Genomic DNA, 57671 nt, shown 5'->3' with positions numbered 1-57671 from the left:
GGTGGCAGGGTATGTAGTCCGGGAACCCAGCCCCAACGTCAGTAACTGGCGGGCCCGGGGCAGTCTCCATGACCAGCTGGTCAATCAGGGCATCGTCGGTATCAGTCACATAGACACCCGCCGGCTCGTGCGACACTTGCGTTCTGCAGGTGTCATGCGGGCCGGTATTTTTTCAGGTCCGGACCCAATGCTCAACGACGGCGGCAGGCCCAGGACCATGCAGGAACTCCTTGACCAGGTCCGTTCGGCCCCCAAGATGAGCGGGTCCCATCTAACCGGCGAGGTCAGCACGCACAGGTCCTATATCGTCGAACCAGTCGGAGGCCGTCAGGCGAAAGAGCCTGTCTGCACGGTGGCGGCAGTGGATTTGGGAATCAAGTCCATGACCCCTCACAGGCTGGCTGAGCGCGGGTGCAGGGTCCACGTACTTCCCGTCGACACCACCATCGAGCAGATAAAGGCCCTGCGGCCTGACGGGGTTTTCTTCTCCAACGGTCCAGGCGACCCATCGACCGCAGACGAGGAGGTGTCGCTCCTCAGACAGGTTTTGGATGCCGGACTGCCATTCTTCGGCATCTGCCTGGGCAACCAGCTTCTGGGCCGTGCCCTGGGCTTCGAGACCTACAAGCTGAAATTCGGTCATCGCGGCATCAATCAGCCGGTAATGGATCTCAGCACTGGCAAGGTTGAGATCACAGCCCATAATCATGGATTCGCAGTCAAGGCACCCAAGGGGGACCCAGTGCCCTCACCCTATGGTGAAGGCCGATATGGCCGTGTCCGGGTGTCTCATGTCGATCTCAACGACGGCGTGGTCGAGGGTCTGGAGTGTCTGGACATTCCGGCCTTCTCCGTTCAGTACCATCCGGAGGCGGCGGCTGGTCCGCACGATGCCTCCTATCTGTTTGACAGGTTCGTCACTTTGATGCAGGACGCCAGGGAAGGGAAGGCACATGCCTAAGCGGCAGGACATCCATTCAGTCATGGTTATCGGCTCGGGGCCCATCGTCATCGGGCAAGCGGCCGAGTTCGACTATTCGGGGACCCAGGCCTGCCGGGTGCTGCGCGAAGAGGGGATTCGTGTCATCCTGGTCAATTCCAATCCCGCCACCATCATGACGGACCCCGAGATGGCCGATGCCACCTACATCGAGCCCATCGCCCTGCCCTTCCTGGAGCGGATCATCGCCAAGGAGCGGCCTGATGCGCTGCTGCCCACCCTGGGCGGCCAGACCGCTCTGAACGCTGCCGTGGAGCTGGGTAAGGCCGGCGTGCTGGAGCGCTACGGGGTTGAGCTGATCGGCGCTTCGCTGGAGGCCATCGACAGGGGAGAGGACCGCGAGCTCTTCAAGCAGGTGGTGGACCAGGCTGGCGCCGAGTCGGCCAAGTCCCGTATTGCCCACAGCCTGGATGAGGCCGAGGCAGTAGCCGCCGAACTGGGTTACCCCCTCGTGGTTCGTCCCTCCTTCACCATGGGCGGCCTGGGCTCTGGAATCGCCCATGATCGCGAGGAGCTTAGGCGGATCGCCGGCGCCGGCATCCATTATTCGCCCACCGATGAGATCCTTCTGGAGGAAGGCATCGAGGGGTGGAAGGAGTATGAGCTGGAGCTCATGCGCGACCGCCTGGATAATGTGGTTGTGGTCTGCCCCATCGAGAACGTGGACCCGGTTGGCGTGCACACCGGTGACTCCATCACTGTGGCCCCGGTGTTCACCCTGACAGACCGTGAGTATCAGCGCATGCGTGACATCGGCATCGCCATCATCCGCGGCGTGGGGGTGGATACAGGCGGCTGCAATATCCAATTCGCCGTCAACCCGAAGAACGGCCGGATCATCGTCATCGAAATGAATCCGCGTGTTTCGCGCTCCTCGGCTCTGGCATCCAAGGCCACCGGCTTCCCCATCGCCAAGATCGCGGTCAAGCTGGCCCTGGGATACACTCTGGATGAGATCGAGAACGACATCACCCGCTCAACCCCTGCCTCCTTCGAGCCGACCATCGACTACGTAGTCACCAAGATTCCGCGCTTTACTTTCGAGAAGTTCCCCGGGGCGGACACGACCCTGACCACCTCGATGAAGTCCGTGGGCGAGGCCATGGCTCTGGCCGGCAACTTCCGCGAGTCCCTGGGCAAGGCCATGCGCTCCATCGACAAGCGGCACATGACCTTCTCCTGGGATGGTCCCAAGCCCGACCAGGCCGAGACGGACCAGTTGCTGGAGGCCATGCACACTCCCACAGAGCACCGCTACCTGCAGATTCAGCGGGCCTTCTGGGGCGGAGCCACCGTAGAGCAGGTCCACCAGGCCACCAGGATCGATCCCTGGTTCCTGGAGCAGATCAGCATGATCAATGACCTGGCCCTCCAGGTGCGCCAGTCTGAGGTCCTGGACGAGGACCTGCTGCGCCGGGCCAAGCAATCGGGACTGAGCGACCTGCAAATTGCCCACCTGCGTGGCATGGGTGACCAGGGCGAGGCAGTCGTCAGGGAACTTCGCTGGGCTTTCGGTCTTCATCCTGTCTACAAGACTGTGGACACCTGTGCAGCTGAGTTCGATGCGGTCACGCCCTACTACTACTCCTGCTACGCCGACGAGTCCGAGCTGCGACCCCGTCAGCGCGAGGCGGTCATCATCCTGGGCTCAGGGCCCAACCGAATCGGTCAGGGGGTCGAGTTCGACTACACCTGCGTGCACGCCGTCCAGGAGCTGGGCAAGGACTATGACACCATCATGGTCAACTGCAATCCCGAGACGGTCTCCACCGACTATGACATGTCGGACAGGCTCTATTTCGAGCCGCTAACCTTCGAGGATGTTTTGGAGATCTACCGGGCCGAAAAGGCCATGGGACCTGTCAAAGGGGTCATCGTTCAGCTGGGCGGACAGACGCCCTTGTCTCTGGCGGCCAGGCTCAAGGCGGCCGGGGTGCCCATTCTGGGAACCAGTCCCGAGTCCATCGATCTGGCCGAGAACCGTGAACTCTTCGGCCAGGTGCTCAGCAAGGAGCATTTGAACGCTCCACGGTACGGCACTGCTCTTTCCTTGGATGAGGCCAAGGAGGCAGCCCACGCCATCGGTTACCCGGTTCTGGTCAGGCCCTCCTATGTGTTGGGCGGACGAGGCATGGAGATCGTCTACGACGACCAGCAGTTGGCCACCTACGTGGATCGCGCCCTGGATGAGGCCAAGGCCGATACGGTGGTCTCCGGCCGTCTGCCCTCACCCCTGCTGATTGACAAGTTCCTTCAGGATGCCATCGAGATCGACGTGGATGCCCTCTATGACGGGCAGGAGCTCTACATCGGCGGGATCATGGAGCATGTGGAGGAGGCCGGAGTCCACTCCGGCGATGCCGCCTGCACCCTGCCGCCCTCAACCCTCTCCGACGACCAGATCAACCGGTTGCGGCAGGCCACCCTGGCTATAGCCCAGGGGTGCGGGGTCCAGGGGCTGATCAATGTTCAGTATGCCTTCATGGCCAACACCCTCTATGTGATCGAAGCCAATCCACGTGCATCCCGGACCGTCCCCTTTGCCTCCAAGGCCACGGGTACGGCGCTGGCCAAGGCTGCGGCGCGGATCATGGTGGGGGAGTCCATCGCCCAGCAACGAGCCAATGGTCTGCTCTTGCCTGTCGGCGACGGCGGCATGGTTCGTATCGGTCAGCCTGTGGCGGTCAAGGAGTCCGTCCTGCCCTTCAAGCGCTTCCGCACTCCAGTGGGCCGGACCGTAGATATCCTGCTGGGCCCTGAGATGCGTTCCACCGGAGAGGTCATGGGCTTCGATCGGGACTTTCCCCACGCTTTCGCCAAGAGCCAGCTGGCCGCCTACCAGGGAGGTCTGCCTACCAGCGGAGTCGTTTTCCTGTCGGTCAATGATGCGGACAAGCGCCAGCTGCCCATGCTGGCAGCTCGCCTGTTGGAGCAGGGCTTCAGCATCTGCGCCACCAGTGGCACTGCCTCTGTCCTGCGCCGGTACGGCTTCGATGTGGCCGTTGTCGACAAGATCAGCGATGGTGAGGAGCAGGGTCAGGCTTTTACTGATCCTGACGGAGTAAGGCATATGGGCCGGAATCCTGTCCAGCTTATTGAGGATGGGACCATCGACATGATCCTCAACACGCCCAGCTCCAGGGGTTCTCGTTCTGACGGCTATTTGATCCGGGTGGCCGCCATAGCCGCCGATCTGCCGCAGTTCACCACCATCACCGAATTCTCAGCTGCACTGATGGCCATTGACGTGGTCAAAAAGGATGACTACGAGGTCATGAGCATCCAGGAACACGCGGCCCGGCTGCTGAAGCTGGAAAAGGCCAAGTAGGTACGCTATATGATTGATCCATGTTCCGGTCCGGATAGGCTGGAGGGTGACCTTTAGGAAAGGAAGTGGCCGTGTCAACGATCAACGGTGCCGACATGTCAAGTCAGGATCCTTCGGGAGAGCGGACCGGGGGGCCGGGGAAGACGGGCGGCCGGCTGATCGTGTTGACGGGGCCCACGGCTGTTGGCAAGGGTACTGTGGAGGCAGCTCTGCGTCGTGCCCACCCGGAGGTTTGGGTCTCCGTCTCAGCCACCACCCGCGCGCCACGTCCGGGCGAAAAGGACGGCATTACCTACTGGTTCATGGATGAGCAGGAGTTTGCCCGCAGGGAGGCTGCAGGAGATTTTCTGGAGACCGCCCTGGTTCACGGCTTGTCCCACTATGGCACCCCGCTACAGCCGGTCCTGGACCATTTGGCAGCAGGGGTGCCCACAATTCTGGAGATCGACCTGCAAGGGGCGCACCGTGTTCGTCAAAGGGCGGGAGAGCTGGGCCTGGAAGTGTTTTACGTTTTCCTGGCTCCGCCGTCATTCCAGGATCTGGTCACCAGGCTGAATATGCGGGGAACTGAAAATGAGGAGCAGCGAGCCCGAAGGTTGGAGACCGCCAAGGTGGAGCTGGCCTCCGAGGATCAGTTCGACCAGGTCATAATCAACGACAATGTGGATAAAGCCGCCCAGGCGCTCTGGGCGGTAATCGCCAAAGAGTACGGTCTCTGAACGCCTGCCCGAGCTTCGGAAGAGTTAAAAATCCTCCAATCGAGTGAGAGCCCGATTGGAGGATTTTAGTTTATCAGTCCAAGCCTGACAGTCGGTTGATCAGGTCAGGGTCGCGGGTGGCACCCTTGTCTGCGGAGCGGGCGAAAGCGGCATAGGCTTTCAGCGCCAGGGAAACCTTGCGATCCCTGTGGGCCACATAGCCCTCGCCGGCTTCCAGTTCTGCGCGACGCTGGGCGAGTTCCTCATCGCTCAGCTCTACGTCTACGCGCCGGTTGGGGATGTCGATGCGGATCATGTCTCCGTTGCGGATCAGAGCGATGGGGCCCTTGTTGGCTGCTTCAGGAGCGATATGGCCGATGGCCAGGCCTGATGAGCCGCCGGAATAGCGGCCGTCGGTCAGCAGGGCCACGTCCTTGCCGATGCCCTTGCCCTTGACGAATGAGGTGGGGTAGAGCATCTCCTGCATGCCGGGGCCACCCTTGGGTCCCTCGTAGCGGATGACCAGGGCTTGACCCTTGTGCAGGGTGCCATTGAGAATGACCTCCACGGCCTGTTCCTGCGATTCGACCACCAAGGCCGGTCCGCGGAAGTTCCAGATTTCCTTGGGCACACCAGCGGTCTTGACCACGCAGCCATCGGGGGCCAGATTGCCGCGCAGTATGGCCAGACCGCCTTCGGAGACGGCCGGGTGATCCAGGTCGTGGATGGCGCCGTTGACGCGGTCGGTGTCCAGGTCCTCCCACTCCTTGGACTGGTTGAAGGGCTCGGGGGAAGTGATGTGCCCGGGCGCTGCGTGGTAGAGCTCCTTGGCCTGGTCCAGGCAGGTGGGGCGCATGATGTCCCAGTCGTTGAGCTTGGACTCCAGATCCGGGTAGTCGATGGAATGCGTGTCCTTGTGCAGAACTCCGCCACGGTCCAGCTCACCCAGGATGCCGCAGATGCCGCCAGCGCGGTGGACGTCCGATATCTCCCAGTCTCCGGAGGGAGAGGCCTTGCAGATGCAGGGGACTGTGTGGGAGATGCGCTCGATGTCGTCCAGGGTGAAGTCCACATCCGCCGACTGCGCGGCAGCCAGGATGTGCAGGACGGTGTTGGTAGACCCGCCCATGGCCACATCCATGGTCATGGCGTTTTCGAAGGCCTTCTTGGTGGCGATGGAACGGGGAAGGACCGAGTCGTCGTCATCCTGGTAGTACCGGTTGGCAATCTCGACGACCAGCTTGCCGGCCCGCTCGAAGAGCATCTTCCGTGCTGTGTGCGAGGCCAGTGTGGTGCCGTTGCCGGGCAGGGCCAGACCCATGGCCTCGGTCAGGCAGTTCATGGAGTTGGCGGTGAACATGCCGGCGCAGGAACCGCAGGTGGGGCAGACCGTCTTCTCCAGTGCCAGCAGACCTGCATCGTCGATGCTGTCGTCAGCCGAGGCGTACATGACGTCGATCAGATCCGTGCTCTCCTGGACTGTTCCGTCGGGCATGACCGTGCGTCCGGCTTCCATGGGGCCGCCGGAGACGAAGACTGTGGGAATGTTCAGACGCAGAGCGGCCATGAGCATGCCAGGGGTGATCTTGTCGCAGTTGGAAATGCAGATCAGGGCATCGGCGCAGTGGGCGTTGACCGAGTACTCCACGGCGTCCGCAATCAGGTCACGGCTGGGCAGAGAGTAGAGCATGCCCGTATGGCCCATGGCGATGCCGTCGTCCACGGCGATGGTATTGAATTCGCGGGGGATGCCGCCCGCTTCCTTGACAGCCTTGGAGACTAGGCGCCCAACCTTGTTCAGGTGGACGTGGCCGGGCACGAATTCGGAGAAGGAGTTGGCGATGGCCACGATGGGCTTGCCGAAGTCCTCACCCTTGACGCCAGCGGCACGATAGAGAGCACGGGCGCCCGCGAACTCTCGTTCCTTCATTAATTTGGCTGATCGCATCTGCATAGTTTTATTCAAGTGATCGCAGGCATCAACGGTTTGAACATGACCACATGTTGGAATTTCCGAGGTTCTCGCTCCGCTTTCCCCGGCAGAGAAGCATCCGAGGCTAAAATCGAGCCCGGGCGGTAAAATCATTCAGATTGAATGAATGGTTCATCCAGTTGAATTGGAGAAACATCTTATGGCATTCGGTACCGAGCCCCATCCGCAGGGATTTGCGAATCCTCCCATCGACGACCTCATGAAGCACGCCGATTCGAAGTATGCGCTCTCTATCTTCGCGGCCAAGCGGGCCCGTCAGATCAATTCCTATTTCACACAGCTCAATGAGGGCCTGCTGCAGAACGTCGGCCCGCTGGTTGAGTACCAGAACCAGGAGAAGCCCCTGTCCATCGCATTCCGTGAGATCAATGAGGGCCTGCTTGAAGAGACCCTGGGCGAGGATGATCTGAGCGAAGGCAACTGAGCCTTCGACTCTCAGTGCAGGGTTCTCGGACGGTGACGGTTTCTAGACAAAGGTGAATGAAATGACAGAGCGACGGCTGATTTCGGCTGAATCAGTGACCGAGGGCCATCCAGACAAGGTCTGCGATCAGATTTCCGATGCCATTCTGGACGATTTGATCGCCCAGGATCCGCACTCGCATGTGGCCGTGGAGACCTCGGCGGCCACCGGCCTCTTCTTCGTCTTCGGAGAGGTTTCATCCCAGGGTTACACGGACATTCAGTCCCAGGTCAGGTCGGTGCTGCGCAGGATCGGCTACACCTCATCCGATATCGGACTGGACGCGGATTCCTGCGGCGTGACCGTGGCGCTGAGCGAGCAGAGCAAGGAAATCAACCAGGGCGTGGAACGGCTGTCGGCCACCCAGGAGAGCGCTGCCACCCGTGAGGAGCGTTACCAGTCCCAGGGGGCCGGCGACCAGGGAGTCATGTTCGGGTACGCCTGTGATGAGACCGACACGCTCATGCCCCTGCCCATCTATCTGGCCCACCAGCTGGCCTTCCGACTGGCACAGGTGCGCAAGGAGGGGATCATCCCCCACCTGCGGCCCGACGGCAAGACCCAGGTCACCATCGAATATGATCAGGATGACCGCCCCCGCCGGGTGGATACGGTCCTCATCTCCACCCAGCACGATCCCGAGGTGGGGCATGACTGGCTGCAGGAGCAGTTGATGGAGCATGTCATCACGCCCGTCCTGGATCGCGTTTGTGGCAAGGCCGTCGAACACCAGGGCTACCGGGTGCTGGTCAATCCTACCGGTTCCTTTGTCCTGGGCGGTCCTGCGGCTGACGCAGGACTGACCGGTCGCAAGATCATTGTGGACACCTACGGAGGTGCGGCCCATCACGGAGGCGGCGCCTTCTCCGGCAAGGATCCCAGCAAGGTAGACCGGTCTGCTGCCTACGCCGCGCGTTGGGTGGCCAAGAACATCGTGGCTGCTGGACTGGCACACAAGGTTGAGGTCCAGGTGGCCTATGCCATTGGCGTGGCCGATCCGGTCAGCGTCAACGTGGAGACCTACGGCACCGAGCAGGGAGTCAGCCGGGAGCAGATTCAGGAGGCTGTGCGCGAGGTCTTCGACCTGCGGCCGGCAGCCATCATTGATGAGCTGGATCTGTTGAGGCCCATTTACGCCAAGACTGCAGCCTACGGGCACTTCGGCCGGGAGGATCCAGACTTCACCTGGGAGCAGGTGGACAAGGTGGGCGAGCTCAAGGCCGCCATCGGCATGACCAGGTAGTAGCTGTTCATCAAGAGCCACGGCGGGTTCCCAGGTCATCGACTGGGGAATCCGCCGTGGCTCTCTTAATTGTGAAAGCGAGGGGAGAAGCCATGGATTCGCAGGACGTCAGTCAGCCAGCCCTGGATGGTCTTGCCCCACGCCGTCGTTCGAGCAGCAGTCGAAAGAAACCTCCGCGCCGACCGGCCCATGAACTCCCTGTGGCACGGGTGGTGCTGGATGTGCAGGCCACTCATCTGGGCGGGACCTTCGATTATCTGGTGGATGCGGACCAGGACGATCATGCACAGCCGGGATGTCTGGTTCGCGTCCGGTTCGGGGCGCGCAGGGTCAACGGCATCATCTGGGAACGCGCGGCAGACAGCCAGGTTCCCCGCGCCTCCCTGCGTTTCCTGGAGCGGGTGGTGCTGGATCGCAGTCTGATCTCATCTTCCCTGCGCGCGGACATCACTGCCATCGCCAGGGCCTATGGGGGTACTGAGGCCAATATTCTGCGTCTGGCCCTGCCCCCTCGCGTGGCCCGCATCGACAAGGAGCAGCAGCTGGTTCCCGGTCAGCCCCGGCTGGCGTCTGACCCCGCCTGGGTGGCCGGGCTGGCCCAGCGGCAGAGGGATCTGAAACAGAAGCTTGATCCGGGCTATCAGGGACTGGAGAAACTAGATCAGTCGCTGGAAGAGGATACGTTCACCGCCTATCTGACTGATATTCTGCCCGGTATGAACCAGGCCGCCCTGCTGGCTGCCAGGGTGCTGATAGGGGCCCTGCTGGCCGGCCGATCGGCGGTTATGGTGCTGCCTGGCACCCGCCAGGTGGCCCACCTGTCCGCAGTCCTCCAGCAGCTGGGGTTGCGTCCCTTTGGCCCCTCTGTTGCCGCCGGTCCTGGTCAACAGGAGGCTCACGGCTGGTCCGGCGATTTCGCCATTCTGGACAGCGGCATGGCTCCTGCCGAGCGTTACAGGGCCTACCTTGCGCTGGCTTCAGGTCAGGTCCGCTGCGCCATCGGGCTGCGGGCTGCCATGTACGCCCCGGTGGAGGGGCCTGCCCTCTTCGCCCTGATGGACGATGCCAGCTACCAGTACGCCGATGGGATGATGCCCTATGCCAATGCCCGTGGAGTGTTGAGGTTGCGGGCGCGTGCCCACGGCGGCGTATTCCTGGCCATGGCCCGTGCCAGAAGCGTGCGCTCCCACTGGGAAAGTCTGCCCGAGGCCGCGGAGGCGGACTCCGGTGTGACCGGTCCAGGCACCGCTTTGACGCTTGACCGGCCTACGGTGACGACCCTGCAGCCCTGGATCCGCTGGCTAAACCGGGAAGAACTGAGCCATCTGGCCGACCCGACCGTGGGCGCTCGGGTTCCGCATACCGCCGTCGTGGTTATTGACAAAGCCTTGGAGCGTGGTCCGGTTCTGCTGTCCATCCCTCAGGACGGCATCTTCGAAAGCCTGAGTTGCGCTCGCTGCCATCATCAGGCTCGCTGCCCGCGTTGCACCGGACCCTTGCGGGCGAGGCGGCCTGGTGCGCCTCGATGCGCCTGGTGCGGGGCTGCGGCTACGGACTGGTCCTGTCCGGATTGCGGGGGTTCGCGGCTTCGGGTGGTCAGGGTAGGTGCCGCCGGGACGGCCCAGGAGCTGCGCATGCTCTTCAGAAATGTGCCCATTGTCATCTCTTCGCCCAGCCAGCCTCGCGGGGTGGTCGAACGCATACAGGATCGTCCCAGTCTGGTCATCGCCACCCCGGGTGCCGAGCCTAGAGTGGTCGCCTCGAGTGTGGAAGGCAACAATACAGACACAGGTGATTCGGACCTGCCCCGGCTGTCGCGAGGATACCGGGCCGTGGCCATTCTGGACGCCTGGACCAGTCTGTATGCTCCTGGCGTCGATGCACGTATGGACACCCTGGGAGCCTGGATGCGCGTGGCATCCTTCTGTCGCCCCCGGGCCCAGGGAGGTCAGGTGCTCCTGTTGGGGGAGTGCGATCCTCAGCTGGCCCAGGCGCTGATGACCTGGCAGGGGCCGGTGTTGGCCGCCGCCGATCTGGCGGACCGTCGGTTGACTGCCATGCCCCCTGCGGTCGGCATGGCTGCGATATGGGGCGAAAGGGAGGCCGTCACTTGGATGCTGGATGCCGTTGGGATTACGCCGGAGCAGGAGGCCATGACAGATGCCGGTCCTGAGCCGGTCCCTGCCCTGCTTGGCCCTGTGCCCATACCGGCGCCTTCCACGCTGAAAGCCGGCTATCTGGAGGGAACTCAGGATAGGGTCCAAGCCCTGGTTCGGGTACCCACCAGTTCCAGGGATAAGCTGGCTGACGATCTCAAGCAGGCTCAAGCCAGGTACGTGGCCGGTCGCGGGCGAGGGGAGTTGCGCTTCCGGATGGATCCCAAGGATCTGACCTGATTGTCGCTCCAAGCGAATCTCTACAGGGTCTATGCGGCGTGGTTTCATGAGGGGGCGCAGGCAGAGGCGCGGATGAACGAATTCAGGAAAGGCGGAGAGGCATGAAGGGATGGCCGGGCGAGATTCGGGTTGAGGCAGATGTGATCCAGGCCGAGCAGGCGGCGGCTCAGGCTAAGGGTCAGCCCATCGAGCAGGTCATCTTCGACTTCGGCAACGTCTTGATTCGTTGGCAGCCCGAGATGGCCATGGTGGCCCGATACGGACGCAGGAGCATCGAGGCCATGCTGGACGACAGCCGTTCCGGCTTCTACCGGGCCAACAACATGATGGATGGCGGAGCCACCTGCGCCCAGGCCCGTGACTGGGTGGCCGACAACTGCGGGGCTCCTTGGGATGCCATGTTCGCCTATTACTGTGATCATTTCGTCGATTCACTGACCGGACCTGTACCCGGGGCACGTATGCTGGTGGAGGATCTGAAGGCGGCAGGCCTGGGTGTCTGGGGGCTGACCAACTGGGGTGCCGAACTCTTCCATCACGCCTGGGACGGAGACTCCTTCCTGCATAGGCTAGACGGGGTGGTGGTCTCCGGGCCCATTCACATGCGCAAGCCCGACCCGGCCATCTACCGGTATGCTCTGGATCAGTTCAGAATCCAAGCTGACAGGACCCTCTTCGTGGATGACAAGGGTATGAATGTAGTCGGTGCCAACAAGGCCGGCATCCGCAGTCTGCGATTCAGCAACCCCTACGGGCTGCGCACTGCCCTGATTGAGGCAGGGGTGAACATTCCTCAGGTGCAGTGAACGTGCAGAGTTCCGAAGCCGTCAGATGAAAAGGAGATAGACGATATGGTCATGACATTGCTGTTTGCGGGCACACCCCAGGTCGCCTTGCCGTCTCTGAGATTGCTGGCGGCCGACCAGGAGCATTTCCGGGTTGCCGCCGTGCTCACCAGACCCGACGCACCCCAGGGGCGTGGAAGGCATCTGCAGCCCAGTCCGGTCAAGGCTGAGGCCATCAAGCTGGGGATTCCCGTTCTTGAGGACAACCCATCCGATCCGGATTTTCCGGCGCAGCTGAAGGATACGGGTGCCAACTGTGCGGCTGTCGTGGCCTACGGACGGATCCTGCGCCAGCCGGTCCTGGACGCCTTTGAGGGTGGCTGGTACAACCTACACTTCTCCTTGCTGCCGCAGTGGCGTGGAGCAGCCCCAGTACAGCGGGCCATCTGGGCCGGGGATACCATCACTGGCGCCACGGTCTTCCGGCTCACGGCTGGCATGGATGAAGGGCCTATTCTGGCCCAGTCTACGGTGGAGATCGGGTCGCACGAGACCTCGGGCGAACTGCTGGGTCGCCTGGCTGAGGACGGATCCCACCTGCTGGCTGCCAGTCTGGAGGCCCTTGCGGAGGGTCGGATTCAACCCAAGGAGCAGACGCGGGGCGCCTATCAGGTGGCCGCCAAAATCACCCATCAGGATGCCCACATGCGTTTCGATGTGCCCGTCTTTGCCTTGGATCGGCAGGTTCGCGCCTGCAGCCCGGAACCGGGAGCCTGGTGTCTATATCAGCGGGGCGATGGCCCGCAGGACGAGCAGACAGGACTGACCGTGCTCAGGGCGGCACCGGCCCGAGGGGATGAGCCCGGTCTTCCGGGGCACCTGGAACCGGGTCGGCTGGCCATGGACCGTCATCACCTCTGGGTGGGCACCAAGACCCTGCCTTTGGAGCTGCAGATGGTCAAGGCTGCCGGCAAACGCGCCATGAAGGCCATGGACTGGGCCCGTGGAGCTCGTTTGGAAGACGGGGCCCACTGCAGCTGAGCCCCTCCCCCGGATGGCTGTCCAAGCCGTGCGAGGATTCCAGGGGCGAACGATGGAGGGAAAGGGAAGTCATGCAGTCCGATGATGTTGAGCAAGCTGACGATGCCAATGACCAGGACCAGGCCGGGGAACGGCGCAACCGGGCCTTGGCTGCCGCGCTGACCAGGGCTGCCAAGGAACTGTCCAAGGCCAAGAGCCAGTTGGCCCAGCTGGGCCAACCCCCCTTGACCGTCGCCCTGGCCTTGGGCGTGGATTCCGTCGCCTATGACAGCCAGGGGGTGCAGCAGGCCCGTCTGCTGATCCTGAACGGTTCCAGACGGATGGTCGTTCCTCTGGCGCCTGATATCCGCGCCGAGCGGATCCGGGCCGGTCAGGAGGTTCTACTCAACGCCGATATGGTGGTGGTGCGTGTGGGCGATCAGCCGGTGACCGGGCAGGTTCGCACGTTGCGGGAGACCTTGGAATCCGGTGCCCTGTTGGTGGAAGACCCCTCCGGTCAGACCCGCGTAGCCGCGCGTGCGGGCTCTCTGCAGGACCAGCCCATCGAGGCGGGCAGTGCCTTGCTCATGGACGAAAGCTGTTCGATGGCCCTGGCTGTGCTGCCTGAGTCGGATCAGGCCGACATGCTCCTGGAGGAGACTCCTGACGTGGACTTCTCGGATATTGGCGGCCTGGACAGGCAGATCGAGCGGATCCGGGATGCGGTCCAGTTGCCCTTCCAGCATGCTGATCTCATGCGTCGTTATGGGCTTCAGGCCCCCAAGGGTGTCCTGCTCTACGGTCCGCCCGGCAATGGCAAGACCATGATCGCCAAGGCTCTGGCCCGTGCCCTGGCCCAGGAGAGCGACGGTCATGGGGTCTTCCTGTCAGTCAAGGGTCCTGAGGTGCTCAACAAGTTCGTGGGCGAGTCCGAACGGCTGATTCGCCGCCTCTTCGCCCGGGCCCGCAACCTGGCAGGCCAGGGTGGACCGGTGGTGGTCTTCATCGACGAGATGGATGCCCTGTTGCGAACCCGAGGTTCTGGTATCTCGTCGGATGTGGAGACCACCATCGTCCCCCAGTTCCTGACCGAGCTGGACGGTGTCGAATCCCTGGACCAGGTCATGGTCATCGGCGCCTCCAACCGCATTGACATGATCGACCCGGCGGTTCTGCGCCCTGGACGGCTGGATGTCAAGATCCGCATCGATCGGCCCGACAGAACCAGGTCAGCCGCCATTCTGGGCAAATATCTGGGCTCCGATATGCCCATGGAGGATGATGCCGGGCCGGAGGAGCTGATCCAGGTGCTGGTCGACGGACTTTTCGCTCGGGATGATGACCACCTGCTGGGCAGAATCATGGATGCCACGGGTCGCTGGCAGCCCCTCTACCTAGAGTCAGTGGTCTCCGGCGCCATGCTGCATAACCTGGTTGATCGGGTCAAGACCATGGCGGTCAAGGCCTCCATCGAACAGGGTCGGCAGGTGGGTCTTGACCACGGTTTCTGCGTGAGGGCGGTCCGTGGGCAGTATGAGGACACGCTGGAGGAGCTCAGTGGGCAGGATCCGGACCGCTGGGCCGATCTGGCAGGACTGCGCCCAGGGCAGGTTCAGGAGGTTCGCCCAGTTGACGGGCCAGGGGAGCGATCATGAATGCCGGGCGGGTCATGGGTACCGAGACGGAGTACGCCATAGCCGACCCCCAGGATCCCGGCGCCGATCCACGTACCCTGGCCTTGCGTCTGGTAAGAGCCGCCGCCCAGCCGACCTTGGCGCACATCCGCTGGGACTATGGGCAAGAGGATCCGGTCAATGATGCCAGGGGAGGTCGGCTGCCGCGTTCCGCCGCTGCTCCGAGCATGCTCACTGACGCGCCCGGCGCCCGGCTGATTGATGTGGCAGCTCCCAATGGCGCGCGGATTTACGTGGATCATGCCCACCCGGAGTATGCCTCGGCGGAAACAGTGAATGCCTTCGACGCGCTGGTCCAGGACCGTGCTGGTGATCGGATGATGGCCCAGGCCGCAAAAAGGGCCGGAGGTCTGGCTCTCTACAAGAACAACGTGGACGGCAAGGGTGCCGCCTGGGGGTCTCATGAAAACTATCTGATGAATAGGGCGGTGCCCTTCGCCAGGGTGGCGGCTCTGATGACCATTCATTTCGTCACCCGGCAGGTCTACACCGGCTCGGGCAGGGTGGGTCTGGGGCCCAGGAGCGAGGAGTCCGGCTTCCAGCTCAGCCAACGCGCTGACTATCTGACCAGCCGCATTGGACTGCAGACCACCTTCGGGCGGCCGATCATCAATACTCGGGACGAGTCACATGCCGGGCCGGGCAGTCGCCGCCTCCATGTGATTGTGGGCGATGCCAACCGGCTGGATGCGCCCCTGGTCCTCAAGCTGGGAACGACCGATCTGCTGCTGGGCCTCTTGGAGTCCGAGGGTGGTTCGACCAGTCAAGTCGATGAGCTGTTGGATCGCTGGACGCTGGATGATCCGGTGTCGGCCCTGCACACGGTTTCGCGAGATGTCACCCTGAGCAAACCGCTAGCCTTGGCAAACGGAGGATTCGCCGATGCGCTGACCATCCAAAGAGCGTTGCTGGATGCGGCCTGCCAGGCCAGACGGAATGTCGACAGGCCTGGATGTGCTGACGACCGAGTTCTGAGCCTCTGGGATCAGGTGCTCGAAGATCTGGCCGCAGTGCGTTCGGGCGACGAGGAGGCCCGTCTGGCTATGCACGACCAGGCAGGCAGGTTGGAATGGTTGCTCAAATGGCAGCTCCTGGAGCGTCTGCGTCGTCGCCGTTCCATATCCGACTGGTCGGATCCCCGTCTGGCGGCCCTGGATTTGGCCTGGGCACGGGTGGATCCCGGCCGTGACCTGCCTTGGCGACTGAGAGGATCCGCCCTGCAACTGGCCGATCCCGACCAGATCACCAGGGCCATGAACCAGGGGCCGGAGCAGACTCGCGCCTGGTACCGTTCCCGGCTGCTTCACCGCTGCCCTGATGCGGTCAGGGCTGTCTCCTGGAGTCGTGTCATTCTTGAGGAACAGGGACCGGAGGGAGAGCCTAGGACCAGGGTGGTGGATCTGTCCGATCCGCTGAGTCACACACGGTCTTCCTACCGGGATGGGCGCGACATATACTGCAGGTAGCGCAGAAAATAGTCCGATATCCGACAGGACGACCACCGGTGGACCACGGTCGGCAATGCCTCGACCACCCGTTTGAAAGAGAAGAGAAGTATGGAATTGCGCGATTTGGCCATGCAGGCCGCCACCATTGCTGTGGAGGCCGGCCGTCATGCCCTCCAGGACCAGATCAACCCCCACGATCCCCGCTCCACCTCAGCCATCGGCCAGGGCACCCAGTTTTCGCCGAGCATTGACACGCGCTTGATTCGTTACTGCCGGACCAAAATCGCCGCCCTGGACCCCATGGACGGCTTCTGGGAAGAGGAGGCCGGCAACCGCCGTCCAGGCGGTCGTTACTGGTGTCTGGGCCACATCGACGGTCCGGTCAACTATGTGCGCAATATGGCCGAATGGACACTGACCATCTCCCTCTTCGCCGTGGACGAGAAGGGTCACGCTTCACCGGTCCTGGGCATCGTACATGCACCGGTCCTGGGCCTGACCTATTTGGCCGCCAAGGGCCAGGGCGCCATCAGGATCCGACGGACTATTGTGGGCGACAAGCGGGAGAAGATCATCCCCTCCACGATGACCACCCTGAATGGGTCAGTGATCAGCTTTGGTATGTCCTACTTCCCCAACGAGTCTGAAAAGGTCCTGCAGATCGTTTCACGCATGGCCGGCAAGCCTGCCGACATCAAGCGTGTTGGTCCGGTCTCGCTGGACCTGTGTCGGGTGGCGGACGGCAGCTACGACGCCTACTTCGAGCCGGCCCTGCACTCCTGGGACATCCCTGCTGTCTCTGCGGCGGCTGTCGTGGTTCGGGAGGCCAAGGGCACCCTCTGGCGCTGGGACGGCGGGCACGTGCGCTGGGAGGGCAGCAACGACGTAGTGGCCACCAACGGGCTCATCGCCGAGGATTTGAACACCTATCTGAGCGGGCGCTGATTCGCACAGGGAAGGAGAGCGACCATGGCTGAGGCATCCCAGCAGGGGCGGCATATGGCAGCCGGGCAGCAGCAGGAACAGGAAGAGGATTTGCCGCAGACCGGGGCACATGAACAGAGCCAGACGGCTCAGTCCGATCTTGATGCCGTCCTGGATGACATCGAGACCACCCTGGAGACCAACGCCAAGGAGTATGTGCAGGGCTTCGTCCAGAAGGGCGGCCAGTGATCCATGGCGGATGGGCATGGGACTGACTCGGACTTTCGCAGAATATTCGGCATCGAGACCGAGTATGGACTGAGCCTGACCGGCGCCAGTGCCCCCTACGCCGCTGGCAGGGTGGCCATGGCCATGTTCCGTCCTCTGATCGATAAGCACGGGTCAACCAACATCTATCTGCCCAATGGCGCTCGGCTTTATCTGGATGTGGGCTCCCACCCGGAGTATGCCACGGCGGAAGCCCGCGATCCGCTGACGGCACTGAAACAGGTGCTGGCCGGGGAGCGGATCATGACCGACCTTGCGGAGCGCGCCGGGAAACGTCTGACGGAGGACATGGGCAGGCCCGTGAAGGTGCATGTCTTTGCCAACAATGTGGATGCCCAGGGTCATGCCTTCGGTTGCCATGAGAACTACCTGCTGGATCGGGGAGTCCCCTTGGACATGATCGGAGCCTGCCTGGTCCCCTTTTTGGTCACCCGGCAGTTGATCACCGGGGCGGGTCGTCTGGACCCAGATGGCTTCCAGATCAGCCAGCGGGCCGACTTTCTGGATGAGGCGGTTTCCTCGGCCACCACCCGCGCCCGTCCCATGGTCAACACCCGTGACGAGCCTCTGGCCGATCCCGAACGATGGCGGCGTCTGCATGTGATTGTAGGGGATACAAACCGTTCGCCGTTGGTCACTTGGTTCAAGCTGGCCAGCACTCACTTGGTTCTGAACCTGATCGAGCAAGCCTGCCGTCAAGGCCGACGACCAGACCTGGCGGACTGGGCCCTGGCTGATCCCCGTGTAGCCGTCCGAGCCGTCAGCCGGGATCGGACCGGCCGGGTCACTCTGGAACTGCAGGCTTCCACGAAAACTGGCAGTATCAGCGCCCTGGGTCTGCAAGAGGCCTATTGGTCGGCCTGCAAGGATTTGGTTGACCAGCAGGAGGATATAGGCATCGATCGACGCCAGGCTCTGCAGGTCCTGCGACTTTGGAGGGTTGCCCTGGATGCGCTGGACGCGGGGCGTTGGCAGGATCTGGCTGACTGGGTGGATTGGGCCGCCAAGTTGCGGTTGATCCAGGGCCTGAGTCGACGAAGGAGCGGACGGGATCTGGCCGAGGCCCTGGATCTGGACTATCACGATCTGAGCGCCGGAAGATCCTTTCCTGGCCTGATCAGGCATGGGCTTATGCGCTCGCCGGTCGACGACTCGGAGATACGTCGCGCCATGGATCAACCTCCGGAGGATACCCGGGCCAGTCTGCGTGGCGACTTCGTCCGTGCAGCAGACCGGGGAACACGCACCTGGTCATGCGACTGGAGCCAGCTGGTCCTAGGCGGCTCTCACCGAGTAGAGGTTGCCCTGCCTGACCCCTTCGATCATCTGGGCCCACCCCGATACCATTCCTTGATGGACTTTCTCAAGAATGCCGCAGAACCTCGTGCCTAGAAGCCCAGTTTGCACCACGGGACTTCCATTAGGTCTTCTCTAACCAAGGAGGGCCCCAGCATCCGTGGATGGATGCCGGGGCCCTTGTAGAAAGGCTGGTTTCACTTCTTGTTGGTGACGGCCTTCTTCAGCAGCGAGCCTGCGGAGATCCGCACGCCGTAGCTGGCCGGAATCTTGATGGTCTCACCGGTGCGGGGGTTGCGGCCGGTGCGGGCGGCGCGCTTGACACGCTCGGCTGAAAACAGACCGGTCAGCTTCAGACCCTCACCGGACTTCATGGCCTCGACGAAGACATCCTGGAAGGCGTTGACAGCAGCTTCCGCCTGAGCCTTGGTCAGGTTGGACTTCTGCGCGATCTTCGACACGAGATCAGACTTGTTGTATGCCATAGAACATCCTTCTTTCGGGGGCCTCCCATTGCTTGATTTGGGGAAAGCCCAACGGTCAATGACTGATATTACCGCAGATTAGGCCCAAACACCGCATTTTTCGGGGGTTTCCGACATTTCATCAAGCGATTTTTGAGGTCCTTGGGAATGAAAGTGTCCAAAGGGCTCTTCAGATGCGATTGTGCTTGCTCAGCCAGCGCATGGCAAGGGCTCCCAGGGGGATGCGCAGCCAGTAGGTGGCTACACGGAAGACCAGAGTGGCCGAGATAGCCACGCCTGAGGGGACGCCAGCCAGGCGGAAGGCGGAGAAGAGCACAGCCTCTATGGCTCCTAAACCGCCAGGGGTGGGGACAGCCGAACCTAGCGTGTTGGCCAGAAGGAAGACGAAAGTGGTCTCGAAAACGTTGGTCCTGCAGCCGAAGGCCATCAGGGCGGCCCAGAAACTCATGCCCAAGGCGGCCGACTGCAGCACAGCCCCAAGTACGGCCACTACCAGCTGTCGGGGCTGAGTCAATATCTCCACAAGGTGGCGGGCATAGGAGGCCACAATGGGCATCAAGCGTTCCATGACCATTCGTCGTGTGTACGGCAGGGCCATGATCAGGGCTGCGATGATGGCCACTGTTCCGATGACGATGACCAGGGTGTTGGTGGGGATCATCCCGGATAGGGTGTTGCGCCCGGTGAACAGTCCGATGACGATCAGCAGGCAGAAGGTGGTCGCGAACTGGACGGCCACCACGGCGCTCATGATGGCCGTGGCCATGGTGTTGCCATAACCGTCCCGCCGCAGGAACTGCAGGTTGACGAAGGCCGGTCCCACTCCGGCAGGCATGGAGACCGAGGTGAAGGAGGAGGCTACCTGGGATAGGAAGATACCCTTGAAATCGCGCTTGGCCGGATCGATGAAGACTCCTAGGGTGATGGCGCAGCCCACCCAAGACAGTGATCCCAGCAGGAAGGAGAGTCCAGCCATCCAAGGATTGGCATTGCGGACGGCGCTGATGACCTGAGGCAGGTTGAACTGGGTGACAATGACTGCCACAGCTACTACCAAGAGGGCCAGGGCCACGAAGCTGCGCAGACTGAAACGTGAGAGGGTTACCTGGCCGGTCTCAGCCACCGACTCAGGGGGAGCCAGAGCCTGCAACTGTTTGCGCAGGTCAGTCAGAATCTGTCGATCCCAGCCGGGCAGGGCTTGGGTCTGTGCGGGAATGGCCACCATCTGACAGAAGGGTGACAGTCCCGCCAGGGTCTTGACCCCCCAGGAGGCACGGGCGGCATCAATGGCTTGATCCACCCCGATCATCGTGGCGATCAAGGCCAGAAGCTGGATCCGGTCCAGGGCGATGTTGGCCTGGGAGCTGGCGCTGTCGCCGTTTTCCCAGCCGGCGATGACCATGGAACCCGACTGGTCCATGGTCAGAGTCTCCGGGCGGATGCGGCGGTGTGTGAAGCCACGCTCGTTGGCCCGACGAAGGTAGTCCATCAGCTGCTTGGCCCTGTCGGCGTCCAGGTTCTCAGGTTCCAGGGGATCAAGATGGACATCATCCTCCAGTACCAGAATCGAGGATTCGGCGCTCTCCGTCAGACCATAGGGGTGCAGGGCCGGTAGCCCCAGATCCCGCAATTCAGTCAGCAGGGCCATGTGGTGTTGCATGGAGTTTCTGACTGACCGGTCCCGGCGCATGGAGACTCCGGACAGCTTGATCCACTGCCAGAGCTGCATCAGATAGCCCATGGTGTGCAGCTGGCCGTCCATGACCGACACCGTGTAGGTGTGGCCTTGCCCGTCATGGGCTCTGTAGATGCGGGAGGCCTCAATGAGGTCGTCGTCGAGGGCTGGCAGGGGTTGGCCATCGGAGTCCAGACTGGGATCCTGACGTTCCAGACTCGTGGCATGGATGCCGATGGAGGCTATCGCCTGCACTACCCCCTGCCCCCAGGCGCCCTTGTTCTGCGTGCCCGCCAGGTATCGGACGACCATGCCCATGATTCGTCCAAGGATAAGCGAGACCAGAACCCCGCTGGCCGAATTGGAGGATATGGCGACCATGATGATGGCCACGACGTATAGAGCGTTCCATCCCCACTTGACCGAGCTGCGCAGGCGACGGGGTCCTGCTGCGCTCAGGAAGGCAGCCAGACCGGCATAGAAGTCAGGCAGCAGGACGGGCGACCCTATGGCGTTCTGGGAGCTGAATGAGGCGATCAGGGTCGGGTTGCCCGCCTTCAGGATGAGGTTGGAGGTCAGCATGACCAGCCCAAACCCCAGGAACATGGCCAGGGGGGCGGTGATGGCCTGGATCCATTCTCTGTTAACCAGCAGATGGATAATCACGGCCAGGACCACGGTCACCGTCACCGCCTGCTGGAGGAAAGCGGTGGGTACGTCCATGAGCCAGTCCATGGCATTGCCAGCCTGGCGCATGTCAGACTCGACCCCGGCCGCTATTCCTTTCAGGTAGACAGCTGCCAGAGTGACCAGGATTCCCAGGATCAGGGCTGCCAGGGCTCGAAGTAGGTCTTCGGCATCATGGACCCGCTGGGGTGGGGTATCTCTGATGACGACCTGGTCTGCCTGTCCAGGGTGGGCGGAATCAGTGTCCTCGGGGGTGGTGGTCGACTGGGACGGGGTCATGGTCAGTCGCGATCGAAGTCCACCAAGGTTCCGGCTGCGCCGGTGTAGGTTGCCGGCGTCAGGGCCTTGAGCCGACTGGCCGTGTCCTGGTCCAGGTCCAAGCCGTCGATGAAGTGCTCGACATCCTCCCGGCCGATCCTCTTGCCCCTCATCAGCTCCTTGACCTGCTCGTAGGGGTGATCCATGCCTGAGCGTCCAGCCAGCCCAGCGGCCCGCATGGCCGTCTGTATGGGCTCGCCCAGAACCTCCCAATTGTTGTCCAGCTCGCGGGCCATCAGGGCCTTGTCGGGGTGGATGGTCTGCAGGCCGCCGTCCAGGTTGTCCAGAGCCAGCAGGCTGTAGCCCAGGGCCGAACCTATGTTGCGTTGGGTGGTGGAGTCGGTCAGGTCCCGCTGCCAGCGGGTTTCGGTGAGGGTGGTGGCCAGGGTGTCCAGCAGGGCTCCCGAGATCTCCAGATTGGCTTCGGCATTCTCGAAGCGTATGGGGTTGACCTTGTGGGGCATGGTGCTGGATCCTGTCGCGCCTTTGACAGGTTCCTGGGCAAAGACGCCACGGGAGATGTACATCCAGATATCCACGGCCAGATTGTGCAGGATCCGGCCCAGGTGGGCGATGCTGCCAAAGAGCTCGGCCTGCCAGTCATGGGACTCGATCTGGGTGGTCAATGGGTTCCAGACCAGGCCCATCCGCTCGGTGATGAAGGTCCGGGTCAGATCAATCCAATCCACCTGCGGCAGGGCGGCCATATGGGCGCCAAAGGTTCCAGTGGCACCATTCATCTTGCCCATGTAGTCCTGATTGCGGATCCTGTCCAGCTGCCGGTGCAGCCGGTGGACGTAGACCGCCATCTCCTTGCCCAGGGTGGTGGGTGTAGCTGGCTGGCCGTGGGTCAGGGCAAGCATGGGCAGATCACGGTATTGCTCTGCCATGGTGGCCAGATGGTTCTCGATCCGTGTGGCCTTGGGGAGCCAGACCTGTTCGACCCCGCCTCGTATGCAACGGGCATAGGACAGGTTGTTGATGTCCTCGCTGGTGCAGGCGAAGTGGACCAGGGGAGTCAGCCTGGGAAGTTGGGACTCGGGGCCAAGGGCTGTGGCTGCAGCCTCCAGACGGCGGTCGATGAAGTATTCCACTGCTTTGACATCGTGGTGGGTCTGGGCTTCGATACCTGCCAGTTCGGTGATGCCATCGGCATCAAAATCCTCGGGGACAGCCCGCAGATAAGCCTGCTCAGCCTCGGTCAGAGGCTTTACACCCGGCAGGACCGGGTGCTGGCCGTTGCCTTGGTAGCCGTTGGCCAGCATGATCATCCATTCGACCTCGACCCGCATACGCTCGCGGTTCAAGGCAGGTTCACTCAGGTAGTCCACCAGATCGGCGGTCTGCCTGCGGTAACGTCCGTCCAAGGGGTTGAGGGGGATGACTGGGGTGATTCGGCTCAGGTTCATGCCTCCAGCCTAGACGACCGGGTCAACCAGCAGGAATCGATATGAGTGCTCTTGGGGGTCCGCGTGTCCCGCTCATCGCTGCAGCCTTCCGCGGTAGTAGCGGGTCTCCTGCAGATCGCCCTCGATGGCATGGGCGAAGTGGTCGTCCTGGCGTCGTACGGCTGGTGAATTCTGATCGCGGGCATCAGCCCAGGCCGCCCGCTGGTAGGCCATGCCATGGGTGGATTCCTTGCCAGGGCCGGCAGTGGTCACCGACCGGCCAGTTTGGTTGCCGCCTGTAGGGGGAGGTCCGCCCGCCCTTCCCCTGACGGTCAGCTGATTGGGCCGCGAGGGGTTGTCGGCTCCATCAAGACTGGAGACCAGCTCCTCGCGCATCTCCACGCTGGTGACCCAGGTGTCTGACCCTATCTGGCGGTGAGCGATGGGTGATCCGACGGTCACGATGTGATCGAAGTGGTAACGGTTGGAAAGATCCGAAGCCATGGTGGCGGCCACGATGCCGCCCTGGGAATGACCTACCAGGCTGACCGGATCGTCCGGACGCACCCCGGCCTCCCGCATGGCCTGGTCCACTAGACGCAGGGAGGCCGCACTTTCGCGCACTGAAGCCTTGTCGCTCATGAGCTGGATGTTTTGGCCCCATCCGATGGGGGAATCGAGATGGGAGCTGGTGCCGGGTATGTAGACCAGCCAACGGTTCTTGCCGTCCGCCTCCCGATATCGTTGTACAGCGATGGTTGCGTAAGGAATGCCGTCCCGGCAGGATCCCAAGGCCTCCAGATTCTGCAGAGCGGTGGCGATGTCATGAGCCTCGCCCAACCCCTTGCCTTGTGGCTGGACAGGATCCATCGTGAGCCGGTCACCCTGAAGATGAGCGAGTATGAAGGGCACCAGCAGGCCTGGATCGGTGACCAATCTGCCAATAGGATCATGGTGGTCTGAAGTCAGGTCGGACGCGGCGGCGGCCAGCAGAGGCTGATGGATGCCGGCTGTAGTTTCCAGAAATTCCTGGAATTGCGAGGCATCCAGGTTGCCGGTCAGTTTAGCTGCTCCCAGGCTCAGACCGATGGTTCCCAACATGTACGGGGCGATGGGCTGAAAGAGGGTCACGGCCGTGGATATCAGGGAGTCCATCAGCTTTTCCATGAATGATTCCGCCTGCGAGTACAACCCGTAGGCCTTGGTCAGCCGATCGGCCACAGACTGGAGCTTGGTGCGTAGGTTTTCGCAGGACTGAGCTTGGTCACTGCAGAAGGTCACCATCAGATCCAGGGGCAGACGGGCGTGACCTGGTGGCGGCACGGTAGCCTGGGCGCAGGGGAGTGCCGGCAGTCCTGGCATGGTTCTGCGGATGGCCTGATCGGTAAGAATCCATTGTGTCTGCAGGGTGGCCAGGGCACCACCCGCCTGGTTGAGCCGGTCCGCCATGCCGGTCAGATGATCCAATTCGGTGCTGGTGTAACCGTTGGCGTCTGGTGCGGCGGTGATCGTCCGCTTCATGGCTGGCTCTCTTGATCGATCAGGTTCAAGGTGCGTCCTGCCTGGACACGCTGATCCTGGCAGAGGGCATCCATGGCCCGTACCTGGGCCCGGTAGGCCTGAGCGGCCTTTCCCTGCCAGTCGACCCTGAGAGCTTGGCCGGCTAATTCGCTCAGGTGCACCAGAGTTGTTCTCGACTGCCGAGCCATATCGGCCAGCATGGTCCGGCAACGGGCTGCCCGTGCGTGACAGGGGCAGGTTCCGGCCGCCTCAGGATCGGACAGGTAGGAGGACTGCTCGAGGAAGGAGCCCCAGGTGGGTAGTGACGATGGTGATGACTTGTCCATGCGTCTACTTCATCACCGCGGTCACGCTTGCATGGCGCCGATGGGGCTATGTGGTCGAATGTTGCCTGACCCGTTTTGATGGGGACAGGTCTTTGCAAATGGTTGAGCAATGCTTGGTAAGGCCGGTCACCAGGGTTTGACGCCCTTTTCCTGGTCCTGGTGGCCGCCCGTATTGCCTGTTGGGTTGGGGGAGGAGGAGGGATCGCTCTGTTGTTGGTTGCGCTTGAGCAGATCCTCCACCTCAGCCTCCTGCTGCTTGGTCAGCCCAGAGGATGAGCCCTTGCCTGATCCGCTTTTTCTATCCTGCCCATTCTTGGTTTTGTCCGCTTGTTGTTTTTTGAGTACCCGTTCCGTACGCTGGGTCAGCGCAGTGCTGGTCGCTTGGTTGGCCTGCGCGGCCTGCCTAGTCTTCGGCAGAAGCAAGGGACCCGGCCGCGCCGCTTGGTCGAAAAGGCGGTCTGCCTGATCTTGCAGTGCCTTGATTGCTGCCGGGTCTGCCTGTGGGTTTCGGGCCTGCCGGATGCTGGTGTTCAGTGTGCGCGTGGCCTCGTTGTAAGTGGCGATGGCTCTGACGTTGATCAGGCCCCATGCCCCGGCCAGTGCTGTTATCAGGGCTACAACAATAAGAACCAGACGCGTTCGAAGGATCTTCCTGCTCATAGCAATCTCCTCGAAGTACGGATCCATTGCCCTGCCTCAACCAGGACCAGGACCAGTTCCACCAGTGCCAAGGGCCAGACCAGTGGAGTGACATGTCGACGTACCTGGTCGACCGTGGTCACCCGGTAGCGCTTGGAGGACGAAGCTGTAGCACCCTCGCGGACGGTGACCCCCTTGGCCAGGGCCTGATAGTGGCCGCTCATCTCGTCGGCCATGGCCTTCAGGGTGTTCGGGTCCATGGCCGAGATGCCCGGCTGGCCGGTCTGCGGATCCTTCACCCAGCCTCCGGCATCGCTGCCGCCCACATCGGAGGTCAATGGCACCGTGCCTCCCTTGGCTGAACCGGTTCCCAGGACAAAAGCCTCGTCCAACCCTTCTCTAAGAGCGCTGAAGGATCGCCGTTCATCCCTGCCGGTCTGCTCCCCATCGCTGATCAGATAGAGCAGGATCCGGTCGTTGGGATGTCGGTCCTTGGTCTGCTTCAATGCCAGAGTCAGCCGATCCAGAGGAGCGTCCAGACTGGAACCCGAGGAACGGGAGGTGGGCTCTGTGGTCAGCCCACGGGCCCAGTTGTCCACAGCTCGTACGTCGGGGGTCAGGGGCAGATCGACGCTGGCCGAGGCACCGAAACTCAGAGCCGAGAAGGATGCATCCGGATAGATGTCGACCAGGTCTCGAACGGCCGCCTTGGCCGCCTCCAATCGGCTCATGCCGTCCTGGGTTCCATATCCGGCATCCTTGACTGCCATGGATCCGGTCACGTCAACCGCAATGAAGACATCAGTGGCGTTGACGGCCTTGTTGGTGGTTTTGCTGACGGTGCTGGGAGTCAGGACCATGAGGGCCAGGATCAGGACCATGGCGGTGCGTCGGGCCAGGGCCCAGCGATCGGCATCCGTATCCTGTCCCTTACGCAGTCCATGGATGACCAGCGCAATGGCCAGGAGCAAGAGCAGGCCTGCCAGAAGGCCGCCGGCCACCCAGCCCAGAGCAGGCTCAAAGGTCAGGGACTTGAGTATGTTCATCGCTTCAGCCTCCAGGCCAGGAGCAGATATGCGGACAGGGCCAGGGCCAGGGCTAGGGTCCACCAGCCGGGTGCATCCACCAGGCTGGACTGCTCCTGTTGGCGTGGGTCGGCTCCATGGCGACGTTCGATCCGGCGGACCAGCGCGTTGATGGAGTTCCCATCCTGCCGTCGCAGGAAGATACCGCCACGGGCTTCGATCAGCCGCTGCATCTGCTTGGTGGTCTCATCCTCGGTGCCCTGGTCCGGTCCCGAATAGAGCCCGTCCACCGCGATTCCCGCGGCCGAGGTCAGCTTGAGCGCCTCCTCCAGGGTGTACGTGGGTTTGCCGGAGACCACGTTATCGGTGGCCAGGACCAAGGAGCTCGAACGTTGGTCGGCCTTTGCCGGTCGGGTTTGGTTCTTGGGAGCGAATTGCGGCAGGAGCGCAGCGCAGCCCACCAGCCCGTCGCCGATCAGTGAGGTGGTGTCCCGGCGGTTCTGCGTGCCCTCCAGCCAGTCGCTGATGTCCTGGTACTGTCGTCCGCTCATGGCGTCGATGCGGTCCTGGGACTGCACTCCGTCCAGGATCCGCCGAGCCTTGCTTAATTCGGCAGTGATCATGTCATAGTCATCAGTCAGGGGGAAGACGGTGCGCGAGGTGGAATTGAAGATGCTCAGGGCCATGCGTTCGCCCCGGAAGTTGCGGACCAGATCGAGGTATGAGGCGATCACCTGCCGGTCGTAGGGCAGGGTGGACCCGGACACATCCAGACATAGGACGATATCGCGGTTATGACCCTGCTCCAATGTCCGATCGACCCGGGCAGGCCTTGCAGCCAGGCTCAAAACCATCAGCAGGGCCAGAGCGAGCAGGATTGCAGCGCAGCGGTTCAATCGCCGCCAGCGCCGCAGGGCCTCGTGGCCCTCCTCGGTGTCCAGGTCGCTGTCCAAGGTCCAGATCCGGGCTCCCGGTTCCTGATCCGGCTTGCCACGACGTGTCATATGGTGAGCCAGCAGGCCGAATGCCAAGGCCAGGGCCAGGGCCAGGACCGGCAGCCAGGGCCACCTCCAGGACAGATTGCCTATGCTCATCGTGGCCACCGTTCAATCAAATCCCGTACCCAGTCGGCTGCCTGATTCACCGTGGCGTCAGTTCCCTCGCTGTCCCGTGGAAGGGCGAATTCGGGCGGGTAGAGGGCATCTATGGTCTGTCGAAGCAGGTCCAGACCCTGTCGCGTACTCGGCGTGCGGGGCTGAGCCTGGATTTCGGCCAAAGTCTTGGATTTCATGTCGCTGTTCCAGGAGTGGGAGGCAAATCCACGAGCGATAGTGGCTAGTGCTGTCATGGCCTGGTCGCGGTCCAGATGGCCCTTGTCGTACTGGGCCACCACCTGATCAATCCGCCGACGCCATGCATCGAGGGAGTCAGAGCTCGCTTGGATCGGATGCTCTTCCTGCTGACGGCGGAACCTAGGCAAAAGAATGGCTGCTCCGGCCAGGGCCAGGGCCAGTATGATGGCGGTTGTTGTCAGAGCCAACAGCCAGGTGGGCTGGGTCATGGTGGGCATGACCTTGATTCGGCCATGATCGGACGCAAGACGAATCAGGACGACACCACTCATGCCGCCATCACCGTCCGTCGCATGGGGATGCCCGGTCTGCCGGCTGAAAGCAGGTGGATGAACCTGTTGAACATGGCTATGCTGGAGTCTGCCCGGATCAGGGAGGCCCCGATTCTGGACAGTTCCCGGCTAAAGGCCTCGATCTGATAGCGTCTGTGCAGGTCCACAGCTCGCGTCCCGTTCGCGGTTCGCAGGAAGGCTGGGATCCTGCGTCCGCTGGGCGCATCCGTTACCGAGCCCATAGCGGGCTGCTGGCGCAGGGGATTCATGGTCTCCACTCCGATGAGATTCAGGGGGTGGGTGGTTGCCAACTGTCGGATGGTCGGCATCAGGTCTACGTGCAATGCCGACTGGTCGGTGGCGATAACCAGCATGGCCTGCCGGTCCTGGATGCCGGCGGCGTAGCCCAGCAGGGCCTCAAGGTTGCGCGGCTGATCCAGCGGTGACTCCAGAGCTCGGTCCAGCGTCTGTTCGAATCGGGCGAAGCCCCCCTGGCAGGGTATGCGGCGGATGGCGGATGAATCGACCAGGACCAGATCCACCTCATCGCTGCGGCGCAGGCTTAGGGAGGCGAACATGCACAGGGCGTTGGCGGCTACCTGGATGGCCTGCTCCCCGTCAGGGCAGGTTCCGGACATCTCGCGGCCAACGTCCAGCAACAGCCAGACCTTGCTGGTAACCAGGCGCTCGCGCTCCACCACCATGGGCCGACCCATCCGAGCGCTGGCGTGCCAGTCGATCATGCGGGTTTCGTCTCCGAACTCATAGGCGCGCAGGTCGGCACGTTCGTCTCCACCGCCGCGTCGGCTGGAGGAGTGCTCACCCTCCAGCAGACCAAGGGCCCTGCGCACCGTAGGAAGCCGCAGGCTGGAGTCCAAGGACTCGATCCGCCTGCGGACCGGGTCGCGATCCGAGCGTCGACGGCTCATGGCACCGGCACCGTGTCGACGATCTGGTCGATGATGTCGTCGCTGCTGATGCCGTCTGCCTGAGCCTCGAAGGTCAGCAGGATCCGGTGGCGGAGTACTGAATGGGCCCAGTCCTTCAGATCCTCGGGAATGACGTAATCCCTGCCAGTCAGCAGGGCTCTGGCCTGGCCAATGCGCACCAGAGCGATGGAGGCACGCGGGCTGGCTCCCAGTCTCACCTGTTCGGCCAGCCCTTGGATGGGCCGCGATCCAGCCCCCCTGCTGGTGGCTGCCAGATCGACTGCATATCGCATGATGGGCTCCGCCACGTGGACCTGTCGGGCCTTCTGCCTCAAGAAGTCCACATCAGCGATGGTCAGTGCGTCCCGATCGTCCTTGCCGGGCATATCGGTGCCTCGGCTGGTCAGCATCTGCAGCATTCGGGTCTCCTGGTCGGCATCAGGATAGGTCATGACGGCCTTGAGCATGAACCGGTCCATCTGGGCCTCGGGCAGGTTGTAGGTACCCTCCTCCTCAATGGGGTTTTGGGTGGCGATCACCATGAAGGGCCGGGGTAGGGCTATGCGCTCGCCGCCGATGGTGGTGGCGCCCTCGGCCATGGCCTCAAGCATGGCTGACTGGGTCTTGGCGTTGGAGCGGTTGATCTCGTCCAAGAGAACGAAGTTGGCGTGAATAGGGCCCAGCTGTGTCGAGAAGCGCTGTGTGGAGAAGTCGTAAACCTGGGTGCCTACCAGATCCGAGGGCATCAGGTCGGGTGTGCACTGGATCCGCTTGAAGCTGCCGGAGACCGAGGTGGCCAGGGTCTGGGCGGCGGTGGTCTTGGCCAAACCGGGCACGGATTCGATCAGGATGTGTCCTGAGGCCACCAGCGTCAGGATAAGGGCCTCGCGCAGGTTCTCCTGGCCTACCAGAGTCCTTGAAAAGCGGGTTCGGATCCGGTCGGCCAACTGACGGCAACGTTGCAGGTCGTCCTGGCTGATTGGCGGAACCTGCCGGTTCTGACCGGACTGAACAGATGGGGACTGACTGGGTCGTGGTGGGAATAATGCCATAGCAGACATGGTAACGGCATTTCCTGACGATTCAGCCAGCCGGACTCAGGTCAGGGACCAGTCCACCGGCTCGGCGCCCATGGCCTCCAGCGCTTGGTTGGCCTTGGAGAACGGACGGGACCCGAAGAAGCCGTATCGGGCCGACATGGGGCTGGGGTGCGGGGATTTGATGATGGCCGCGTTGGTCAGCAGGGGCTCCAAGCTCTGGGCCTGCCTTCCCCAAAGAATGGCTACCAGGGGCCGGATCTTGCCCTCCTGGTCGCGCCTGTCGTTCAGAGCTCGGATGGCGGCGTCGGTGATCTCCTCCCAGCCCTTGTTCCGGTGGCTGGCCGGCTTGCCAACCCGAACAGTCAGGCAGCGGTTGAGCAGCATGACCCCTCGCCGGGTCCAAGGTGTCAGATCGCCGTTGGAGGGCGTGGGCAGGCCCAGGTCAGTACTCAGCTCGGCGTAGATATTGCGCAGGGAGCCGGGGATGGGGCTGACTGCAGGATCCACGCAGAAGCTCAGGCCTACCGGATGCCCGGGAGTCGGATAGGGATCCTGGCCCACGATCAGGACCTTGATGGAGTCGAAGGGGATGGTAAAGGCACGCAGGATGTTCTTGCTGGCAGGCAGATAGCGGTGGCCCTGGGCCAGCTCGGATCTGAGGAAGTCGCCCATCCGGTGAATGTTGGGTTCGACAGGAGCGAGAGCCTTGGCCCAGCCGGGATCCACCAGGGCACTCAGAGGTTTGCGATGGGGTCGGCCCTGGCCTCCTGCTATGGTCGGAGGGTTGGTACCGGTTCCGTTCGTCGGCGCGGGGAAGGTTGCGGCAATAGGCTGGCTGCTGTTCATAAGGTCACTATATCGCTTGGTGCTATGAGCCGGTCAGGGTTGTCATGGCTCTCCCAGGCTTGCGGGAACGTCGGATGGTCAGTGGGATGCTGCTCCGGCGTCCCATTACATATAATGGTTCAGGATCCGGTGGAGCAGAGGAGAGTTCATGGCTAGCACGCGCGACAATGGGACGCAGGCGCGCCCCCAGGTTCATGATGCGTTCGACAACCCTCCCAAGGGGCCGGTCGGTGTGCATCGGGGGCCTCGTTCCCTGTCGGTCAGGGTTCTGCCCTACCTGCTGGTGGTGGTCTTGGCCGTGCTGTGCGGACTGGGTTTATGGGCTGCAGTCAGTGGCTCCCTGCCATGGCAGCAGACGCATACCGATGCCTCCCGGGTCATCAGCAGCCATCTGCCCAAGCGGTCTGCATCCTCCTCTGCTTCAGAGAACAAGACCTCTGCTGAAGAATCCTCCCAGGGCCAGGCTTCACAACCGTCCTCGCAATCGCCTTCGGCGAGTGCATCCAGCAGCAGCCCGGCACCCGTGGTCAACAGGGGCACACAGGTGGCGGTCATCAACGGAACCAGGATCACCGGTTATGCAGGCAACAAGCGTCAGGTTCTGGTCAATGCCGGTTATACTGCGGTCACGGCAACCAACCCGCAGGGCGCTCTGCCTGGCGTAAGTACGGTCCGTTACCGTGACGAGGCTGACAAGGCTACTGCCCAGGAGGTGGCCAGCCTGTTGGGCATCACCCAGGTGGAGCAGTCCTCAGTGGCCTCCACTCCGGTGGAAGCCATCCTCATGCAGTGAGGTTCAAGCAACCGGACGACCAAGGAAATTCGATGGCAAAAGTTCCCGAATTTCGGCTCGGCGTTTTGCAATTGCCCTATCAATGGGCCTAAACTGACCTTGCCGACCAGGCAGATGCGGTCAGTCTCGTATCTGTTGTGACGCGGCACCTATGTTAAGGAAGTTAGTTATGGCACAAGGCACTGTGAAATTCTTCAGCGCTGGCAAGGGTTACGGATTCATCAATCCCGACGATGGCGGCGAGGACGTGTTCGTGCACTACTCAGCCATTCAGTCCGACGGGTTCAAGACCCTTGATGAGGGAGATAAGGTCGAATATCAGGTGGAGCAGGGCCCCAAGGGTCTGCAGGCAACCAAGGTCACCAAGCTCTGATTGTCGTCTTCTGTATTCGTCATGGTGGATCCCGGTCATTCCGGGGTCCATTTTTTTTTTAGCATTCGTTTGAGAGCAGAGTGCGGATCGTCTGTGGGCACGGCCGATCGATCAGGGCCGATATGACATACAGCCTGCAGCGTATTTTCCCCTCAGGTTGGCACTCGGCCCCACCGAGTGCTAATCTGCTGAATTAGCACTCGAGGTGTGGGAGTGATAACACGACAGCTGACGGTCGGGTTCCGTTCCACTCCGACGGTGGGTCATGAAACCTCAAGCCATGACGGAGGAAGCAACAATGGCAAAAATCATCGAGTATGACGAGGAAGCTCGTCAGGGCATGCTTGCCGGCCTGGACAAGCTGGCCGACACGGTCAAGGTCACGCTGGGCCCCAAGGGTCGCAATGTGGTGCTGGACAAGTCCTACGGCGCGCCGACCATCACCAACGACGGTGTCTCCATCGCCAAGGAGATCGACCTGGAGGATCCTTACGAGCGCATCGGCGCCGAGCTGGTCAAGGAAGTCGCCAAGAAGACTGACGACGTAGCCGGAGACGGCACCACCACCGCCACCGTACTGGCCCAGTCCCTGGTGCATGAGGGTCTGAAGAACGTGGCTGCCGGGTCCAACCCCATCGCCCTGCGTCGCGGCATCGAGAAGGCCGCCGATGCCATCGTCAAGGAGCTCGTGGCACAGTCCAAGGAAGTCGAGACCAAGGATCAGATCGCTGCCACCGCCACCATCTCTGCAGGCGACCCCGAGATCGGCAATGAGATCGCCGAGGCTCTGGACAAGGTCGGTCAGGACGGCGTGGTCACCGTCGAGGACAACAACCGCTTCGGCCTGGACCTGGAGTTCACCGAGGGCATGCGTTTCGACAAGGGCTACATCGCTCCCTACTTCGTCACCAACAACGACGACCAGACCGCCGTTCTGGATGATCCCTACATTCTGCTGACGTCAGGCAAGGTCTCCAGCCAGCAGGACGTGGTCCACATCGCCGAGCTGGTCATGAAGACCGGCAAGCCGCTGCTGATCGTCGCTGAGGACGTGGACGGCGAGGCGCTGCCCACCCTGATCCTCAACAAGATCCGCGGCACTTTCAACTCCTGCGCCGTCAAGGCCCCTGGCTTCGGCGACCGCCGCAAGGCTATGCTGCAGGATATGGCCATTCTGACCGGCGCACAGGTGGTTTCCGATGAGCTCGGCCTCAAGCTGGACTCCATCGACATGAGCGTGCTGGGCACCGCCAAGAAGGTCATCGTCTCCAAGGACGAGACCACCATCGTCTCCGGTGGTGGTTCCAAGGACGAGGTCTCCGCTCGCGTGGGCCAGATCCGTACCGAGATCGAGAACACCGACTCCGACTACGACCGTGAGAAGCTGCAGGAGCGGCTGGCCAAGCTGGCCGGCGGCGTGGCCGTCATCAAGGTCGGCGCAGCCACCGAGGTCGAAGCCAAGGAGCGCAAGCACCGCATCGAAGATGCTGTCCGCAACGCCAAGGCCGCCATCGAAGAGGGCCTGCTGCCCGGAGGCGGCGTGGCTCTGGTTCAGGCCGCTGCCAAGGCTGAGAAGGATGTCAAGCTGGATGGCGACGAGTCCACCGGCGCATCCATTGTCTTCCGCGCCATCGAGGCCCCCATCAAGCAGATTGCCGAGAACAGCGGCGTCTCCGGTGACGTGGTCATCAATAAGGTTCGTTCGCTGCCTGCTGGCCAGGGCTTCAACGCCGCCAACAACGAGTACCAGGACCTGCTGGAGGCCGGCGTGGCCGACCCCGTCAAGGTGACCCGTTCTGCCCTGCAGAATGCTGCCTCCATCGCCGGGCTCTTCCTGACCACCGAGGCCGTCGTAGCCAACAAGCCTGAGCCTCCGGCACCTGCTGCCGCTCAGCCTCAGGGCGACATGGGCTACTGATCCCTTGAGGTTCGGCCCGGCTTTTCGGCTGAACTGATTGATCGCCAAGGACAGGGGCCTGCGCACCGGATAATGGTGTGCAGGCCCCTGTCTCTGTTCTTGTACTCGTTGACCGTCTGTTTTCGTTTTCCACATATGCTTGCCAGATCTAGTGCCGATCCGCCATGATTACATAGCTTCAGGTTGCCTGCATGCATCAACCAGGTGTCAGGCTCCGGCGAATAGACAGGTGGCCTGGGCCTCGGTGTCCGCATAGAGCGACGATGCCTGTGTCAGAGCTGCCTGGATACCTTCAAGCGCCTGTTCCATCTGAGCCTGCGAGGCGCGCCACTGCTGGGCCACCGTGGCGAATTGGCTGGCCGCCGAGCCCTGCCAGACGCTTTGCAGATTGTCCAGATTGGTGTACATTCCCGCCACGGCATCTCTGATGGCTCCTATTGAGCCGCTGACCGCGCCGGAGGCCGTCTGTATCTGATCCGAATCAACTTGGAACCGTGTCATGATTGTCCTTTCCGTGAATGGCGGTGATGGTGGGGGAGTCCACTGCCGTCAACCGCTACTGTGGACACTATGACAGTGTTCAAGCAGTTGCCCCGTCCGAGGACCCATGTGGTCGAACGAGTCCCCTTCCACAAGACGAATCCGGTCGGCGTTTCACCCATAAGGCGGGTGCTGGCTTTCCTGCTCCTGATGATTGTGATGGTCGGCGTCCTAGAACCGATCAGGGCTTTTGCCGATGAGCCTAAGACTGGGGCCGGAACCATGACCGACACGATCACCGATCCGCAGAATTTGCTGGGTTCGGACGTGGGATCAGTCAAGGATGCTATCGAGGAAACCGCGCAGCAGACAGGAGTATCGGTCCGACTGCTCTACCTTCCGCATTTCTATCAGGGTGTTAAGCCTGAGACCTGGGCATCCAGGGTGCTCGAATCGATGAAGCCCACCCACGACACGGTCCTGCTGGCTGTGGCCTCTCAGGACGGCAAATTGGTCGTGGCGGTCTCCAGCAACTCGCAGGCCTGGCTCAAGGACCAATCCAGCGTGGATCAGCTCTCGCAGGCGGCTCTGGAGCCGGTCACCAAGGGCCGCAATCCCGACTGGGTGGGCTCGGCCAAGGCCATGATGGACCAGGTTGAGACTCTTGACCAAAACCACCGGCATCGCCGGGTGATGATCATTGCTCTTTCGGCGACGGTTGTCGTCCTGATCGTGCTGGGCGTAGCCGTTACGATTTGGTGGCGTCGCAGTAGCCGAACCGGGGCTCATCATCGCAAGTCCGGCGCTGCGAAGAAACAATTACGCCCGGCAGAGACGGTCAGCAAACTATCAGATAATACCCAGAAAGACGCGGCAAGCTGAAACCATGAGCAAACCGACGCAAGCACAACTGGTCGTGGTCGACGACGAACCGTCCATCAGGGATCTGCTGGTGGCCTCCCTGCATTTCGCGGGCTTTGCAGTCGAGACCGCGGCGTCCGGCTCCGAGGCCATTCAGGTCATTGAGCGCGTCCAGCCCGATCTGATCGTCCTGGATGTCATGTTGCCTGATATCGATGGATTCACGGTCACCTCCCGTATCCGTCAGGAGGGAATCGAGGCGCCGGTGCTCTTCCTGACGGCCAGGGATGATACCCAGGACAAGGTCATGGGACTGACTGTGGGCGGCGACGACTACGTGACCAAACCTTTCAGCCTGGAGGAGGTTGTGGCCAGGATCAAGGCCATATTGCGCAGGACGCGCGAGCATCAGGAGGACGATCCGATCATCCGCGTAGGGGATCTGGAAATCAACGAGGATTCGCACGACGTCACCAGGGCGGGTCGACCCATCGATCTGAGCCCGACCGAATACAAGCTGCTGCGCTACCTGATGGACAATGAGGGCCGTGTGCTCAGCAAGGCGCAGATTCTGGATCATGTCTGGCAGTACGACTGGGGTGGGGATGCGGCCATTGTGGAGTCCTACATCTCCTACCTGCGCAAGAAGGTGGATGGCATCACCATCAGCGACGGACACGGTGGGGAGCGCAAGGTCACCCCGCTGATCGAGACCAAGCGGGGCATCGGTTACATGATTCGGGCCCCTAGGCAGAACGCATCGGATGGCGGCGATGGCGACTAGTCCCTTGGGCTCGACCCCTATGGCAGAACCGTCGGCTACTCACGACCCGAGGTCGGCTGACAGGGCCAACTCAGCCATGGGTTCGGATTCTGACAAGGGAAACGGCTCCGGCAGATCGAGGGGTCGGTCCATGCACAGGTCGCCGCTGGCTGCCATTCCCCTAAGCACCAAACTTGTAGCCAGCATGCTCATCCTGCTCATCGTGGGTACGGTGGGCGTCTCTGTGGCCATCTGCCAGATGGCCGACGACTATCTGATGAAGCGCACGGACTCCCAGCTGATTCGCCAGGCCAACCTGGGCATCCGCAACGCCACCCTTCTGCGCCAGGAGGACCTGAGCAAGAATGGCCTTGGCCCCACTGATTACTTCCTGCAGATCCGCGACGATAAGCTGCACATTATTTCGGACGATCTGAATCCCATGCAGGTCAACGGTGTCATATCCCGCCCGCGTCTGCCCGCCGACGGCAGCCTGGATTCGATACCTCTGGGCAAGCCGACCACGGTGCCGGCCTATGTGCGCGTCTCTCGACAGGCTTCGCCAGACCGGGACACCATGAAGCGAGCCCGGGCCTCCTGGCGGGTGGTGGCCATGCAGTGGAAGCTGCGCAATGAACTGGACGGCTCCGAAATCAGCGGCGTCCTCTTCATCGGTCTGTCCATGAGCGACCAGGGCGAGGCCGTGCACGATCTGACGGCTTTCTGCATGATCATTTCCGTTGTTGTGGTCCTTCTGGGTGGAGTCATATCGGTCCTGCTGATCCAGTCCACCCTGGTTCCCCTCAAACGCATTGAGAAGACCGCTGCCAAGATAGCGGCCGGTGACCTATCTCAACGCATTCCCAGCTTCCCCGAGAATACCGAGGTGGGTTCCCTGGCAGCATCCCTGAACGCCATGCTGGCGCGAATCGAGCGTTCCTTCGACGAGCAGCGCCAGACCACCGAGAAAATGAAGCAGTTCGTTTCGGATGCCAGCCATGAGCTTCGTACCCCTCTGGCCGCCATCCACGGCTATGCAGAGCTCTACAGGATGCAGCGCGACTATCCAGGTGCTCTGGAGCGGGCCGACAAGTCCATCCAGCACATCGAGGACTCTTCGACCAGGATGACGGTCCTGGTCACGGATCTGCTCTCGCTTGCGCGCCTGGATGAGGGCAGGGGGATCGATCCGACCCTACCGGTCGATCTGACTGGACTGGTGCGAGACGGGGTGGACGACCTGCATGCCTTGGACCCGGGCAGAGAAGTGGCTACAGGAAAGGTCTGCCTGCACACCGAAGATCAACCCGCCCCCCAAGAGATGCCGGTCACGCCCAACAAGGGTCTGCCAGGCCTCAAGGGGCGCAACAAGGAAAAGATCACCGTGGGCGACCACCTTGGCCCAGCCGTCAGCTTGGACATCCAGGAGGGTTCCCTGCCATCGGTACCGGTGACTGGCGACCCCAGCCGCCTGCGTCAGGTGATTACCAATATCGTGGGCAATATCCACCGCTACACCCCATCTGATTCGCCGGTCCAGGTGGGGCTGGGCCTGGTCAAGGCGACCATCGCTCCAGCCGATTTGACCAGGTTGGAGGCCACTGAGTCCTCGCTGGGACACCTGACCGAGGCGATCCAGGTGGCAGAGAACAGCCATGTGGGCACCGACTACGCCATCATCCGAGTGGTCGACCACGGGCCTGGTGTCCCGGAGGAATCCAGGTCCAGGCTCTTCGAGCGCTTCTACACGGCAGACCCATCCAGGGCTCGGGAGAAAGGCGGCACGGGGCTTGGACTGGCCATTGTCCAGTCCATCGTCAAGGCCCACCAGGGGTTCATCTGTGCCTCGCAGACTCCGGGGGGCGGCTTGACCTTCACCATCGTCATACCCCAGGGCGCCAACCGGGATCAGGGGCGCGCTGAAGGCCAGACCAATCTTGCCGCCAACAGTCCCGTACGCCCATGACAAGATGGGTCGTCCTGCCCGCCCGGGTCAGGTAGACTGATTCCGGATATACCTGTTCAAGAAGTAACGTAAGGAAGTGGCAGAGCATGCCCAGCGGGAGAGTACGGTGGTACGACGCCAAGCGGGGGTTCGGGTTCATCACGGATGAACAAGGTGGGGATGTCTTCCTGCCCTCATCAGCCCTGCCTGCTGGGGTATCTACCTTACGCAAGGGATCCCGGGTGGAGTTCTCGGTGGCTGAGGGCCGCAAGGGTCCCCAGGCCCTGGATCTGAAGCTGGTGGGGCCGACCCCCTCCATTCTGCGTGCCAAGCGACCCGATCCGGACGATATGGCCGCCATCGTGGAGGATCTGATCAAGCTGCTGGACTCCGCGGGCAATGGCCTGCGCCGGCACCACTATCCAGGTCGGGCTGAATCCGCCAAGCTGGCCACCCTCCTGAGGGCTGTGGCCGATGACTTTGACGTGCCGGACTGAGTGGGCGGCGAGAAGAATCCGATCTGGATCGGCCTGGTTCGGTCCAACTGATGATGAAGGTGTGATAGATGGTTCAAGAGGACCTGGATCCTGAGGAACTGGCCAGGCGAGTGGCTCTGAGCGTGGCCGCCGACAGTGATGAGGTCGGTGAATTGGTCGGCCGCACCCTGATTGGGGACGGAGTCTGGGACTACCGGTTCGCCTCGGCCATCAAGGGTTATGAGGGCTGGCAGTGGTCGGTCACCCTCTACCGCGATGAGGATGCCGATACCTGGACTGTGGATGAATCCTCTCTGGTGCCTACCGATGCGGCCCTGCAGCCCCCGGCATGGGTTCCCTGGAAGGATCGCCTGCTGCCCTCGGATCTGAGCGTGACCGATGTCATGGGAACCGAGCCGGACGACCCCAGGCTGATAGCAGGATACAAGCCTGTGCAAGCCGGTTATCAGAATTCTGAAGTACAGCAGAACCCTGAAGATAATAACCCTGAAGATAATGAAGAAGGCCAGAAAGAGTCAGCCTCGGTTGATGCTGATGGTGTGGTTTTTCGCCTGGTAGGCCGCCCAGGTGAAGAAAAAGACGCTCAGGAGCAGGAACCTAAAGATCAGGCTTCCCTCGGCGCACAGACCTCTTCCGCTGATTTGGATGAGGCTGTCGACCGCTTCGCTCTGAGCCGCCGACACGTGATGACCGCCGAGGCCAGGACGGCCACCGCCAAGCGCTGGTACGAGGGGCAGCACGGTCCCAAGTCCCTGTCGACCCGCACAGCCAAGGGCAAGGCCTGCGAGACCTGTGGCTTCATGATTCCGCTGGCAGGTGACCTTGGGACCATGTTTGGTGTATGTGCCAACCGTTGGAGCCCGGACGATGGACGCGTGGTCTCCCTGGATCATGGCTGCGGCGAGCATTCCGAGATCGAACCCCAGGAGGAGTCCCATCTCTGGGTCCAGTCCCAACCGGCCTATGACGATCTTCATATCGATGTGGTCAGGCAGAAGCCCCGTGAGGAGCGCCCTGAGGTGGAACTCATGGAGCAGATGCAGTCAGAAGACGGCTCAGAGGACTGATTCCAAGGCCTCGTTGCGTTCAGAGCGCAATCACCGGCGGGCCGAGAATAAACGTCACCGTAAATCTGTAGAGTGAATTACGGATCAAAGGGAAGGACAAGTATGTTCGAACGGTTTACCGACCGTGCGCGGCGGGTGATTGTGCTGGCGCAGGAAGAGGCCCGCACCCTGCAGCACAATTACATCGGCACCGAGCACCTCCTCCTGGGCCTGATCAGGGAGGGTGACGGTGTTGCCGCCAAGGCCCTGGCCTCCAAGGGCGTGGAACTGGATGCCACCCGCAAGCAGGTTGAGGAGATGATCGGTAAGGGCAATGCGGTTCCCAATGGGCATATCCCATTTACGCCGCACGCCCGTCAGGTTCTGGAGCTGTCACTGCGCGAGGCGCTTCAGCTGGGTCACTCCTACATTGGTACCGAGCACATTCTGCTGGGACTCATCCGCGAGGGTGAGGGCGTCGGCACCCAGGTGCTGATCAAGATGGGTGTGGACTTGGGCGATCTGCGGACCGCCACTATTGACATGATTCGCGGCAACCACGAGGGCGGCGACGCTGGCAAGGGCGATCTGGCCAATGCCGGCGGCGTTTCCAACAAGGGTGGACAGACCGGTTCGGCCATCCTGGACCAGTTCGGTAGGAACCTGACCCAGGAGGCTGCTGAAGGCAAGCTGGATCCGGTCATCGGCCGGGCCAACGAGATCGAGCGGGTCATGGTCGTCCTCTCCAGGAGGACCAAGAACAACCCGGTGCTGATCGGCGAGCCCGGCGTGGGCAAGACCGCCGTGGTCGAGGGCCTGGCGCAGAAGATTCATGAGGGCGATGTTCCCGAGACCCTCAAGGGCAAGCAGGTCTACTCGCTGGATCTGGGCTCCATGGTGGCCGGTTCACGCTACCGGGGCGACTTCGAGGAGCGCCTGAAGAAGGTGCTCAAGGAGATCAAGACCCGGGGCGACATCATCCTCTTCATCGACGAGATTCACACCATCGTTGGAGCGGGTTCGGCCGACGGTGCTCTGGGTGCCTCTGACATGCTCAAGCCGTTGCTGGCCCGCGGCGAGCTGCAGACCATCGGAGCGACCACTACCGACGAGTACCGCAAGTACATTGAGAAGGATGCGGCTCTGGAGCGGCGTTTCCAACCCATTCAAGTCTCCGAGCCCACCATCGCCCAGACCATCGAGATCCTCAAGGGTCTGCGCGGTCGTTACGAGCATCATCATCACGTCACCATCACTGACAAGGCCCTGCAGTCGGCCGCTGAGCTTTCTGCACGCTACATTCAGGACAGGAATCTGCCTGACAAGGCTATCGATCTGATCGATGAGGCCGGCGCACGTCTGCGCATCAAGCGGCTGACCGCCCCGCCGGAGCTCAAGGAACTGGACGCCAAGGTGGATCGCATCTCCGCCCAGAAGGATCAGGCCATCAAGGATCAGGACTTCGAGAAGGCCGCTCAGCTGCGCGACAGCCAGGAGAAACTGGAGGCTGAGCGCAAGGAGAAGGAGCAGGCCTGGCACGAGGGCGAGTCCGACGTCAAGATGGTTGTCGATGAGGATGTAATCGCCGAGGTGGTCTCCTCGACCACCGGCATCCCGGTCTTCAAGCTGACCCAGGCCGAGTCCAAGAAGCTCCTGGGTATGGAGAAGGAGTTGCACAAGCGGATCATCGGCCAGGATGAGGCCGTCTCCGCCCTGTCCCGCTCCATCCGCCGTACCCGTGTGGGTCTCAAGGATCCCAAGCGTCCCGCCGGTTCCTTCATCTTCGCCGGTCCCACCGGCGTGGGCAAGACCGAGCTGGCCAAGGCTCTGGCCCAGTTCCTCTTTGACGATGAGGATGCCTTGATCCGGGTGGATATGTCCGAGTTCTCGGAGAAGTACTCCACCTCCCGTCTCTTCGGCGCCCCTCCGGGGTACGTGGGTTATGAAGAGGGCGGCGAGCTGACCGAGAAAGTCAGGCGCAAGCCATTCTCCGTGGTCCTCTTCGACGAGATCGAGAAGGCTCACCCGGACATCTTCAACACCCTTCTGCAGGTGCTGGATGACGGCCATCTGACTGATGGGCAGGGTCGCATGGTGGACTTCAAGAACACCATCATCATCCTGACCACCAACCTGGGAACCCGCGACATCGCCAAGGCGGCCAACACCGGCTTCAACGTGAGCGGCAACACCGAGACCTCCTACCAGCGGATGAAGGATCAGGTGACCAGCGAGCTCAAGCAGCAGTTCAGGCCTGAGTTCCTGAACCGCCTGGATGACATCATTGTCTTCCAGCAGCTGACTGAGCCCCAGGTCCGTCAGATTGTCGATCTGGACATCGCTCAGCTCAACGATCGTCTCTTCGAGCGTCACATGTCCCTGGATCTGACCGACAAGGCCAAGGACCTGCTGGCCGAAAAGGGATTCGACCCGCTCCTGGGTGCCCGGCCTCTACGTCGCGTCATCCAGCGGGACATCGAGGATGCGGTCTCCGAGAAGATCCTCATGGGCGACCTTACGGACAACGAATCCGTACTGGTCGACGCCGAAGGCGAGGGCATCCTGGGCGAGTTCACCTTTACTGGCAAGCCCTTCGAGGGACCTCGTCATGCGGCCAGCTCTGCCGATGGGCAGGATCAGAAGTCCGAACTGGTCGGAGCTTCGGTAGGTGCTTCCGACGCTGATCTGCCATCAGCAGGCGAGACCGACAGTCAGAGCCAGGATGGCCAAGGTTCTGAGCAGGCCGATCAGAGTTCCCCTGCTAGTGACTGAGATACTGGGTTAATGCCTGACGCGGCTGACTAAAGAGGGGCTGGAGCACTGTCCATGTGCTCCAGCCCCTCTTATTTTGTGCTGCCGAGAGTAATTTATGTTGATCCCTGTAATATGATCTTTAAAGCATCGTTTGAGATATGTGGCTTCTATTGGCAGAGTGAGCCCCGGATTCGTTTTGCCTCACGAGTCAATCGGTGGGATTAATCATGTTCTTATATCAAGCCTACGTCTACGATGAAATTGATAGTAAGTGACGCTAGCGTTCCCGAGTCAGCCTCCAATTCACAACGGCTCGTCTACTCGGGTAGCCGAGTAGACGACGACTCAGGCAGTTGCGTGATGGAACACTTAGGCCAGGCATGGGAGAAGGCCTAGTTAACTGAAAGGACAGTGTGCTAAGCGCTTGATGTGGCCTGGCTGCTCAGAACAGGGGATGCAGCAGCAGGGCCAAGAGATAGAGGGCCATAAGAGCGATGAACAGGATGTCCATCCTGTCCAGTCGCAACAGGCGGTAGTGGGTGCGCTCTTGGCGACTGCCTTCATAGCATCGGGCATCTAGGGCACGGCTCAGATTGTCAGCGTGGCGAAGGGCTCCGGCGAAGACGGGAACCGTAATGGCTATGGCCGCATGCAGGCGTTGCGAGAGCGAGCCGGACTCGATGGATCCGCCGCGGGCGGCCTGGGCTTCCACGATGGCCTGAACCTCACGTCCCAGTGTGGGGATGAAACGCAGAGCAAGTGAGAGGACCAGGGCGATCTCATTGGTGTGGATGCCCAGCTTGGACAGTGGGCTCAGCAGGGATTCACAGGCATCGGTCATCTGCGTCGGGGTGGTGGTCTCCACTAGGAGGGCCCCCAGAAAGATGATCAGCATGAAGCGGCAGGCGTAGAGCACAGCCACCCAGATGCCGCCAGTAGTCAGTACGAATGGACCCCAGGCAGCCAGTCTGCGGCCGGTCTGAGTGACCAAAAGATTGAAAAGGGCCAGCAGAAGCATGAGGGCCAGAAAGCCTTTGACCGAGTTCAAAATGGAACGCAGTGGGGCCCGGGCGGCGGCAAAGAGACCGACAGTGACCACCAGCGCCAGAATAAGTTGCGCTGGCGTGGAGATGGCGAAAGCGGTGAACATGGCTAGGAGGAAAGTGACCATCTTGGCTCGCGGGTCCAACCTCGCCAGCAAGGAGACGGGTTTCTGGTCGGTTTGAGTGTGATCCGCTACCTGCTCTGTTGCGTCTGTTGCCAGCAGTTGGTGGTAGCGCTCCACGACTTGAGCAGTAGGCCCATAGGCTAACGTTTTTCCATGCTCCAGTAGCAGGGCCTGATCGGCCAGATCCAGGGCCTCCCGATCGGCGTGAGTGCTCATGACGATAGTGACTCCACGCTGGTGGAGCACTCGAAGTAGCCGCATGATGCCTGCGCAGGCTTGGGGGTCCAGACTGGCGGTGGCCTCGTCCAAAACCAGCAATTGAGGGCTGCAGGCCACGACTCCGGCAATCGCTACCAAGCGCCGCTGACCCCCCGAGAGCTCGAAGGGTGAGCGGTCGGCCAGATCACTGATGCCCAGAAGCTTCATGGCATCATCCACCCGCTGCTGCACCTGCTCGGGTCCATAGCCCAGGTTGTGCGGACCATAGGCGATGTCCTGGGCTACGGTATCCGCAAAAAGCTGATGTTCGGGGTATTGCATGACATAGCCGACCCTTTGGCGCAGAAGCTTGAGATTCTGGCGTCGCAGATGCTTGGCCTTGGGTCTGTCGGGCCCGGCCAGGGGAAGGCCGGCCACCTGGATTGATCCGCTGTCGGGAGCGGCTAGGGCACAGATGAGTCTGGCCAGGGTGGACTTGCCGGATCCGTTGCGCCCGATAATGGCCAGGGTCTGTCCTGCCGCCAGCTCCAGATTCACCTGTCTGAGGGCTTTGCTGTCGGCATCCGGAAAACTGTAAGAGACATCCGACAACTTGACCATGGGAACGGCGTGGTCATCGACTGCGGTCTTCGCGTCCGTATCTGATGCCCCGTTTTGGGTCGGTCGATTTTGGTCAGGTTCGCCAACAAGGGCAGGCAGATCCTGCCTGGTCAGGATCTGATCGGGTCTTCCGGAGGCCACGATGCGTCCATGGTCAAGCACGAGGACTCGATCAGCCTGTCTGGCCTGTTCAAGCAGATGGGTGATATGGACGACAGCTGTGCCCTGGGCTGTCAGTCGGCAGAGGATTGATTGAATCTCCTGCCGGCCGGCTGCATCGAGCATGGCGCCAGGTTCGTCCAGCACCATCATGCCTGGATTCATGGCCAGGCTACCGGCCAGGGCCAGTCGTTGCTGCTGTCCGCCAGACATGCGGGTGGGATCATCATTCATCCGCGCCTGCAGATCCACCTGCTTCAGGGCCGCTGGCACGCATGAGAGCATTTTCTGGCGGGGCAGGCCCAGATTCTCGGGTCCGAAAGCCACGTCGTCCTGGACGACGGTGGTCACGATCTGGTCTTCGGGGTTTTGAAAGACCATGCCGATGCTCCGCCGTGCCTGCCGGTAGGCCTCAGCGTCGATCTGCCGGCCCTGATCCGGGGTATCAGAGCAGACCGTCCGGCCCATAAGCTCAACCCGGCCACGGTCGGGTGCTGTCGCACCCGAAAGGATGCTTCCCAGCGTGGATTTGCCGGAACCATTTGCTCCCAGGATGCATAGATGCTCGCCTGCATGCACCTCCATGGACAGATGATCCAAGGCCCAGGTCTGTCCTCCGTCATAGGAGAAGGAGACCTGGTCCAGGCGGGCGACCGTTGCCTTCGAATCCGCAGAATCCGAGACTGCGGATTGGGTCATGGATGCTGCCATGACGTGCCGAACCGCCGTGGCCTACTTGTTGATCAGCGTGGAGATGGGCTTGTAGATCAGGAAGGTGACCACGCCGTGGATGGCGAACTTCATCAGGTTGAAGGGCAGGAGGATCGGCACGATCATGGCGACCACCTTGGCCATGGACATGTGCGCGTAGAAGGGGGTGATCACCACGTTGCACAGGATGGCTGCGATCACGCCCAGAATGGCGCCGGAAACGATCCCAATGACTGCTCCCTTACGGCTGTGCATCTTGCGGTAGACCAAGGCTGCCGGCACGCTCAGTGCCAGGGCCACGATCATCGAGATCAGAGCGCCGAAGGGGTTGGTGAACAGGTGCGGGACGAATCCCAGAATGGAGATGATTGCTGCAGCGGCAGGGCCGAAGGCGAAGCCGCATACCAGGACGACGATGCCAGAGGGGTCATATTTGAGCCAGGGAGCGGCAGGAAAGATCGGGAATGAGAAGAAGCTCAGAACCATGGCCAAGGCTACGAAGAGTGCGTAGACCGCAATCCGTTTGGTCGACCAGCGTCCTGAACCGCCTGCACCTGTGGAGTGGACATCGTTGAAGCGCGTGTCCTTGTTTGCAGTGGTGTGTGAATGAGAATTGGGCATGCTCATAGAGGGCCTCGTTTCTTCCATCCGGACTGTAACCGTTGGCTTCGGACTTGAACCGATATCCACCGCTTGCGCGGGTCGCGGGCTCCCGGCCTTCAGCCGGATACCGCCAGTAAGGACTTTCACCTTCCCTGAAACTGACGATTTCAATATAGCTGCGGTCCTTGGAATGGTCAATTCTTTCTGACTGATAGTGCATTTCTAGACACGCCAGGAAGGAAATAAAACCGCCTTCCATGCAACTATTGCAGCCTGCACAACGAATATGAGGTTGTCGAAAGTTCACAATGCTGCAAGGAGGCTGGAGCATGGCGAGGATGGGTGACCATCTGCTGCCTGCGGATGAAGCTATGCATCCGGCCTTGGTCAGACAAACCAGTGACGGAGACGCTGATGGTGGCCAATCCCAGGCAGAGGACCTGGAATGGATCAGAAACATACTGACAACTAGATCCTTTCGCGCAGCCGATGACCTAGTTCGCAAGTACTACGACGACATCCTGGCCTACATCCGAGCTCAAGTAGGCGATAAGGAGGAGTCGCTGAACCTTGCCCAGGATGCCTTTGTTGCCATTCTGCGGTCTTTGGAGAGCTACGATTCGCACAAGTCCAGCTTCCGTACCTGGATCCACCGCATCGCAACCTATAAGGTTATTGACTACTGGCGGATCCGCCGCAGGCGTCAGCGGCAGGAGGCGCAAGTATTTGTGGCATCCGGCCACGATCAACATGACGACCCCGCCGACCAGACCTTCAAGGACGACCTAGTTGGTCGAATTGAAGACAAGATCTCACAGGCTCCGGTCCCGGCGCAGGAAGTTTTGCGTCTCCATCTGTATGCCGGCTATGGGTTCGCGCAGATTGCCGAGGCCTGCGGAGAGCCTGAAAACACGGTCAAGGCTCGGTATTACCGACTTTTGGACAATTTGAGGAAGGAGTTTGGTCATGAATCGGTCTGAACCTGATATCCGTCCCGTTCTGGCGGCTCTTCAGGGTAGCGACCTTGAGCGCGATGATTTTGCTGAATCACAGATCGGCAGTTCCCGGATGCGCGAGCGAACCATAAAAACGATTGTCCGCAAAGGGATGGGAAGACGTCCTGGGCTGATCTGGACCCTTGTAGCCATGGTTCGTTCCCTAGGCCTGAGAAATCTGCTCTTTGGCCTCTGGGACTGCGTCTTTATCGGCTTGATTCTGACGGTGGCAGTTTGGGCGACCGTCTTTGGCTCCTTCATGAAGACTGCTTGGCCCAGTAGAGTCGATAGAATCTTCGGTCTGGTTGTCCCCATATTCGTCTGCTCGCCTGCTCTTTTCCTGGTGGTGCACCTCTTGGTAGTGCTCAAGGAACGGAATCTGAATACCCTGAATCTGATCAGAACCTGCAGGTGGTCATTCCGTCAGATAGCCGCAGTCAGGATGCTTCTGTTCGGCATGGTCAGCATGATGATTTCATCCTTGGCTACGGTCTTGCTGGCGTGGACGACCAATCCGGGGCTGCCCACCATGACCCTTCTGGGGATCAGCTTCTCCTCCCTCTTTCTCTTTTCCCTGGCACAAATCTGGGTAGAGGAGCATATGCATGGAGACCTGTCCATCTGTCTGGTTCTCGGACTCTGGATTGTGCTCGGCATGATGCTTTATCTGACTCGATTCGCCACCGCCCCCATCCTTGTCTCTATTCCGCCGGCCTTGAGCCTGGCGACGGGCCTTGTTCTTCTGGCGATCTTCCTGCTTGTTCTGCATGGACGCTGCGTAGGGTCACCTCTGCCAAGGTGGGCATGGCATATGAAAAGACTGGCGACGGCATGAGGGCGGAATCTTACATGTTTGGCGTGAAAGGACGGTGAGTTTCGTGCTGCACTTGGACCATGTGTCAAAGAGCTTCAGGAACAAGCGGGTTATCAACGATCTGAGCCTTTCTATTGGAACCGGTGTCCATGGGCTCCTGGCACCCAACGGAGCAGGCAAGACCACGCTGATCCAAATGATCGCCACCCTGATCCGCCCGGATTCGGGAAGCATTACCTGGAACGGGCAGGACATCATGGTTATGGACGAGGACTATCGCGGCCTCTTGGGGTATCTGCCCCAAAAATTCGGCTATTACCCGGACTACAGCGCTGAGGATTTTTTGACCTACATAGCTGCCCTTCAGGGGATCGGCCGGAAACGGGCCAAGCCCCTGGCGAAAGATCTCCTGAAGACCGTGGGGCTTAAAGACCAGGGTAAGCAGAAGATGAAGACGCTCTCTGGGGGCATGATTCAGCGCGTGGGGCTGGCACAGACCATGATCAACGACCCGGAACTGATGATTTTGGACGAGCCGACCGCTGGTTTGGACCCTGGGGAACGTGTCCGCTTCCGCAACCTGGTCCATGCCCTTTCGCGCGACCGGATCGTCATCCTATCCACTCATATCGTCTCTGACCTGGAGACCATCGCCGACCGGGTCATCATGCTCAAGGATGGACAGATCTGCTGCAACCAGTCCCCAAGGCAGATAAGCCGCTGGCTGGAAGGCAAAATATTCCTGGTTCCTGCGGATTATCGCTTAGGGCAGGGGCAGCTGCTCCTTGAGGACGAGCTGGATGGGGATGCGACCCGGCTCAGAATTTACTCACCTGAGCCGCCGTCCCAGGGCCAGGCTGTTCCTGCCAACTTGGAGGATGCCTTCCTGGTGATCTACGGGGACGAGGAGTAGCGATGCAGTATACCCCGCCGAATCGGGCTCGCAATCTTATTTCTTGCCAGGGATGTCTTCAATGAGATGGACGGTGGTCAGGAACGAAATGCGGCACCTTCTGGGTACCTCTTTTTGGGTGGTGCTCAGTCTGTCTCTTGGATTCGTTTTCTGTATGAATCTAGCTATGTATGACCAAATTCCCACTGACGAAGCCCATCATGACCTAGCTAGCTACGGACCGTATGTCAGTCAGTCCACCATTGCTGAATTCAAGCGTGAGGCTGACAGACTTGAACCGGTGGTATCCAAAGATCTGATGGCACTTGGTCCTCAGGCTGTTCAACTGGGCGTCAAGAATTATCAGTCGGCCAGGGACCTGGTCGATTCGGTCGAGAGCTCGCGCTGGACAAATCCTTCAGTACTGAATACAGACCGGGGCAAACTGACCGGCCGCATCAATGCCTTGCCTAGCTATCGTCGGCTTGCTCATTGCCATGATGTCATGGATGCCTATCGTGGATGCAACCGGGAAGCCCTGACCGCAAGAGCCGAGAAACAGTTGCGTAAGGGCGGTAGTAATGGCATCGAACTGCCCGAATCGGTGACGAAGCGGCTTGATGACTTAAGTGGACAGTGCAGGGCGGGTATGGGCCTGGCCGCTCCTGAATTACTTGACTACACTCAGAGCAACTTCAGACTTTCAGTCTATCTGGTCCCGCTTCTGGCAGCCTTGGTTGTCGTGGCCCCACGCCTTGTTAAAGACCAGGTCCATGGGGTCCGGCAGACGCAGTTGACGACACGGACCGGACGCTTCTTGCCTGGGCTGCAGGTGTTCGCCATGGTCTGTACGGGCCTGCTGATGATGCTCATGGTAGCAGCGGGATCATTCCTGATGTGGGTGCCCAAGATCGCGGGTTTGCAGGATCTTCCGGTTTTTGATGGACATGCATTGCCTTGGTTCACCTGGTCCTTGGGGGAGTATCTGGCTGTGTTCGTATTGCTCTGCCTGGGGTCCGCCTTTCTTGTTTTTCTCTTGGTTCTCTGGATTTCCATGCACTGCAGGACCTACACGCGCTTGGTCTTGCTTGCAGTCCCGGTGGTGTTGCTGGCCGTTCATGTCTTTGTCGTCTGGCTTCTCGTAGATCCATGCTGTATTGGCAGTGTGGTGACTCGGATTGTGCCATTGCCCGGCATTGAGCTCTACCTAATCCTGGGACTGTTGGTTTTGACCCTTTGTCTTTGCTGGTGGTCGGCCAGAAGGCTTTGTTGCCTAGGCGACCTGAATGAAAGGAAGATCAATGAATGAACTGCCACTGAAAATGGAGGAGGTGTCCTTCCACTACAAGGCTGGTGAAGCTGGAATAGATCAAATCAGCCTGGAATGCTCGGCAGGATCTTGGACCGCAGTTATGGGTCCTTCCGGAGCGGGGAAAACCACCTTGCTTTATTGCGCCTCAGGGCTCTTGCCAGTACAGCAGGGATCGGTCGAGATAGCCGGCCAGAACATAGCCAGGATGAAGGAGTCCGCCCTAACTAGGATGCGCCGCGACCATATCGGTTTCGTTTTTCAGGATTACAACCTGGTCGAGGCCTTCACCTGCTTGCAGAACGTCATGCTGCCCCAGCTCTTCGGCGGTCCCAAAGTTGGTGTCGCCCAATCGCTGCAGGCCTTGAAGATTTTGGGTCTAGATGGGTATGCGCAGCAATATCCGTCTGACATATCTGGCGGTCAAAGGCAACGCGTGGCCATTGCCAGAGCGCTGGTCGCCCAGCCAGATATGATTTTCGCGGACGAGCCCACCGGGGCACTGGATACGCGCAGCTCGGAAATGGTTCTGGATGCCCTTTCGACCTTGGTGGAGAGCGGACGGACCGTGCTCATGGTGACCCATGACCCCAATGTGGCGGCCTGGGCGCAGCGCACGGTCTTCTTGGTGGACGGCACAGTGCATTCGATATGCCAAGGATATACGGCCGAGCAGCTGTCCACTCACCTGACCAGCATGACTCAGGTCGGCCAGGGGGTAGGACGATGATGCATGCGGGTAAAGGCCAAGCAGGAAGAGGAGAAGTTCCCGGACGGGATTCCCTGCATGCATTCTCCTCGATCAGTCGACCGACCCTGTTCTCCTTGGTCTTGTCCCTGATCAGGAAGCATCGAGCATCGTACGCGGTTATGGGTCTATCCACCTTCCTGGCATCCCTGCTGACCTCTTCGACCATGCAGGTCTACCAAGCGGGAAAGTCCTTTGACAATATCGGCGATCTGAATAGGTTGAACACCTACCAGCGTCTCCAAGCCAAGGTACCTTATTCAAATCTCTCCATGGTCACTATTCCGGCGCTGGCTTGCTGCCTGCTGGTGTCGGTCTTTTTGGTCCTCTCGTCGGTCACTTTTCTGATTCAGGAACGCCGACGCGAGTATGCAATGATGCGGTTGAACGGAGCCTCGCGCAGGAGGATCCTGATCATAGGTATCTTGGAATTCTCGATCCCCCTGGCCCTCTCGAATCTCATTGGCTGCCTGGTCGGATCTCTCCTGACCATACCAGTTGGACGGTTTTACGCGCGCTCTGCCGAGTTCAGCGACAGTGGCATGGTTTTCACACCGCGGATTCGACCTTCCATTGCAGTTGTCACCTTCATCATGATGATGGTCGCCTGCCTGTTGGGAGTATGGATGGCTATGCGCAAGGTGGGCGGGGCAGCTCCGCTCCAGCTCATGACGGAGACCAGTGACAAAACCAAGCGGATCGGATGGATTCGTTCTTCGGCAGCCCTGGTCTTCCTGATCCTGACCTTGGTGGTCGGGTTCGCCCCACTGCCTTCTATGACCCAGGACCTGCGTATTATGCTCGAGGTCATTCTTGTCATCACTACGGTCTATTTGGCGGCTCCGATCCTGGTTGTCCTGACTGTGTCGGTCATTGGTCTGATCCCGGCGAAGGCTGCCGGGGGGCCAGGTCTTCTGGCCCTGCAGCGTGCTCGAAAGGAGAGCGCGGGCTCAACCGCTATAGCCCTCCCAGCCATGATGATCCTGACCATCATCATCTCCCTTGTAGCCGCCATGCAAGCTGGCTCCATCGGAGGGGCGGTTCTGAGCCTATATCCGCTGAAGGCCGATGTTATGGCTACTTCCCTTGATTCGGATGCCCAAAACCGCAACCCATCCGATCTGATCGGTGGAATGCCTGAGGTTCGAGACTTTGTTACCTACCAGACTCAGCAATGGGCTATGGAAGGATCAGCGGGCCAGACGGCAACGGTGGTATGGGAACCTGCCGAGCAACTGCAGGGTCAGAAAGTTCAGAGTTCGCCGAGCATTCATTTCTCCTTTGTCCAAGGGAATTCGTCTGATCTCGGTTCAGACCGCGTCGCTGTGAATCAGGATTCCTCCTATTCCATAGGCGACACCGTTCGTCTTCTTGATCGCCATGATCAACCGCATGAGGTGCGGGTCGTTGCCCTTGTTCAGTCGCCTGAGGGCATTCCAGAACTATCTGCAGGCAATAACTATCCTCTGTTTCTGACGGTGGAGGGTGACCTGCCTCAATTGGGTGAAGACGTACATACGATCATTCCCATATCGGCTGTCAATCCGACTGATGCGCACGGGATTACCTCCCGTCTGAAGAGTGGCCTTCAGGGCGATTTCGCGGTGCGGACCAGGCAGGAGTATATAGATGACTTCATTCAACGAGGCCTGTCCGGGCAGACGGCCATGACGGTCATGATCGTCGGCGGGACTGTTCTTGCCCTAATTTTCATGATGCAGTCCATCGCCATTTCGGCTTGGGAGCGCAAGCGGCAGAACCAGCGGCTCAATCAGATCGGGGTGGCCTGGAGGTCAATAGCTTGGTCGGGAGTGATGGAGACACTGACCGATGTGGCCGGCGGTGCAGTGATGGCGCTGCTGGGGATCGCCATTGTCGAGGGCTGTATTGCCTTGAGTTTTGTCCAGGCCGGCATGTCTATGGCTCTGACCCCTGTGCCCGTCGGCCGGTTCCTTCTGGTGACTGTGGTTCTGCTGCTGGTGGCGGTGTTCACCTCCTGGGTGTGCAGCCTGCGATCCAGGAAGGCGGAAGAAGGCTGAACCTACTAGGAGGATTTTGCTTCAGTAAGCAAAGTTGCGGGGCGGTGTCACAATGGAGAGCATGGGAAAGACCTTGAATAAGGCGGCTATGGTCGTCGTAACCTATAAGCGTCAGGAATTGCTGACAGGCCTGCTCGACTCCATCCTCCGGCTCACCCAGGCCCCCTGGCGGATCGTGGTGGTGGATAACGAGAATTCGGCAGACACGCGAACCATGGTCGAGCAGTTCTCAGAACGTGTGACAGGACGTTGGGGCAGGACCATCATCGACGGCTCCGGCAATCAGGATCGTGTCGTTTATCTGCCACAGGATCACAATGGCGGCGGCGCGGGAGGTTTCTCCGCTGGCGTGCGCAAGGCATACGAGCTGGGGGCCAAGTGGTTCTGGGTCATGGATGATGACGTTGCAGTAGAGCCCGAAGGACTTGACCTGCTGGCTAAGTGGAGTGAACGCTATCAGGTGGTGCAGGGTTCCCGGCTGGATTATGATGGCGGACCATTTTACTGGCAGTATCATTTTCTTACCGCCTTGGGCATTCCAGACCCGATAGCACCGGGGGAGTTCGGCCCATCGGGCTGTCGGCCCATGAACACCATGTGCTTTGAAGGAGGGTTCTTCTCCCGGCAGGTTGTGGAGCAAATCGGTCTGCCTGACCCGCGCTTCTTCATCTATTGGGATGACACCATCTATGGGTATTTGGCATCCAAGGTCACACAGCCTGTGGTCGTCTCCGATGTAGTCATGCGTCGGACTCGCAACATCGCCAATTGGAACATTGCCGGGGTGCGCCAGCTCAATTCCACCTCGGATATGAATCGTTATCACATCATGCGCAACCGGGGCTTTATGGCCAGGTATTTCATGGTTCATGGGGACTATCGGCCTCTGGCTTTCACCCTAGGAACCCTGGCAACAGCTCTCAAGGAAATCATCCGCCTTCTGGCTGTTGATCGCAGTCACATCATGACTGGCATCCCTGCCATCCTGAAGGGATGGGTGGATTCGCGACAGATATTGCATGATCCCGACTGGAAGCCCATGGAGCCCCTCAAGGGCCAACCAGCCGGGGAAATACAGGGCGCCTGAAAGTTCTGCCTGCTACTTTTCCTGACTGCCTGCCTGGAAGTACTCCATGGAACCGATAGGCCCTGCCAGATGGAAACCGCCATCCCGGTAGACGACCTTGGTGACAGCGGTGTTGTCCATATCAGGGATGGGGCAGTGGTCATCGATGGCCACCAGGAACTGTTGCAGGCACATGCCCGAGGAAACCACCAGGACAGGCCCGCCACCCTCTTCGATGGCAGACTGGGCGATGCGCGTCAGCACCGCGATCATCCTGCTGCGGACCTGGGCGGTGGTCTCAGCCCGATCCTGTTCCTCAAGTCCGGCGGAAAGGACGTCCTGGGCATCCAGCCGATGGAAGGTGTCCTGCATATGGACGGAGATGTTCCTGCCGTAGGTTGCCTTGGCCGTAACGAAGTCCCTGAAACCCATGGCGGCGCAGACCTGGTCCAGAGTGGTGCGCTCGTCCCGGCCCTCGAAACTGCCGAAATTGTCCTCACGCAAGTCGGGATCCACGCCCACGGGCAGGTCCCCGTTGCCAGACATGTCAAGGGCCAGGCGGGCCGTTTCATATTGCCGGCTCAGATTGCCGCTCCATGCCGCCCGGAAACGAATGGGCCGCAGACCCCGGCCGAACTGGCGCACGTCCTCGCGGCCCTGCCCGGTCAGGGGAAAATCGGACCAGCCCTGCATCAGATGCATGACATTGGCCGTCGTTCTGCCGTGACGGGTCAGGTAAAGGGTTGTCGAACCTGCTTCGGTGCTCGGTTCAGCGGCGGATTGTGATGATGATGCTCCATTGTTCATAGTTCATCACCCTACACGGCCCCCTTACCGTGGCACTAGGGCACATCCATGGTCAGGACCTGATGAAACGGCCTCCCTCGCCCCAGGTCCAAGTGCCCCCGCCGGCGCCAATCTGGAAGTTCATTTTGGCTATGCCCAGATCGACTGCGGATCTGTAGGCGACCGAGGGATCCAAAGTGGCGATCGCATCGCCTGAGTCCTTGTCCCAGGCGAAAACCACGGGCTGTCCGTTCATGGCCGAAGGTGCCTTGGCGGCAGCTGCAACGCCGGACTTGAACCATTCCGGTGCATCCTGGCGGTCCTGCGCGCTCATGGCTGAGGTCAGTTCCTCATAGCTCTTGGATGTTCGATGTTCGGCTTGACGTTGGCAAAGCATGGCGAAGTCCTGGTTGCCGTAGCCGATCTGGTCGGCCGGATAGCCGATGGTGACTACCAGGTAGAGCGACTGACTGGGGGTGATCCGGCAGTGGCGCTCGGCTGCCTGACGGTCCCAGCTGCCCGACACCCATCCTGTCCCCAGTCCGTACAGGGTGGCGGCAAGGACCATGCGCTCGCCGTAAAAGCCGGCTTTCTCCAGGCTCTCCTGATCATCCTTGGGTCCGACCAGGGCCAGGTAGTTGGCCGCATTGGCCAGGTGGCCGGAAGCGTTGTCGGCCGCGAAGGCATCAGGTTTGCCCAGGACCAGCTGCATGTCCAGACCGCTCAACGTGTTCAGAGCGTTCAGGGTGCTGCCCAGCTGTCTGGCCAGGTCGGGATCGATGGGCTTGGGGTCGTATTCTCTGGTGGTGATGCGCACGTTGACTGCGTCGATGAGCTGTGTATGTTCGGTCATAATCTCATTATCCCACTCAATTATTCTTCCTGCAGGTAGTGGCAGAAGCCAAGTGGAAGGGCCGCGCTTGGTCTGGCTTATACCGCTCCCAAGGGCTGTAGAGGCATGCCTTGGGGTACAATCACTACCGTGCCGGTTCGGACCCTCATCTTTGATCAGCTAAGGAGCAGCAATGATTGAAACAGCGCAGGCTTTCGGAGTGGATATAGGTGGATCCGGTATCAAGGCTGCCCCTGTTGACCTGACGATCGGTGATTTTGCCGAGCCTCGCAAGAAAATTCTCACTCCTGAGCACTCCACGCCGGAGGCTGTGGGTGTTGTCGTCAAAGAGCTCCTGGATCGCTTCGAGGTTTCCTCGGACGTGCCTGTAGGCATCGCCTTCCCAGCTCCTGTCAAGCCTGATAAGCCGCTCGATTTCATGGCCAACCTGGACCAGGCCTGGGTGGGCACCAATGTTCAGGAGGTTCTTTCAAAGGCTTGTGGTAGGCCCGTCAGCGTTGTCAACGACGCGGATGCAGCCGGGCTTGCCGAGGTGCAGTATGGGGCGGCCAAGGGGCAGAAGGGTCTGGTCATCGCCACTACACTGGGCACCGGCATCGGCACGGCTCTGATATACAACGGCGTTCTGATCCCCAACAGCGAGCTGGGCCACCTGACGCTGGACGGCAAGGATGCAGAGAAGTACGCAGCCTCTTCGGTGCGTGACCGCAAGAAGCTGAGCTATAAGAAGTGGGCCAACCGTCTGACCAAGTACTATCGACTGCTCGAGCACTACTTCAATCCTGATTTCTTCGTCGTCGGCGGCGGTGTCAGTCGGATGAGTGAGAAGTTCCTGCCTCACATCGACATCAAGACCCCCATCGTGGCTGCCAAGCTGCGCAATCAGGCTGGCATTGTGGGTGCCGCCTATCTGGCTGATCTTCGGCAAAAGCACCTGGGGTGAAGCGGGGCTTTTCCTGCGACCAACCCCAACCTGTTTGGGGCGTTCTGGCCATTGCTGGATCGGATGAGGAGCTGAGAAACCGTGCATTTTTCTCACCGTACAGGGTCTGACCGCCCCAATCGCATTGCTCTGGCCGAGTCGGAAGCGCGCTCCCAGGGTCTCAAGCTGGGCAGGCTGAATGATTCCAACCCCACCCGCTTCGGGCTGGCCCCGTCATTCCTGCCCCAAGTCTATGAGGCTGAACCCAAGGGGCCTCGTAAGGCCCGTCAGGCCCTGGCTGAGTTTCTGACCAGGCGTCAAGAATTGGATGAGAATGAGGGCGCCGCAGCGGTCAATCCCGATGACCTCTACCTGCTCTCCTCCACATCCCAGGCTTATTCCTGGCTGATGAAGCTTCTCTGCGACCCGGGTGACGCCATTCTGGAGCCCAGGCCTGGATATCCTCTCATAGAATCCATCGCCGGACTGGAGTGCGTTCGGACAATCCCATACCGCCTGTCTTACGACGGATCCTGGGTCCTTGACCTGGCCACGGTCAGGCAGGCCTTGGAGGGACCGGATGGCGACCGTATCCGTGCCCTGGTCCTCATCAACCCCAACAATCCCACGGGCTCCTACATTCATCCTGAAGAACGCCAGTCACTGCTGGATCTCTGCCAAGGGCATGGGGTGGCCATCATAGCGGACGAGGTCTTTTTCGACTATCCTCTGGATCCTCTGCCGGGTCGTGCCCGGTTGGCTGGCGAGGATCGGGTGCTGACCTTCGCCTTGGACGGGTTCTCAAAGAGCCTGGCAGCTCCCCACGCCAAGGTGGGCTGGATCCAGGTTTCCGGGCCAGCCGACCAGGTTGTCGAGGCGAAGCGCCATCTTGACCTGATAGCCGACGATTATCTGCCCATGAGTCTGCTGATCACCAAGGATATGGAATCCATGCTGGCAAGTATTCCCAGTCAGACCAGCCGAGTGGGGCAGCGTGTCAGGCGCAATCTTGAAACTCTTAGACATCTATTGGGCCAAAAGGAGTCCTGTGTCTCTCTGCTCAGGCCAGAGGGGGGCTGGAACGTTCTGTTGCGCTTCCCCGAGGTCATTGACGAGGAGGAATTGATTCTCCGTCTGATTGGATCCTACGGGTTGACTGGCCAGCCCGGATACTTTTTCGACATGCCAGGCAACGGATATCTGGCCCTGTCACTCCTGCCGGAAACCTTGGAATTGCGCCGAAATGCGGACTCAGCCGTCTCAGCTATTGAAGAAATG

Annotated in this window: 48 protein-coding genes, 1 pseudogene and 1 riboswitch (2 of these 50 running past the window's edge); of the genes and pseudogenes, 31 read left to right on the top strand and 18 right to left on the bottom strand. The window is 60.9% G+C overall.

From position 1 onward, the window contains the following. The 3 genes from carA to gmk form a co-directional block, all read left to right on the top strand. A protein-coding gene (carA, locus tag LPC22_RS01170; RefSeq protein ID WP_229131726.1) for a glutamine-hydrolyzing carbamoyl-phosphate synthase small subunit crosses the window boundary here: on the top strand, positions 1-961 show its 3' portion. 269 nt of this gene lie to the left of the window's left edge; 961 of the gene's 1230 nt are visible here — the last part of the coding sequence; its start codon lies beyond the left edge, outside the window; it ends in the stop codon at positions 959-961. Next, the gene (carB, locus tag LPC22_RS01165) at positions 954-4328 is read left to right on the top strand and encodes a carbamoyl-phosphate synthase large subunit (protein ID WP_229131725.1); all 3375 of its coding nucleotides are present in this window, start codon (positions 954-956) and stop codon (positions 4326-4328) included. Before carA ends, carB begins: the two co-directional genes overlap by 8 nt. A gap of 95 nt (positions 4329-4423) precedes the next feature. Then, positions 4424-5047, top strand: a complete 624-nt coding sequence (gene gmk / locus LPC22_RS01160; protein ID WP_229132267.1) for a guanylate kinase — start codon at positions 4424-4426, stop codon at positions 5045-5047. Between the two features lie 73 nt (positions 5048-5120). Here the strand turns inward: gmk and ilvD are convergent, their stop codons facing one another. Next, positions 5121-6980, bottom strand: coding sequence for a dihydroxy-acid dehydratase (ilvD, locus tag LPC22_RS01155; RefSeq protein WP_121914200.1), 1860 nt, complete (start codon positions 6978-6980; stop codon positions 5121-5123). Between the two features lie 178 nt (positions 6981-7158). Here ilvD and rpoZ point away from each other — a divergent pair, with 178 nt between their 5' ends. The 10 genes from rpoZ (at position 7159) to LPC22_RS01105 (ending at position 18672) form a co-directional block, all read left to right on the top strand. After that, complete coding sequence (gene rpoZ, locus LPC22_RS01150) at positions 7159-7443, top strand: DNA-directed RNA polymerase subunit omega (protein ID WP_015022131.1); 285 nt, start codon at positions 7159-7161, stop codon at positions 7441-7443. A gap of 61 nt (positions 7444-7504) precedes the next feature. After that, positions 7505-8725: a methionine adenosyltransferase gene (gene metK, locus LPC22_RS01145; RefSeq protein WP_229131724.1), complete on the top strand. Its 1221-nt coding sequence runs from the start codon at positions 7505-7507 to the stop codon at positions 8723-8725. Between the two features lie 92 nt (positions 8726-8817). Continuing rightward, a complete protein-coding gene (locus tag LPC22_RS01140; RefSeq protein ID WP_229131723.1) occupies positions 8818-11121 on the top strand; it encodes a primosomal protein N' family DNA-binding protein in 2304 nt (767 codons plus the stop codon). 101 nt (positions 11122-11222) lie between these two features. Then, positions 11223-11927, top strand: coding sequence for an HAD family hydrolase (locus LPC22_RS01135; protein WP_229131722.1), 705 nt, complete (start codon positions 11223-11225; stop codon positions 11925-11927). 45 nt (positions 11928-11972) lie between these two features. Beyond that, a complete protein-coding gene (gene fmt, locus LPC22_RS01130; RefSeq protein WP_229131721.1) occupies positions 11973-12947 on the top strand; it encodes a methionyl-tRNA formyltransferase in 975 nt (324 codons plus the stop codon). 71 nt (positions 12948-13018) lie between these two features. Further along, positions 13019-14581, top strand: coding sequence for a proteasome ATPase (gene arc / locus LPC22_RS01125; protein ID WP_229131720.1), 1563 nt, complete (start codon positions 13019-13021; stop codon positions 14579-14581). Beyond that, the gene (gene dop, locus LPC22_RS01120) at positions 14578-16086 is read left to right on the top strand and encodes a depupylase/deamidase Dop (RefSeq protein ID WP_229131719.1); all 1509 of its coding nucleotides are present in this window, start codon (positions 14578-14580) and stop codon (positions 16084-16086) included. Before arc ends, dop begins: the two co-directional genes overlap by 4 nt. A 90-nt stretch (positions 16087-16176) precedes the next feature. After that, positions 16177-17013: an inositol monophosphatase family protein gene (locus LPC22_RS01115; RefSeq protein ID WP_024626589.1), complete on the top strand. Its 837-nt coding sequence runs from the start codon at positions 16177-16179 to the stop codon at positions 17011-17013. A 24-nt stretch (positions 17014-17037) separates the two neighbouring features. Continuing rightward, positions 17038-17241, top strand: a complete 204-nt coding sequence (locus LPC22_RS01110; RefSeq protein ID WP_373312849.1) for a ubiquitin-like protein Pup — start codon at positions 17038-17040, stop codon at positions 17239-17241. A gap of 3 nt (positions 17242-17244) precedes the next feature. Then, a complete protein-coding gene (locus LPC22_RS01105) occupies positions 17245-18672 on the top strand; it encodes a proteasome accessory factor PafA2 family protein (RefSeq protein WP_229131718.1) in 1428 nt (475 codons plus the stop codon). A 101-nt stretch (positions 18673-18773) separates the two neighbouring features. Here the strand turns inward: LPC22_RS01105 and LPC22_RS01100 are convergent, their stop codons facing one another. From LPC22_RS01100 to LPC22_RS01045, 12 genes are all read right to left on the bottom strand, one after another. Then, the gene (locus LPC22_RS01100) at positions 18774-19061 is read right to left on the bottom strand and encodes an HU family DNA-binding protein (protein ID WP_015022121.1); all 288 of its coding nucleotides are present in this window, start codon (positions 19059-19061) and stop codon (positions 18774-18776) included. Between the two features lie 169 nt (positions 19062-19230). Then, the gene (locus LPC22_RS01095; protein ID WP_229131717.1) at positions 19231-21702 is read right to left on the bottom strand and encodes a lysylphosphatidylglycerol synthase transmembrane domain-containing protein; all 2472 of its coding nucleotides are present in this window, start codon (positions 21700-21702) and stop codon (positions 19231-19233) included. A 2-nt stretch (positions 21703-21704) separates the two neighbouring features. Beyond that, positions 21705-23150: an adenylosuccinate lyase gene (gene purB / locus LPC22_RS01090; protein ID WP_229131716.1), complete on the bottom strand. Its 1446-nt coding sequence runs from the start codon at positions 23148-23150 to the stop codon at positions 21705-21707. A 72-nt stretch (positions 23151-23222) separates the two neighbouring features. Then, the gene (locus LPC22_RS01085) at positions 23223-24650 is read right to left on the bottom strand and encodes an alpha/beta hydrolase (RefSeq protein WP_229131715.1); all 1428 of its coding nucleotides are present in this window, start codon (positions 24648-24650) and stop codon (positions 23223-23225) included. Beyond that, entirely contained in the window at positions 24647-24976 is a 330-nt protein-coding gene (locus LPC22_RS01080; RefSeq protein ID WP_229131714.1) for a hypothetical protein, read from the bottom strand. Before LPC22_RS01080 ends, LPC22_RS01085 begins: the two co-directional genes overlap by 4 nt. A gap of 126 nt (positions 24977-25102) precedes the next feature. Next, positions 25103-25636, bottom strand: coding sequence for a DUF6466 family protein (locus LPC22_RS01075; RefSeq protein ID WP_229131713.1), 534 nt, complete (start codon positions 25634-25636; stop codon positions 25103-25105). Beyond that, a complete protein-coding gene (locus tag LPC22_RS01070) occupies positions 25633-26661 on the bottom strand; it encodes a vWA domain-containing protein (RefSeq protein ID WP_229131712.1) in 1029 nt (342 codons plus the stop codon). The genes LPC22_RS01075 and LPC22_RS01070 overlap by 4 nt, the downstream gene beginning before the upstream one ends. Further along, the gene (locus LPC22_RS01065) at positions 26658-27734 is read right to left on the bottom strand and encodes a vWA domain-containing protein (RefSeq protein WP_229131711.1); all 1077 of its coding nucleotides are present in this window, start codon (positions 27732-27734) and stop codon (positions 26658-26660) included. Before LPC22_RS01065 ends, LPC22_RS01070 begins: the two co-directional genes overlap by 4 nt. Then, positions 27731-28264, bottom strand: coding sequence for a hypothetical protein (locus LPC22_RS01060; RefSeq protein ID WP_229131710.1), 534 nt, complete (start codon positions 28262-28264; stop codon positions 27731-27733). The genes LPC22_RS01065 and LPC22_RS01060 overlap by 4 nt, the downstream gene beginning before the upstream one ends. Beyond that, on the bottom strand, positions 28261-29193 hold the full coding sequence (locus LPC22_RS01055) for a DUF58 domain-containing protein (protein WP_229131709.1): 933 nt from the start codon (positions 29191-29193) through the stop codon (positions 28261-28263). The genes LPC22_RS01060 and LPC22_RS01055 overlap by 4 nt, the downstream gene beginning before the upstream one ends. Then, positions 29190-30245 (bottom strand): AAA family ATPase, encoded by a 1056-nt coding sequence (locus tag LPC22_RS01050; protein ID WP_373312847.1) that lies wholly within the window; start codon positions 30243-30245, stop codon positions 29190-29192. The genes LPC22_RS01055 and LPC22_RS01050 overlap by 4 nt, the downstream gene beginning before the upstream one ends. Positions 30246-30290: 45 nt before the next feature. Then, positions 30291-31079, bottom strand: coding sequence for a uracil-DNA glycosylase (locus LPC22_RS01045; protein ID WP_229131707.1), 789 nt, complete (start codon positions 31077-31079; stop codon positions 30291-30293). 148 nt (positions 31080-31227) lie between these two features. Between LPC22_RS01045 and LPC22_RS01040 the strand changes: the two genes are divergently transcribed. From LPC22_RS01040 to groL, 3 genes are all read left to right on the top strand, one after another. Beyond that, entirely contained in the window at positions 31228-31872 is a 645-nt protein-coding gene (locus LPC22_RS01040; protein ID WP_229131706.1) for a LytR C-terminal domain-containing protein, read from the top strand. 169 nt (positions 31873-32041) lie between these two features. After that, the gene (locus LPC22_RS01035) at positions 32042-32245 is read left to right on the top strand and encodes a cold-shock protein (protein ID WP_015022108.1); all 204 of its coding nucleotides are present in this window, start codon (positions 32042-32044) and stop codon (positions 32243-32245) included. A 298-nt stretch (positions 32246-32543) separates the two neighbouring features. Next, positions 32544-34163 carry a chaperonin GroEL gene (gene groL, locus LPC22_RS01030; protein ID WP_024626575.1) on the top strand — a complete coding sequence of 540 codons (1620 nt, stop codon included), beginning with the start codon at positions 32544-32546 and terminating at the stop codon, positions 34161-34163. A 207-nt stretch (positions 34164-34370) separates the two neighbouring features. Here groL and LPC22_RS01025 read toward each other — a convergent pair whose 3' ends face one another. Next, positions 34371-34664 (bottom strand): WXG100 family type VII secretion target, encoded by a 294-nt coding sequence (locus LPC22_RS01025; RefSeq protein ID WP_229131705.1) that lies wholly within the window; start codon positions 34662-34664, stop codon positions 34371-34373. A gap of 69 nt (positions 34665-34733) precedes the next feature. Between LPC22_RS01025 and LPC22_RS01020 the strand changes: the two genes are divergently transcribed. The 6 genes and pseudogenes from LPC22_RS01020 (at position 34734) to LPC22_RS00990 (ending at position 42527) form a co-directional block, all read left to right on the top strand. Then, a complete protein-coding gene (locus LPC22_RS01020) occupies positions 34734-35525 on the top strand; it encodes a TPM domain-containing protein (protein ID WP_229131704.1) in 792 nt (263 codons plus the stop codon). Positions 35526-35529: 4 nt separating this feature from the next. Further along, a complete protein-coding gene (locus tag LPC22_RS01015) occupies positions 35530-36288 on the top strand; it encodes a response regulator transcription factor (protein WP_024626572.1) in 759 nt (252 codons plus the stop codon). Continuing rightward, positions 36278-38233 carry a sensor histidine kinase gene (locus LPC22_RS08365; RefSeq protein ID WP_444542269.1) on the top strand — a complete coding sequence of 652 codons (1956 nt, stop codon included), beginning with the start codon at positions 36278-36280 and terminating at the stop codon, positions 38231-38233. Before LPC22_RS01015 ends, LPC22_RS08365 begins: the two co-directional genes overlap by 11 nt. An 86-nt stretch (positions 38234-38319) precedes the next feature. After that, a complete protein-coding gene (locus LPC22_RS01000; RefSeq protein ID WP_024626571.1) occupies positions 38320-38709 on the top strand; it encodes a cold-shock protein in 390 nt (129 codons plus the stop codon). Positions 38710-38777: 68 nt separating this feature from the next. Further along, positions 38778-39746: pseudogene (locus tag LPC22_RS00995) on the top strand (DUF3027 domain-containing protein); the annotation flags it as partial. Positions 39747-39878: 132 nt separating this feature from the next. Continuing rightward, the gene (locus LPC22_RS00990) at positions 39879-42527 is read left to right on the top strand and encodes an ATP-dependent Clp protease ATP-binding subunit (protein WP_229131702.1); all 2649 of its coding nucleotides are present in this window, start codon (positions 39879-39881) and stop codon (positions 42525-42527) included. Positions 42528-42951: 424 nt separating this feature from the next. Here LPC22_RS00990 and LPC22_RS00985 read toward each other — a convergent pair whose 3' ends face one another. Beyond that, entirely contained in the window at positions 42952-45354 is a 2403-nt protein-coding gene (locus LPC22_RS00985) for an energy-coupling factor transporter ATPase (RefSeq protein WP_229131701.1), read from the bottom strand. Between the two features lie 33 nt (positions 45355-45387). After that, on the bottom strand, positions 45388-45993 hold the full coding sequence (locus LPC22_RS00980) for an ECF transporter S component (RefSeq protein ID WP_081709191.1): 606 nt from the start codon (positions 45991-45993) through the stop codon (positions 45388-45390). A 5-nt stretch (positions 45994-45998) separates the two neighbouring features. Continuing rightward, positions 45999-46133: riboswitch (FMN riboswitch) on the bottom strand. A gap of 165 nt (positions 46134-46298) precedes the next feature. On the opposite strand from LPC22_RS00980, the gene LPC22_RS00975 reads away from it, so the two are divergent. The 7 genes from LPC22_RS00975 to LPC22_RS00945 all read left to right on the top strand — a co-directional run bounded on the left by LPC22_RS00975 (position 46299) and on the right by LPC22_RS00945 (position 53853). Further along, the gene (locus LPC22_RS00975) at positions 46299-46949 is read left to right on the top strand and encodes an RNA polymerase sigma factor (RefSeq protein WP_229131700.1); all 651 of its coding nucleotides are present in this window, start codon (positions 46299-46301) and stop codon (positions 46947-46949) included. Next, positions 46936-47799: a hypothetical protein gene (locus LPC22_RS00970; RefSeq protein WP_229131699.1), complete on the top strand. Its 864-nt coding sequence runs from the start codon at positions 46936-46938 to the stop codon at positions 47797-47799. The genes LPC22_RS00975 and LPC22_RS00970 overlap by 14 nt, the downstream gene beginning before the upstream one ends. 34 nt (positions 47800-47833) lie before the next feature. Further along, positions 47834-48691 (top strand): ABC transporter ATP-binding protein, encoded by an 858-nt coding sequence (locus tag LPC22_RS00965; protein WP_229131698.1) that lies wholly within the window; start codon positions 47834-47836, stop codon positions 48689-48691. Between the two features lie 73 nt (positions 48692-48764). Beyond that, positions 48765-49979 (top strand): hypothetical protein, encoded by a 1215-nt coding sequence (locus LPC22_RS00960; protein ID WP_229131697.1) that lies wholly within the window; start codon positions 48765-48767, stop codon positions 49977-49979. Beyond that, complete coding sequence (locus LPC22_RS00955; RefSeq protein WP_024626549.1) at positions 49972-50709, top strand: ABC transporter ATP-binding protein; 738 nt, start codon at positions 49972-49974, stop codon at positions 50707-50709. Before LPC22_RS00960 ends, LPC22_RS00955 begins: the two co-directional genes overlap by 8 nt. Before the next feature lie 140 nt (positions 50710-50849). After that, the gene (locus LPC22_RS00950) at positions 50850-52766 is read left to right on the top strand and encodes an FtsX-like permease family protein (RefSeq protein ID WP_229131696.1); all 1917 of its coding nucleotides are present in this window, start codon (positions 50850-50852) and stop codon (positions 52764-52766) included. Positions 52767-52827: 61 nt separating this feature from the next. After that, the gene (locus tag LPC22_RS00945; protein ID WP_444542268.1) at positions 52828-53853 is read left to right on the top strand and encodes a glycosyltransferase; all 1026 of its coding nucleotides are present in this window, start codon (positions 52828-52830) and stop codon (positions 53851-53853) included. Positions 53854-53865: 12 nt separating this feature from the next. Here LPC22_RS00945 and LPC22_RS00940 read toward each other — a convergent pair whose 3' ends face one another. Together LPC22_RS00940 and LPC22_RS00935 are read right to left on the bottom strand one after the other, a co-directional pair. After that, complete coding sequence (locus tag LPC22_RS00940; protein ID WP_229131694.1) at positions 53866-54639, bottom strand: histidine phosphatase family protein; 774 nt, start codon at positions 54637-54639, stop codon at positions 53866-53868. A 52-nt stretch (positions 54640-54691) separates the two neighbouring features. Continuing rightward, positions 54692-55471 (bottom strand): nitroreductase family protein, encoded by a 780-nt coding sequence (locus tag LPC22_RS00935; protein ID WP_229131693.1) that lies wholly within the window; start codon positions 55469-55471, stop codon positions 54692-54694. A gap of 172 nt (positions 55472-55643) precedes the next feature. Here LPC22_RS00935 and ppgK point away from each other — a divergent pair, with 172 nt between their 5' ends. Beyond that, positions 55644-56414 carry a polyphosphate--glucose phosphotransferase gene (gene ppgK, locus LPC22_RS00930; protein ID WP_024626544.1) on the top strand — a complete coding sequence of 257 codons (771 nt, stop codon included), beginning with the start codon at positions 55644-55646 and terminating at the stop codon, positions 56412-56414. Positions 56415-56495: 81 nt separating this feature from the next. Then, positions 56496-57671 carry the 5' portion of a pyridoxal phosphate-dependent aminotransferase gene (locus LPC22_RS00925; protein WP_229131692.1) on the top strand. It continues 6 nt past the right edge of the window, so the window shows 1176 of its 1182 coding nt (coding positions 1-1176); it begins with the start codon at positions 56496-56498; its stop codon lies beyond the right edge, outside the window.

This window comes from Bifidobacterium mizhiense (genome assembly GCF_020884755.1).
Classification (GTDB): Bacteria; Actinomycetota; Actinomycetes; order Actinomycetales; family Bifidobacteriaceae; genus Bombiscardovia; species Bombiscardovia mizhiensis.
The sequence above is the reverse complement of the archived record's forward strand: the minus strand, read 5'-3'. Positions and strand labels throughout refer to the sequence as shown.

What these genes read in the sequence shown, in the direction of transcription:
- carB (WP_229131725.1), top strand. Translation starts at nt 954, where the DNA reads ATGCCTAAGCGGCAGGACATCCATTCAGTCATGGTTATCGGCTCGGGG.
- gmk (WP_229132267.1), top strand. Translation starts at nt 4,424, where the DNA reads ATGTCAAGTCAGGATCCTTCGGGAGAGCGGACCGGGGGGCCGGGGAAG.
- ilvD (WP_121914200.1), bottom strand. Translation starts at nt 6,980, where the DNA reads ATGCAGATGCGATCAGCCAAATTAATGAAGGAACGAGAGTTCGCGGGC.
- rpoZ (WP_015022131.1), top strand. Translation starts at nt 7,159, where the DNA reads ATGGCATTCGGTACCGAGCCCCATCCGCAGGGATTTGCGAATCCTCCC.
- metK (WP_229131724.1), top strand. Translation starts at nt 7,505, where the DNA reads ATGACAGAGCGACGGCTGATTTCGGCTGAATCAGTGACCGAGGGCCAT.
- LPC22_RS01140 (WP_229131723.1), top strand. Translation starts at nt 8,818, where the DNA reads ATGGATTCGCAGGACGTCAGTCAGCCAGCCCTGGATGGTCTTGCCCCA.
- LPC22_RS01135 (WP_229131722.1), top strand. Translation starts at nt 11,223, where the DNA reads ATGAAGGGATGGCCGGGCGAGATTCGGGTTGAGGCAGATGTGATCCAG.
- fmt (WP_229131721.1), top strand. Translation starts at nt 11,973, where the DNA reads ATGGTCATGACATTGCTGTTTGCGGGCACACCCCAGGTCGCCTTGCCG.
- arc (WP_229131720.1), top strand. Translation starts at nt 13,019, where the DNA reads ATGCAGTCCGATGATGTTGAGCAAGCTGACGATGCCAATGACCAGGAC.
- dop (WP_229131719.1), top strand. Translation starts at nt 14,578, where the DNA reads ATGAATGCCGGGCGGGTCATGGGTACCGAGACGGAGTACGCCATAGCC.
- LPC22_RS01115 (WP_024626589.1), top strand. Translation starts at nt 16,177, where the DNA reads ATGGAATTGCGCGATTTGGCCATGCAGGCCGCCACCATTGCTGTGGAG.
- LPC22_RS01110 (WP_373312849.1), top strand. Translation starts at nt 17,038, where the DNA reads ATGGCTGAGGCATCCCAGCAGGGGCGGCATATGGCAGCCGGGCAGCAG.
- LPC22_RS01105 (WP_229131718.1), top strand. Translation starts at nt 17,245, where the DNA reads ATGGCGGATGGGCATGGGACTGACTCGGACTTTCGCAGAATATTCGGC.
- LPC22_RS01100 (WP_015022121.1), bottom strand. Translation starts at nt 19,061, where the DNA reads ATGGCATACAACAAGTCTGATCTCGTGTCGAAGATCGCGCAGAAGTCC.
- LPC22_RS01095 (WP_229131717.1), bottom strand. Translation starts at nt 21,702, where the DNA reads ATGACCCCGTCCCAGTCGACCACCACCCCCGAGGACACTGATTCCGCC.
- purB (WP_229131716.1), bottom strand. Translation starts at nt 23,150, where the DNA reads ATGAACCTGAGCCGAATCACCCCAGTCATCCCCCTCAACCCCTTGGAC.
- LPC22_RS01085 (WP_229131715.1), bottom strand. Translation starts at nt 24,650, where the DNA reads ATGAAGCGGACGATCACCGCCGCACCAGACGCCAACGGTTACACCAGC.
- LPC22_RS01080 (WP_229131714.1), bottom strand. Translation starts at nt 24,976, where the DNA reads ATGGACAAGTCATCACCATCGTCACTACCCACCTGGGGCTCCTTCCTC.
- LPC22_RS01075 (WP_229131713.1), bottom strand. Translation starts at nt 25,636, where the DNA reads ATGAGCAGGAAGATCCTTCGAACGCGTCTGGTTCTTATTGTTGTAGCC.
- LPC22_RS01070 (WP_229131712.1), bottom strand. Translation starts at nt 26,661, where the DNA reads ATGAACATACTCAAGTCCCTGACCTTTGAGCCTGCTCTGGGCTGGGTG.
- LPC22_RS01065 (WP_229131711.1), bottom strand. Translation starts at nt 27,734, where the DNA reads ATGAGCATAGGCAATCTGTCCTGGAGGTGGCCCTGGCTGCCGGTCCTG.
- LPC22_RS01060 (WP_229131710.1), bottom strand. Translation starts at nt 28,264, where the DNA reads ATGAGTGGTGTCGTCCTGATTCGTCTTGCGTCCGATCATGGCCGAATC.
- LPC22_RS01055 (WP_229131709.1), bottom strand. Translation starts at nt 29,193, where the DNA reads ATGAGCCGTCGACGCTCGGATCGCGACCCGGTCCGCAGGCGGATCGAG.
- LPC22_RS01050 (WP_373312847.1), bottom strand. Translation starts at nt 30,245, where the DNA reads ATGGCATTATTCCCACCACGACCCAGTCAGTCCCCATCTGTTCAGTCC.
- LPC22_RS01045 (WP_229131707.1), bottom strand. Translation starts at nt 31,079, where the DNA reads ATGAACAGCAGCCAGCCTATTGCCGCAACCTTCCCCGCGCCGACGAAC.
- LPC22_RS01040 (WP_229131706.1), top strand. Translation starts at nt 31,228, where the DNA reads ATGGCTAGCACGCGCGACAATGGGACGCAGGCGCGCCCCCAGGTTCAT.
- LPC22_RS01035 (WP_015022108.1), top strand. Translation starts at nt 32,042, where the DNA reads ATGGCACAAGGCACTGTGAAATTCTTCAGCGCTGGCAAGGGTTACGGA.
- groL (WP_024626575.1), top strand. Translation starts at nt 32,544, where the DNA reads ATGGCAAAAATCATCGAGTATGACGAGGAAGCTCGTCAGGGCATGCTT.
- LPC22_RS01025 (WP_229131705.1), bottom strand. Translation starts at nt 34,664, where the DNA reads ATGACACGGTTCCAAGTTGATTCGGATCAGATACAGACGGCCTCCGGC.
- LPC22_RS01020 (WP_229131704.1), top strand. Translation starts at nt 34,734, where the DNA reads ATGACAGTGTTCAAGCAGTTGCCCCGTCCGAGGACCCATGTGGTCGAA.
- LPC22_RS01015 (WP_024626572.1), top strand. Translation starts at nt 35,530, where the DNA reads ATGAGCAAACCGACGCAAGCACAACTGGTCGTGGTCGACGACGAACCG.
- LPC22_RS08365 (WP_444542269.1), top strand. Translation starts at nt 36,278, where the DNA reads ATGGCGACTAGTCCCTTGGGCTCGACCCCTATGGCAGAACCGTCGGCT.
- LPC22_RS01000 (WP_024626571.1), top strand. Translation starts at nt 38,320, where the DNA reads ATGCCCAGCGGGAGAGTACGGTGGTACGACGCCAAGCGGGGGTTCGGG.
- LPC22_RS00990 (WP_229131702.1), top strand. Translation starts at nt 39,879, where the DNA reads ATGTTCGAACGGTTTACCGACCGTGCGCGGCGGGTGATTGTGCTGGCG.
- LPC22_RS00985 (WP_229131701.1), bottom strand. Translation starts at nt 45,354, where the DNA reads ATGACCCAATCCGCAGTCTCGGATTCTGCGGATTCGAAGGCAACGGTC.
- LPC22_RS00980 (WP_081709191.1), bottom strand. Translation starts at nt 45,993, where the DNA reads ATGAGCATGCCCAATTCTCATTCACACACCACTGCAAACAAGGACACG.
- LPC22_RS00975 (WP_229131700.1), top strand. Translation starts at nt 46,299, where the DNA reads ATGGCGAGGATGGGTGACCATCTGCTGCCTGCGGATGAAGCTATGCAT.
- LPC22_RS00970 (WP_229131699.1), top strand. Translation starts at nt 46,936, where the DNA reads ATGAATCGGTCTGAACCTGATATCCGTCCCGTTCTGGCGGCTCTTCAG.
- LPC22_RS00955 (WP_024626549.1), top strand. Translation starts at nt 49,972, where the DNA reads ATGAATGAACTGCCACTGAAAATGGAGGAGGTGTCCTTCCACTACAAG.
- LPC22_RS00950 (WP_229131696.1), top strand. Translation starts at nt 50,850, where the DNA reads ATGGGTCTATCCACCTTCCTGGCATCCCTGCTGACCTCTTCGACCATG.
- LPC22_RS00945 (WP_444542268.1), top strand. Translation starts at nt 52,828, where the DNA reads ATGGGAAAGACCTTGAATAAGGCGGCTATGGTCGTCGTAACCTATAAG.
- LPC22_RS00940 (WP_229131694.1), bottom strand. Translation starts at nt 54,639, where the DNA reads ATGAACAATGGAGCATCATCATCACAATCCGCCGCTGAACCGAGCACC.
- LPC22_RS00935 (WP_229131693.1), bottom strand. Translation starts at nt 55,471, where the DNA reads ATGACCGAACATACACAGCTCATCGACGCAGTCAACGTGCGCATCACC.
- ppgK (WP_024626544.1), top strand. Translation starts at nt 55,644, where the DNA reads ATGATTGAAACAGCGCAGGCTTTCGGAGTGGATATAGGTGGATCCGGT.